At 68.9% G+C, this 56,543-nt stretch carries 53 protein-coding genes (1 of these 53 running past the window's edge); 22 read left to right on the top strand and 31 right to left on the bottom strand.

What is annotated here, in order from left to right:
• Positions 1-95 precede the first annotated feature (95 nt).
• From Pph01_RS07830 to Pph01_RS43270, 3 genes are read right to left on the bottom strand one after another with little or no spacing between them, the layout of a single operon-like run.
• Positions 96-275 carry a hypothetical protein gene (locus Pph01_RS07830; RefSeq protein WP_204072318.1) on the bottom strand — a complete coding sequence of 60 codons (180 nt, stop codon included), beginning with the start codon at positions 273-275 and terminating at the stop codon, positions 96-98.
• A gap of 49 nt (positions 276-324) precedes the next feature.
• The gene (locus Pph01_RS07835) at positions 325-990 is read right to left on the bottom strand and encodes a response regulator (protein WP_204072319.1); all 666 of its coding nucleotides are present in this window, start codon (positions 988-990) and stop codon (positions 325-327) included.
• Positions 987-2,054 carry a sensor histidine kinase gene (locus Pph01_RS43270; protein ID WP_275412804.1) on the bottom strand — a complete coding sequence of 356 codons (1,068 nt, stop codon included), beginning with the start codon at positions 2,052-2,054 and terminating at the stop codon, positions 987-989. Before Pph01_RS43270 ends, Pph01_RS07835 begins: the two co-directional genes overlap by 4 nt.
• A 278-nt stretch (positions 2,055-2,332) precedes the next feature.
• On the opposite strand from Pph01_RS43270, the gene Pph01_RS07845 reads away from it, so the two are divergent.
• A complete protein-coding gene (locus Pph01_RS07845; RefSeq protein WP_239116509.1) occupies positions 2,333-2,758 on the top strand; it encodes a DUF6223 family protein in 426 nt (141 codons plus the stop codon).
• A 22-nt stretch (positions 2,759-2,780) separates the two neighbouring features.
• Here the strand turns inward: Pph01_RS07845 and Pph01_RS07850 are convergent, their stop codons facing one another.
• Entirely contained in the window at positions 2,781-4,610 is a 1,830-nt protein-coding gene (locus Pph01_RS07850) for a multicopper oxidase family protein (RefSeq protein ID WP_204072321.1), read from the bottom strand.
• Between the two features lie 744 nt (positions 4,611-5,354).
• On the opposite strand from Pph01_RS07850, the gene Pph01_RS07855 reads away from it, so the two are divergent.
• Together Pph01_RS07855 and Pph01_RS07860 are read left to right on the top strand one after the other, a co-directional pair.
• Entirely contained in the window at positions 5,355-6,602 is a 1,248-nt protein-coding gene (locus Pph01_RS07855; protein ID WP_204072322.1) for a vanadium-dependent haloperoxidase, read from the top strand.
• Between the two features lie 136 nt (positions 6,603-6,738).
• Positions 6,739-7,506, top strand: a complete 768-nt coding sequence (locus Pph01_RS07860; RefSeq protein ID WP_204072323.1) for an aldo/keto reductase — start codon at positions 6,739-6,741, stop codon at positions 7,504-7,506.
• A gap of 60 nt (positions 7,507-7,566) precedes the next feature.
• On the opposite strand, the gene Pph01_RS07865 is transcribed toward Pph01_RS07860, so the two are convergent.
• Entirely contained in the window at positions 7,567-7,887 is a 321-nt protein-coding gene (locus Pph01_RS07865; protein ID WP_204072324.1) for a hypothetical protein, read from the bottom strand.
• Here Pph01_RS07865 and Pph01_RS43275 point away from each other — a divergent pair.
• Positions 7,886-8,011: a hypothetical protein gene (locus Pph01_RS43275; protein WP_275412805.1), complete on the top strand. Its 126-nt coding sequence runs from the start codon at positions 7,886-7,888 to the stop codon at positions 8,009-8,011. The genes Pph01_RS07865 and Pph01_RS43275 overlap by 2 nt on opposite strands.
• A gap of 162 nt (positions 8,012-8,173) precedes the next feature.
• Here the strand turns inward: Pph01_RS43275 and Pph01_RS07870 are convergent, their stop codons facing one another.
• Entirely contained in the window at positions 8,174-8,398 is a 225-nt protein-coding gene (locus Pph01_RS07870; protein WP_204072325.1) for a hypothetical protein, read from the bottom strand.
• 316 nt (positions 8,399-8,714) lie between these two features.
• A complete protein-coding gene (locus Pph01_RS07875) occupies positions 8,715-9,209 on the bottom strand; it encodes a MarR family winged helix-turn-helix transcriptional regulator (protein ID WP_204072326.1) in 495 nt (164 codons plus the stop codon).
• A gap of 144 nt (positions 9,210-9,353) precedes the next feature.
• Between Pph01_RS07875 and Pph01_RS07880 the strand changes: the two genes are divergently transcribed.
• Together Pph01_RS07880 and Pph01_RS07885 are read left to right on the top strand one after the other, a co-directional pair.
• A complete protein-coding gene (locus tag Pph01_RS07880; protein ID WP_204072327.1) occupies positions 9,354-10,253 on the top strand; it encodes an alpha/beta hydrolase in 900 nt (299 codons plus the stop codon).
• Positions 10,254-10,672: 419 nt separating this feature from the next.
• Positions 10,673-12,928: an LLM class flavin-dependent oxidoreductase gene (locus Pph01_RS07885; RefSeq protein WP_204072328.1), complete on the top strand. Its 2,256-nt coding sequence runs from the start codon at positions 10,673-10,675 to the stop codon at positions 12,926-12,928.
• A 239-nt stretch (positions 12,929-13,167) separates the two neighbouring features.
• Here the strand turns inward: Pph01_RS07885 and Pph01_RS07890 are convergent, their stop codons facing one another.
• The 11 genes from Pph01_RS07890 to Pph01_RS07940 form a co-directional block, all read right to left on the bottom strand.
• A complete protein-coding gene (locus Pph01_RS07890; RefSeq protein ID WP_204072329.1) occupies positions 13,168-13,710 on the bottom strand; it encodes a TetR/AcrR family transcriptional regulator in 543 nt (180 codons plus the stop codon).
• A gap of 247 nt (positions 13,711-13,957) precedes the next feature.
• Positions 13,958-15,217 (bottom strand): FAD-binding oxidoreductase, encoded by a 1,260-nt coding sequence (locus Pph01_RS07895; protein ID WP_204072330.1) that lies wholly within the window; start codon positions 15,215-15,217, stop codon positions 13,958-13,960.
• A 464-nt stretch (positions 15,218-15,681) separates the two neighbouring features.
• A complete protein-coding gene (locus tag Pph01_RS07900; RefSeq protein WP_204072331.1) occupies positions 15,682-16,674 on the bottom strand; it encodes an Acg family FMN-binding oxidoreductase in 993 nt (330 codons plus the stop codon).
• A 34-nt stretch (positions 16,675-16,708) separates the two neighbouring features.
• Positions 16,709-17,371, bottom strand: a complete 663-nt coding sequence (locus Pph01_RS07905; protein WP_204072332.1) for a CBS domain-containing protein — start codon at positions 17,369-17,371, stop codon at positions 16,709-16,711.
• A gap of 177 nt (positions 17,372-17,548) precedes the next feature.
• Positions 17,549-19,846 (bottom strand): heavy metal translocating P-type ATPase, encoded by a 2,298-nt coding sequence (locus Pph01_RS07910; protein WP_239116510.1) that lies wholly within the window; start codon positions 19,844-19,846, stop codon positions 17,549-17,551.
• Between the two features lie 56 nt (positions 19,847-19,902).
• Entirely contained in the window at positions 19,903-20,763 is an 861-nt protein-coding gene (locus Pph01_RS07915) for a universal stress protein (RefSeq protein ID WP_204072333.1), read from the bottom strand.
• Between the two features lie 105 nt (positions 20,764-20,868).
• A complete protein-coding gene (locus Pph01_RS07920) occupies positions 20,869-21,318 on the bottom strand; it encodes a hydrogenase maturation protease (protein ID WP_204072334.1) in 450 nt (149 codons plus the stop codon).
• Complete coding sequence (locus tag Pph01_RS07925; RefSeq protein ID WP_204072335.1) at positions 21,302-22,591, bottom strand: Ni/Fe hydrogenase subunit alpha; 1,290 nt, start codon at positions 22,589-22,591, stop codon at positions 21,302-21,304. Before Pph01_RS07925 ends, Pph01_RS07920 begins: the two co-directional genes overlap by 17 nt.
• Positions 22,581-23,426: an NADH-quinone oxidoreductase subunit B family protein gene (locus Pph01_RS07930; protein ID WP_204072336.1), complete on the bottom strand. Its 846-nt coding sequence runs from the start codon at positions 23,424-23,426 to the stop codon at positions 22,581-22,583. Before Pph01_RS07930 ends, Pph01_RS07925 begins: the two co-directional genes overlap by 11 nt.
• Complete coding sequence (locus Pph01_RS07935; RefSeq protein ID WP_204072337.1) at positions 23,426-24,235, bottom strand: FAD/NAD(P)-binding protein; 810 nt, start codon at positions 24,233-24,235, stop codon at positions 23,426-23,428. Before Pph01_RS07935 ends, Pph01_RS07930 begins: the two co-directional genes overlap by 1 nt.
• Positions 24,236-24,252: 17 nt before the next feature.
• A complete protein-coding gene (locus tag Pph01_RS07940; RefSeq protein ID WP_204072338.1) occupies positions 24,253-25,326 on the bottom strand; it encodes a 4Fe-4S dicluster domain-containing protein in 1,074 nt (357 codons plus the stop codon).
• A gap of 272 nt (positions 25,327-25,598) precedes the next feature.
• Here Pph01_RS07940 and Pph01_RS07945 point away from each other — a divergent pair, with 272 nt between their 5' ends.
• Both Pph01_RS07945 and Pph01_RS07950 read left to right on the top strand, forming a co-directional pair.
• On the top strand, positions 25,599-28,256 hold the full coding sequence (locus Pph01_RS07945; RefSeq protein ID WP_204072339.1) for a bifunctional acetate--CoA ligase family protein/GNAT family N-acetyltransferase: 2,658 nt from the start codon (positions 25,599-25,601) through the stop codon (positions 28,254-28,256).
• A 149-nt stretch (positions 28,257-28,405) separates the two neighbouring features.
• Positions 28,406-29,059 (top strand): response regulator, encoded by a 654-nt coding sequence (locus tag Pph01_RS07950; protein WP_204072340.1) that lies wholly within the window; start codon positions 28,406-28,408, stop codon positions 29,057-29,059.
• Between the two features lie 62 nt (positions 29,060-29,121).
• On the opposite strand, the gene Pph01_RS07955 is transcribed toward Pph01_RS07950, so the two are convergent.
• Positions 29,122-29,679: a DoxX family membrane protein gene (locus tag Pph01_RS07955; RefSeq protein ID WP_204072341.1), complete on the bottom strand. Its 558-nt coding sequence runs from the start codon at positions 29,677-29,679 to the stop codon at positions 29,122-29,124.
• A gap of 184 nt (positions 29,680-29,863) precedes the next feature.
• Here Pph01_RS07955 and Pph01_RS07960 point away from each other — a divergent pair, with 184 nt between their 5' ends.
• Entirely contained in the window at positions 29,864-31,552 is a 1,689-nt protein-coding gene (locus tag Pph01_RS07960; protein WP_204072342.1) for a sensor histidine kinase, read from the top strand.
• Here Pph01_RS07960 and Pph01_RS07965 read toward each other — a convergent pair.
• The 3 genes from Pph01_RS07965 to Pph01_RS07975 all read right to left on the bottom strand — a co-directional run bounded on the left by Pph01_RS07965 (position 31,549) and on the right by Pph01_RS07975 (position 33,522).
• Positions 31,549-31,953, bottom strand: coding sequence for a pyridoxamine 5'-phosphate oxidase family protein (locus tag Pph01_RS07965; protein WP_239116511.1), 405 nt, complete (start codon positions 31,951-31,953; stop codon positions 31,549-31,551). The genes Pph01_RS07960 and Pph01_RS07965 overlap by 4 nt on opposite strands.
• A 226-nt stretch (positions 31,954-32,179) precedes the next feature.
• On the bottom strand, positions 32,180-32,710 hold the full coding sequence (locus Pph01_RS07970) for a hypothetical protein (protein ID WP_204072343.1): 531 nt from the start codon (positions 32,708-32,710) through the stop codon (positions 32,180-32,182).
• Positions 32,711-32,901: 191 nt separating this feature from the next.
• On the bottom strand, positions 32,902-33,522 hold the full coding sequence (locus Pph01_RS07975; protein WP_204072344.1) for a TetR/AcrR family transcriptional regulator: 621 nt from the start codon (positions 33,520-33,522) through the stop codon (positions 32,902-32,904).
• Between the two features lie 162 nt (positions 33,523-33,684).
• Here Pph01_RS07975 and Pph01_RS07980 point away from each other — a divergent pair, with 162 nt between their 5' ends.
• Positions 33,685-34,725, top strand: a complete 1,041-nt coding sequence (locus Pph01_RS07980) for an aldo/keto reductase (RefSeq protein WP_204072345.1) — start codon at positions 33,685-33,687, stop codon at positions 34,723-34,725.
• A 296-nt stretch (positions 34,726-35,021) separates the two neighbouring features.
• On the top strand, positions 35,022-35,354 hold the full coding sequence (locus Pph01_RS07985; RefSeq protein ID WP_204072346.1) for a hypothetical protein: 333 nt from the start codon (positions 35,022-35,024) through the stop codon (positions 35,352-35,354).
• A gap of 246 nt (positions 35,355-35,600) precedes the next feature.
• Here the strand turns inward: Pph01_RS07985 and Pph01_RS43875 are convergent, their stop codons facing one another.
• From Pph01_RS43875 to Pph01_RS07995, 3 genes are all read right to left on the bottom strand, one after another.
• Entirely contained in the window at positions 35,601-35,885 is a 285-nt protein-coding gene (locus Pph01_RS43875) for a DUF8847 domain-containing protein (RefSeq protein WP_505866653.1), read from the bottom strand.
• A 137-nt stretch (positions 35,886-36,022) separates the two neighbouring features.
• Positions 36,023-36,484: a VOC family protein gene (locus Pph01_RS07990; protein ID WP_204072347.1), complete on the bottom strand. Its 462-nt coding sequence runs from the start codon at positions 36,482-36,484 to the stop codon at positions 36,023-36,025.
• On the bottom strand, positions 36,481-37,068 hold the full coding sequence (locus tag Pph01_RS07995; RefSeq protein ID WP_204072348.1) for a DinB family protein: 588 nt from the start codon (positions 37,066-37,068) through the stop codon (positions 36,481-36,483). The genes Pph01_RS07990 and Pph01_RS07995 overlap by 4 nt, the downstream gene beginning before the upstream one ends.
• A gap of 62 nt (positions 37,069-37,130) precedes the next feature.
• Between Pph01_RS07995 and Pph01_RS08000 the strand changes: the two genes are divergently transcribed.
• Positions 37,131-38,126 carry a helix-turn-helix transcriptional regulator gene (locus Pph01_RS08000; RefSeq protein WP_204072349.1) on the top strand — a complete coding sequence of 332 codons (996 nt, stop codon included), beginning with the start codon at positions 37,131-37,133 and terminating at the stop codon, positions 38,124-38,126.
• Positions 38,127-38,210: 84 nt separating this feature from the next.
• Here Pph01_RS08000 and Pph01_RS08005 read toward each other — a convergent pair whose 3' ends face one another.
• Positions 38,211-39,095: a sigma-70 family RNA polymerase sigma factor gene (locus Pph01_RS08005; protein WP_204072350.1), complete on the bottom strand. Its 885-nt coding sequence runs from the start codon at positions 39,093-39,095 to the stop codon at positions 38,211-38,213.
• Between the two features lie 83 nt (positions 39,096-39,178).
• Here Pph01_RS08005 and Pph01_RS08010 point away from each other — a divergent pair, with 83 nt between their 5' ends.
• Together Pph01_RS08010 and Pph01_RS08015 are read left to right on the top strand one after the other, a co-directional pair.
• Entirely contained in the window at positions 39,179-39,628 is a 450-nt protein-coding gene (locus tag Pph01_RS08010) for a carboxymuconolactone decarboxylase family protein (protein WP_204072351.1), read from the top strand.
• Positions 39,629-39,853: 225 nt separating this feature from the next.
• Positions 39,854-41,305, top strand: coding sequence for a vWA domain-containing protein (locus tag Pph01_RS08015; protein ID WP_204072352.1), 1,452 nt, complete (start codon positions 39,854-39,856; stop codon positions 41,303-41,305).
• Between the two features lie 79 nt (positions 41,306-41,384).
• On the opposite strand, the gene Pph01_RS08020 is transcribed toward Pph01_RS08015, so the two are convergent.
• Entirely contained in the window at positions 41,385-42,047 is a 663-nt protein-coding gene (locus Pph01_RS08020) for a TetR/AcrR family transcriptional regulator (protein ID WP_204072353.1), read from the bottom strand.
• A gap of 127 nt (positions 42,048-42,174) precedes the next feature.
• Between Pph01_RS08020 and Pph01_RS08025 the strand changes: the two genes are divergently transcribed.
• The 7 genes from Pph01_RS08025 (at position 42,175) to Pph01_RS08055 (ending at position 49,986) form a co-directional block, all read left to right on the top strand.
• Positions 42,175-43,611, top strand: coding sequence for an aldehyde dehydrogenase (locus tag Pph01_RS08025; RefSeq protein WP_204072354.1), 1,437 nt, complete (start codon positions 42,175-42,177; stop codon positions 43,609-43,611).
• A 17-nt stretch (positions 43,612-43,628) separates the two neighbouring features.
• The gene (locus Pph01_RS08030) at positions 43,629-44,660 is read left to right on the top strand and encodes an aldo/keto reductase (RefSeq protein ID WP_239116512.1); all 1,032 of its coding nucleotides are present in this window, start codon (positions 43,629-43,631) and stop codon (positions 44,658-44,660) included.
• Positions 44,661-44,711: 51 nt separating this feature from the next.
• Positions 44,712-45,125, top strand: coding sequence for a carboxymuconolactone decarboxylase family protein (locus Pph01_RS08035; protein WP_204072355.1), 414 nt, complete (start codon positions 44,712-44,714; stop codon positions 45,123-45,125).
• Between the two features lie 279 nt (positions 45,126-45,404).
• The gene (locus Pph01_RS08040) at positions 45,405-46,328 is read left to right on the top strand and encodes an alpha/beta hydrolase (protein ID WP_204072356.1); all 924 of its coding nucleotides are present in this window, start codon (positions 45,405-45,407) and stop codon (positions 46,326-46,328) included.
• Positions 46,329-46,683: 355 nt separating this feature from the next.
• Positions 46,684-47,580, top strand: a complete 897-nt coding sequence (locus tag Pph01_RS08045) for a phytanoyl-CoA dioxygenase family protein (RefSeq protein WP_204072357.1) — start codon at positions 46,684-46,686, stop codon at positions 47,578-47,580.
• A 58-nt stretch (positions 47,581-47,638) separates the two neighbouring features.
• Positions 47,639-48,703: a histidinol-phosphate transaminase gene (locus tag Pph01_RS08050; RefSeq protein WP_204072358.1), complete on the top strand. Its 1,065-nt coding sequence runs from the start codon at positions 47,639-47,641 to the stop codon at positions 48,701-48,703.
• On the top strand, positions 48,703-49,986 hold the full coding sequence (locus tag Pph01_RS08055) for a multidrug effflux MFS transporter (protein WP_204072359.1): 1,284 nt from the start codon (positions 48,703-48,705) through the stop codon (positions 49,984-49,986). The genes Pph01_RS08050 and Pph01_RS08055 overlap by 1 nt, the downstream gene beginning before the upstream one ends.
• Here Pph01_RS08055 and Pph01_RS08060 read toward each other — a convergent pair.
• On the bottom strand, positions 49,942-50,877 hold the full coding sequence (locus tag Pph01_RS08060) for an RNA polymerase sigma-70 factor (RefSeq protein ID WP_204072360.1): 936 nt from the start codon (positions 50,875-50,877) through the stop codon (positions 49,942-49,944). The genes Pph01_RS08055 and Pph01_RS08060 overlap by 45 nt on opposite strands.
• Positions 50,878-51,072: 195 nt before the next feature.
• Here Pph01_RS08060 and Pph01_RS08065 point away from each other — a divergent pair, with 195 nt between their 5' ends.
• Positions 51,073-52,413 carry an FAD-binding oxidoreductase gene (locus tag Pph01_RS08065; protein WP_204072361.1) on the top strand — a complete coding sequence of 447 codons (1,341 nt, stop codon included), beginning with the start codon at positions 51,073-51,075 and terminating at the stop codon, positions 52,411-52,413.
• 11 nt (positions 52,414-52,424) lie between these two features.
• Here the strand turns inward: Pph01_RS08065 and Pph01_RS08070 are convergent, their stop codons facing one another.
• From Pph01_RS08070 to Pph01_RS08080, 3 genes are all read right to left on the bottom strand, one after another.
• Positions 52,425-53,525: an Rv3169 family protein gene (locus Pph01_RS08070; RefSeq protein ID WP_204072362.1), complete on the bottom strand. Its 1,101-nt coding sequence runs from the start codon at positions 53,523-53,525 to the stop codon at positions 52,425-52,427.
• Between the two features lie 2 nt (positions 53,526-53,527).
• Entirely contained in the window at positions 53,528-54,658 is a 1,131-nt protein-coding gene (locus tag Pph01_RS08075) for a phosphotransferase family protein (RefSeq protein WP_204072363.1), read from the bottom strand.
• A gap of 254 nt (positions 54,659-54,912) precedes the next feature.
• A protein-coding gene (locus Pph01_RS08080; RefSeq protein WP_239116513.1) for an XRE family transcriptional regulator crosses the window boundary here: on the bottom strand, positions 54,913-56,543 show its 3' portion. Its footprint extends 823 nt past the window's final position; only the last 1,631 of its 2,454 coding nucleotides appear in the window; its start codon lies beyond the right edge, outside the window; its stop codon occupies positions 54,913-54,915.

Genomic DNA, 56,543 nt, shown 5'->3' on the forward strand with positions numbered 1-56,543 from the left:
ACTCACCGGCACACCAACGGCGAGCTCGACCATCACCGCGATCGCCTGGTGCGCCGGCCTGGCACTGATCGGCTACCTGTGGGCCCGCAAGTCGTTCACCAAGCGAGGGTGACCTCGGCCAGCTCACGCCAATCCCGCCGCAAACCATCACGAATCGCCTCGGTGAACACCGTTTCACCGAGGCGATCACGCGTATCCCCGATGATCCTGGCAACATCCGGCAGCGAACGATCCGACACACCACGCACACCGTCACTCGCCGCGAGCAGTCGCACCGCCGGACCTCTGCCGGCCTGGCGCGCCGTCTGCTGCCGGACCATGGAGTCAGGAGTTGCGCGGAGCGACCAGGCCGGATTCGTAGGCGAGGACGACGAGTTGAGCGCGGTCACGGACCTGGAGTTTGACCATGGCCCGGTTGATGTGGGTTTTCGCGGTCATCGGGGTGATCACCATGTGGTCGGCGATCTGGTCGTTGGACAGGCCTTGCGCGGCCAGGGCGACGGCCTCGCGTTCGCGGTTGGTCAGCTCTTTCAGCGCCCTGCTGCCGGTGCCGGAGCTGACCGGTTGGGCGACGTACCTGTTGATCAGTTTGCGGGTGATCGACGGTGCGAGCAGGGCGTCACCGCGCGCGGCGACGCGTACGCCGTGCAGGAAGTCTTCCGGCACGACGTCCTTGACGAGGAACCCGGCAGCGCCGGCCCGCAGTGCGTTGAAGACGTACTCGTCCAAGCCGTAGTTGGTCAGGATGACGACACGCACCCCGGCCAGAGCCGGATCCGCGGCGATACGCCGGGTCGCCTCGATGCCGTCGATGACCGGCATCTGGATGTCGATGAGCGCGACGTCGGGCCGGTGTTCCCTGACCAGAGCCAGACCCTCCTTCCCGTCGGCGGCCTCGGCCACCACCTCGATGTCGTCTTCGAGGTCGAGGAGCGCGCGGAATCCGCTGCGAAGGAGCGGCTGGTCGTCGACCAGCAGGACGCGGATCATGCCGTCTGCTCCACGGGGAGTTCGGCCTGGACGGTGAAGCCGCCCTCGCCGCGCGGCTCGGCGCGCAGCCAACCGCCGAGAGCGGTGACTCGTTCGCGCATGCCGAGCAGCCCGACACCGGGCATCGGGGCCGCGTCCGGTGTGGCCGTGCCGTCGTCGTCGATGCGTATCGCGAGTGCGTCGGGACGACAGTCGATCCGGACGGACGCCGTGGCGGCGTCCGCGTGACGGGCGACGTTGGTGAGGGACTCCTGCACGATCCGGTAAACGGTCCGGTCCACCGCCGCAGGCACGTCGTGTCGTCGTCCTTCGATCGTCAGCGTCGCGTCCAGGCCGATGGTACGGGCCCGTTCCACCAGTTCCGGGACGTGATCGAGCCCACGCGGCGGGGCCGTGTCGTCGTCGCGCAGCGCCTCCAGGGTCGCGCGCAGTTCCCTGGTCGCCTCGCGTCCGGCCTCCTGGATCGCCAGCAGGGCCTCCGGCACCTGTTCGCCACGCTTGCGGGCCACGTGGACCGCGACTTCGGCCTGAACCTTGATGACCGAGATCTGGTGGGTGAGCGAGTCGTGCAACTCCCGCGCGATGTGCAGCCGCTCCTCGGCGGCGCGGTGCCGCGCGGTCTCCTCGCGGGTGCGCTCGGCTTCGTCCGCCCGCCGCTCGGCCTGCCGCAGTGCTTCGCCCGCGGCGCCGGCGGCGATCAGCCAGGCCAGCTCGAGGGCGCCCCGGGCCTGTGCGAACGCCTCGCCCGTGTCGTGCAGGCCCGAGGCCATGGCCGCGAGAGGGAGGGCTGCCAGCATGGTCACGCTCGCCACCACCGTGATGGTGCGATGTCCCGCTCGTACGGCTGCGTACACCGCGAACAGGTACGCGACGGCGGGCACGTCGAAACCCGCCGCCTGGTAACCCACCGCGCACAGCCCGGTGACGACCAGGACGAGTACCGGAGCCCGGCGGCGCACGACCAGAGTCAGCCCGCCGGCCGTCAGCAGCGCGTAGCCGAGCAGGTCGAGGAATGTGGCGGAGTGCTCCCCGGACAGCCCGGTGACCAGCAGCGCAGCGGCCACGCCGACTGCGATCGCCCAGTCTGTTAAACCTGCCCGGACAGCGAACCGTCCTGTGCCCATGCGCGCACACTAACCCGATGTCCGCGCGGGCGAATCCTGCGCACGGATGAGCAGCCGCCTACCGCACATGCGGTACCTTCGCGGCCCCTGCGGCGTCCGCGGCAACCGGCTCCGGCATCGGTGGCAGCGTGAATTGTCCGCGCCTGCACGACGACCGACGGCGGGGCCGGCGGACATGATCAGGCGATGTCCAGTCACGGGAGGAGAAGGAGCACCTCATGTCCATCCGTCACCTGCTTGCCGCCGCAACAGCCGCTCTGATCGGAAGTCTCGTGCTCGCCGCACCGGCGGTCGCAAACGTCTCGGTCCAGGCGGACCCCGTCAGTGCCTACACCTTGACCGCCGGGCGTCTGTGGTCCGTGGTGGCCGCGCTGATCGGGCTGGCCGGTGTCGTCATCGGCGGGCTCGCCATGGCCCGTTCCGCCGGTCGCCTCGGCATCGGCTCCGGCCGAAGGGGCGCCATCGTGGCCCTCGTGACAGGGCTGGCCGGCGCGGTCATCGGCGGAGTGGTCGTGGCCGCCGCCGAAGGCGGTCCCGGCACCGGCTACGGAATAGTCGGCGGTTACGTGGCCCTGGTGGTGGGGCTGATCGCCATGGTTCTCGGTGGGCTGGTTCTGGCCCGATCCCGTCGGCAGGCCGGCTGACCGCAGCGAACGGGACTTGGCTCTAGGAGATGATCTGCCAGGGGCGCATGATCTCGTTGTCCTCGTGCTCCAGCATGTGGCAGTGCTGGATGTACGTGGCGGGGAACTCGCTCCGGGTGCCCGGGATCCCGTCGATGGGCGGGGGCAGCTCGAACCGCAGGACGATTCGGGTGACCACCGCGGGATAGGCGACGACGGTGTCCTGCCAGCCCACCTCGTCGGCGCCGGGTGGCATCACCGGCCCCTTCAGGTAAGGGGCGAGAACAGGCTTGGATGCGGGCGGGCGCCCCTGGGAGATCCAGCTCTTGTAGGCCGCAAGGTAGGCCTTCGAGTCGAACCGCTGACGATTCAGCACCTGGAACTGCACCAGGTGAACGTGCATGGGATGGCCGTCGCCTGAGGTGTTGATGTACTCCCAGATCTCGGTGGTGCCCACCTTGGGGAACTCCTCGACCGGGTCGTCGAAGAATCGCTGGTTGATCGCTAGATGGGTGGATTTGCCGTGGGCATCGCGGTTGGCGGTGATGACGAACTGGCGGCGGGGCAGGCCGTGGGTGGGCTGCAGCGGCGTGACCGGCCGCAGTGACAGCCGGTCCGGGGGCGCGCTCCGGTCCGGGCCGGAGGGTGCTTTGCTCACTCTGAGCTGCATGATCTCGGGCATGGGGACGGGCTTGTCGCCTTGGGGCAAGGGCGTGGGAGCGTCGTTCATCATGGTGATTCGCGTGCCGGCCGGCACGCCGGTCAGGTCGAGGATGACGTCCGCTCGCATCGCGGGGCCCAGCAGGAGGCTGGTGAGGCGCAGCGGCGCGGCGCGGAGGCCGCCGTCGGTGCCGATCAGCCAGAACGGCCGCCGTGTGCCGCCGTCTTGGAACCACAGGTGGAAGAAGCGCTGGTTGGAGCCGTTGAGCAGGCGTAGCCGATAGCGTCGCGGCTCCATGTCCAGGTACGGGTAGGCCTTGCCGTTGACCACCGGGATGGTGCCGAAGAAGTTCGGATTCCACTTGGGGTGATAGGGCGTGGGGCCCCTGTCGGGATAGGACAGTCCGCCGTCCGAGGTGAGGTTGCGGTCCTGCAGGATCAGCGGCACCTCGAAGTCGCCGCGGGGCAGGGGCAGGCCGTCTTCGAAGGCGTCGCGGATCAGGTAGAGGCCGGCCAGCCCGGCGTAGATGTTCAGCCTGGTGATGGCCATCGCGTGGTCGTGGTACCACAACATGGTGGCGTGCTGACGGCTGGTGTAGGCGTAGACGACCTCATTCGGACGGGCTCCGTCCACGGTGGCGTAGACGGGACCGTGCAGACCGTCCGGCGTGAACCACGCCTCAGGGTGGCCGTCCGACTGAGGGGAATCGAAGCCGCCGTGCAGGTGAGGTACGACCCACACGTTCGGCAAGGAGGGGAAGTTCTGCGGCATCCGCCCGCCGGGCGGATCGGGCGGCACGCCGGGGACGTTCCGCCACAACGTGACGTCGACCGCCGATTGCAGCAGATGCGTGGTGGGCAACTCGTTGCGGTAGCGCACCACCACCGGACGGTCCCGCCGCGCGACCAGTGTCGGCCCCAGATAGCCCAGCCCCATCGGCCCGCCCGCGCCCAGAGCCCAAAAGCCCCAGGCCTGCCCGGCCGGCAGGTCACGGTGGAACCGCCAGGGGCGCTGCCGCATCGTCAGTTCGTAGTAGTCCGCCCCCGGATAGGCCGCCGCCTGCTGCGGCACCGGCGACGGCAGTCGCGGCACCGCATCGACATACTTTGCCAGCCGTGCCACGTCATCGGACACGCCGACATGACCGACGCCGGCAGCGGCGGCGCCCACGCCCACTGCCAGGAGCGCGAACTCCCTCCTGGTCAACTCCACCGAATCGCAGCCCCCGCTGATTGATCCTTTCACCCCGATACGTGCCCGAATTCCCGCATATACGCGGATATAACTCCCAAAAGCCGTGTTTGCGGTCACATGCGCCCAAGTCGAGCCATCGCCGCCCGTGACGGCCTCGTACGGCGCCGTGTATCCACCAGCCGACGAGCAGCCCCACCAGGGCCATAGCGACGATGCTGGTGAGGTTAATGAGCACGTCGCAGAGGGTCTGGCCGATCACCACCGCCGACGGCGCCATCGGCAGCGTGCGGACCCGGTCGAAGACGCCTCGTGCAGCGGCCGTATGAAGGGCTGTTGCGGGGATCGGGGCAGGATGTTCAGGTGAGCAGTTCACGTTCGGATTCGGCCCCCAATTTCGGCAGCCGTGGAAAAGCATCCGCGAACAGAAATGCCGAGGCCGACGGACATCGTGCCGCTTGACGGCCATGAAAGATTTTCCCACGTGACCGGCGGAAACCCCTGATCGTGTCCGCGGCGGCGACCGTGTACCGGTCCATCCGAACGAATTCGAGATGACCTCCGGGTAACCGTCGAATGCCGTACACGAAGCAGGAACAGGCGACCGGTTCCCGTGTCGGCGGGGATCCCATTTTCGGTTACGTCATTATCAGCTTTTAGACCAGATGGACGCTGTAGCGGCTGCGGCCGGCATAGTAGTTTGCTCCAATGCTTAAATCACGTAAAACGGGCTGGTCAGCTGTCCTAAAACGCAAGGCGATCTGGTTGGCCGCCGCCGGAGTCGTCGTCACCGGATTACCGGCGGGAGTCGGATCGTCATTCGCGTACGCGTCGGATTCGCACAGGCCTGACAACGCTGTCATCGTCTGGGACCGCAACGCCCAGACGGCGATCTGGGACGTCGCCCGTCAGCAGCCGCAGGTCCAGGCACGCAGTTTCGCGATGGTCCACGGAGCCGTTTACGACGCGGTGAACGCGATCGCCGGCTCTCCCTACCAGCCGTACCTGACCGCACCGGCCGTCAAGGGAAACGCGTCGACGGACGCGGCCGTCGCGACCGCGGCCTTCCGCGTGCTGAACGCGCTGTTCCCGGCTCAGCAGGAGACGTTGAAGACCCAGTACGACGAGTCGCTGGCCGCGATTCCCGACAGTCCCGCGAAGCAGCGCGGGATCAGCGTGGGCGATCAGACGGCCGCTGCGATGATCGCCGCGCGGCAGAACGACGGGGCGTTCGGAAGCCAGACCTGGCCCGTCGGCACCCAGCCTGGTCAGTGGCGGCCGACGCCTCCCACGATGGCCAACGACGGGGCGTGGGTCGGTTACCTCAAGCCGTTCCTCATCCCCAGCGGGTCCATGTTCCGCACGTCCGGCCCGCCGGCGCTCACCAGCCGCCAGTACACCCGGGACTTCAACGAGGTCAAGACGATCGGCTCGGTGACGAGTACGGTGAGGACGGCCGACCAGACGCAGGCCGCGATCTGGTGGCATGACCGGCATCTGGCCGAATGGGAGATCAAGCGGCAGCTCGCGACCTCACAGCGACTGAACACTCTCCAGACGTCGCGGATGTTCGCGATGGTCGATCTGGCCGAAGCCGACGCCACGATCGCCTGCTACAACGAGAAGGCGGCGTGGACCTTCTGGCGGCCGGTCACCGCGATCCAGCTGGCCGACACCGACGGCAACCCGGAGACGGTGGCCGACCCCACCTGGATGCCGTTGCTCGTCACGCCGCCGCACCCCGATTTCACTTCCGGACACACGTGTTTCACCGCGGCGAGCATGTCGGCGTTGAGGAACTTCTTCGGCCGGGATGACATCTCCTTCAGCGGGTACAGCGCCGACTCGGGTACCACCAGGTACTTCCGCGGCTTCTCGCAGGCGATCGGCGAGGTGATCAACGCCCGCATCTGGGGTGGCATCCACACCCGCACGGCCGACATACAGGGCGCGAAGATCGGCGCACAGGTCACCACATACATGGTCGGGCACTACTTCAGGCCCAAGAGGTAATCACCCCCGGCACCGCGCATGACCGGCCGGGCGTCGACCACGCCCGGCCGGGTAGCGCTGCGTTCCGAGCGCAGAGGGCTGGGGTCCCGGTGAGCGGCCGTCGATCAAGGCAGGGGGTTGGGGCAGAATGCAACGCATGACTGAGACAGTGAACCTGCCTGGCGGCACTGCGCTGCCGATGATCGGTTTTGGGACCTGGCAGCTGCGGCCCCAGGAGGCGTACGAGTCGGTGCGTGCGGCGCTTGAGATCGGCTACCGACATGTCGACACCGCGACCTTGTACCAGAACGAGTCGGACGTCGGCAGGGCCGTGAAGGACAGCGGCCTGGACCGGGAGCAGGTCTTCCTCACCACCAAGCTCCGCCCGCAGGACGCGCGGCACGCCCGCCGCACCCTGGAGTCGAGTCTTCAGCTGCTCGGCACCGGCTACCTGGATCTCTGGCTGATCCACTGGCCGACGGAGCAGGACGAGCTCGTCTCGACATGGCAGGAGATGTTGTCCGCCAAGGACGCCGGACTGGTCCGCAACGTCGGGGTCAGCAACTACAGCCCGGAACTGATCGACCTGCTGACCGAGGCCACCGGACGGCAGCCTGCGGTCAACCAGATTCCGTGGAGCCCGGCGCAGCACGACCCCGCCCTGCTGGAGGAGCACCGACGCCGGGGAGTGGTCGTCGAGGGCTACAGCGGCCTCAAGAACACCGACCTGCACAATCCCGTCCTCACCGAGATCGCCCAAAGGCACGACGTCACTCCCGCCCAGGTCGTCCTCCGCTGGCATCTGGAACACGACATCGTGATCCTGCCCAGGTCCTCCCGCCGGGAGCGCGTCACCAGCAACTTCGACCTGCAGGGCTTCGACCTCACGCCGGAAGAGGTCGCCGCGATCGACACCCTCACCTGAACACCACCGACGACTGAACGGCCGCCGTCCGGCGTCAGCGGATGCGGTGGGGACTGGCGGTCAGGGCCGCCCGCACCCCGGACACCGGTCCAGGCCGCGCTGCGCCCGGCGGGCCGGCCTGCGCCGCCAGACGGTGAGCCGGTCGGGCACGCCCGGCCAGGACGGCAGGCCGAACTCCTCGGCGAGGGTCCAGTTCAGTTCGAGCTCGCGGTGCAGGCGGACGGTCCCGGTGGGGCCGTCCGCGTCCCCGCCGACGTAGAGCAGCGTGTCGCCGCGGTACGTGCGCAGCGCGCCGTACCCCGCGGCGTCGTCGTCCGGTGGCGGCCAGCACAGCAGCAACGTGCGGCGGGGGTCGGCGCGGACCGCCGCCTCGGTACTCATGCGCTCGACGGACGCCCACCGGCGGGCGTCCGCGGAGTGGTACCGGTTCCCGCCGGACGCCGGCGGCGCGGTGTCCACGGCGCGGACGTCCGCTCCGCGCAGGCGCAGCAGGGCGGCCCAGTAGCCGGTGCCGGCGCCGCCTTCGATGACCGGGGAGTGGTCGGCGATGCGGGCCAGGGCCGCCTCGTTCGGAATCGCCCACGCGAGCCTGCCCGCCAGCTCACGCCTGCGGCCGGGGAGGTCGAAACACCCGGGCCAGGCCGGGCGTGAGTCGCAACGGGCCGACTCATGGCGGCCCGCCGGCGAGGATCTCCACCAGATCGAGGTATGGGTTGCCTGCCGGGCCGAGCCGCGTCCGGTCCAGTTCGCCGAGCGCGGCGTGGTAGGTCTCCAGCCGGTGCCTCCCCTCGATCCAGTCCTGCCGGGTGGTGGCGGCCGCCGGGCCTCCCGGCGGCCATACCGCGTCCGGATAGCGGGCGGCGAAGTCCTCGAACGTCGGCAGTTCGCGCAACTCGTCGAGGGTGATCGGGGTCAGCCATCGGGGCCGGTGAGGGTACGGCCGCCCGGCGATCCGGTCCGTTTGTGATCCGTGGTCCGGGCGATCTTCAGGACCTGCCCGCCCTTGGGTCCCCGCCACGCAGGCCGCATCGGAACCGGAACAGGCCTGCTCACGGTATCGGTCATAGATCCTCAACCCCCTAACGGGCGCGCGGGCGTACCTATTGTGGGCACGCTCACGAGGGCCACTCGGGTGAGTTTTTCCACGCGGCGGATCGGCTGGTTGGGCGCGTTTTTGTGCGGTTCGGCGGGTCCGGCCGCCGACCGCGTCAGCGGTACATGACGGGCGGTGCCGGTTCGTCCTCCGCGCCGGCGCAGGCGGCGATGTCCGTGGTCGCCGTGGCCTGCTGGAGGAGGCTGTAGAGCTGTTCGCGCTGCTCGAGGGTGAGTGCGGCGAGCACCTCGTCCTCGACCGCGGCCAGGGCGAACTCCGCCTTGGCCAGCTTCTTCGCGCCGACGTCCGTGAGGTCCACGACGTGCCGGCGGCGGTCCTCCGGCGACCGGCGGCGTTCGATCAGGTTGTCGGCTTCGAGGTCGTTGAGCAGGCCGACGAGGTTGGTGCTGTCGATGCCCAGCCTGGCCGCGAGGGCTTGCTGGGTGCTGCTCCCGTGGTCGCGCAGGACGGTGAGCGTGACCAGGTGGCGCGGCCGCAGGCCCAGTGGCGCCAGCACCGTCTCGGACCGCGTCCGCACCCGGCGGGAGAGGTGGTCGAGCAGGGCGGCGCACAGGTGGGGCGGCTGGTTGAGGACCGGGAGCGAGGCCATGTGTCCAGTATACGAGTACTCGCCAGTCGTCTGTGTGCTATAAATGGTTTGTCTTACGCAAATGACTTGTGCAGGCTTCGATACCTGTCGAGGGGGCGCCTGACGCCCACGATCGACCACGAAGCTGCTACTGAAAGAGGAAGCATGAAGAAACTGAGTGACGAGCTCGCCAAGGTGCACCACCTGCTGACCACCGTGGGTGATTACCTGCCCGTCGACGAGCGGCCCGAGCTCGAGCGTTTCCGCGAAGCCGGCCGGTTGTGGAGCGAGCAGTTCCCGGTTCCCGACGAGGCCGTGGTCACGGAGGCGCCGGGCTTCCCGGGCCTGACGGTGACGACTCCGGCGTCGCAGGCCGATCGGGTGCTGCTGTACTTCTACGGCGGCGGCTACAACGCCGGCGAACCCTACGTCTACCGTGCGGTGGGAGCCAGGCTGGCCACCGCGGCCGGCGCCGTGGTCCACCTGCTGGACTACCCGCGCGCCCCGGAGAATCCGTTCCCGGCCGCGCTCGACTCGGCGCTGGCCGCGTACAAGTCGCTGCTCGCCATGGTGGGCCCGGACCGGATCGCGGTGGGCGGCGACTCGGCCGGCGGTGGCCTGACGCTGGCGCTGCTGCTGAAGCTGAAGCAGGAAGGTATCGCCCTGCCCGCGGCCGTGGTGCCGATTTCGCCGTGGACCGATATGACCGTGTCGGCGCCGTCCTTCACCGAACTCGCGGACCGCGACCCGTTCGTCTCGGCCGCCATGCTCCAGGCGTTCGCCGCCGGGTACCTCGGCGACCACGATCCGCGTGACCCCCTGGTGTCCCCGCTGTTCGGCGATCTCTCCGGGCTCTCGCCGATCCACATCGAGGTGGGCACCGAAGAGGTCATGATCGATGACTCGCGCCGGTTCCACGAGAAGGCCCTCGCGGCCGGAAACTCGTCGGAACTGGTCGTCATCGAGGGTGCTCCGCACCTCTTGCAGCTGTTCGCGAGCTTCGCGCCCGAGGCCGTGGACTCGATCGAGCGCATCGGCGCCTTCGTTCGCAAGCACATCGGCTGACCCCCGCCCGAGACGGCCACCCTCGCGGGAGACGGCACCGGCTGTCTCCCGCGAGGGAGCAGGACTTCACGGCCAGTGGGTGTGGCCGGCACGTCGAAGCAGAAGAACCTCTGACGATCGCGAACCCGCCGACGTCGTGGCGCAGAACGTCTCCGGGCCGGCGGCGCGGGAGATCGCGGGGGTCCACGTGCTCGGCGGTGGTGCGTCGCGGGTGTTCAACGCACTGCGCGAGTGGATCCCCGGCGCGACCGCGTCGGCCGGTCAGGCTGTGGCGGTCAAGGCCGGCGAACGGCGGCCGCGATCGATCTGCAGATCCTGTTCGGTTATGGAGTGTCCATTTCGGACCTCGCCGCTCGACGCACACGTTCCACGATCTGCTGGCTTCCACGATCAAACGTCACGATAGGAGGGCGGTCACCATGACCGACTACGGTCACGACCTGCGCTTCGGCTCATTCCTCACCCCGCAGAACCAGGACCCCCAGCGCGTGGTGGACCTGGCGGTGCACTCCGAACAGGTGGGCCTGGACCTGGTGACCTTCCAGGACCATCCCTACCAGCCGGCCTTCCTCGACACGTGGACGCTGATCAGCTGGGCCGCCGCCCGCACCGAGCGCGTCCACCTGTCCGGGAACGTCACCAACCTGCCGCTGCGCCAGCCCGCGGTTTTGGCCCGCTCCGTGACCAGCCTCGACCTGCTGTCGGGCGGCCGGATCGACCTCGGTCTGGGTGCCGGCGGTTTCTGGGACGCCATCGCGGCGATGGGCGGGCGGAAACTGACGCCGGGCGAGAGCGTCCAGGCACTGAGTGAGGCCATCGACATCATCCGCGGCATCTGGGCGGCCGACGAGCGCGGCGCCCTGGGCGTTGACGGCGCGTACTACAAGGTCAAGGGCGCCAAGCGCGGCCCGGCACCCGCCCATGACGTCCCGATCTGGCTGGGCGCCTACAAGCCCCGTATGCTGCGGCTGATCGGCGAGAAGGCGGACGGGTGGCTGCCCAGCCTGGGCTATGTGTCCTCACCGACCCTGCGTGAGGGCAACGAGATCATCGACGAGTCGGCCGCGCGGCACGGCCGCGACCCGCACGAGATCCGCCGTCTGCTCAACATCCAGGGAGCCTTCGGCACATCGTCCGGCCTCTTCCAGGGCCCGACCGGGCAGTGGGTGGAACAGCTCCTCCCGTTCGTCCTGGAGGACGGCATCAGCACCTTCATCCTCGTCTCCGACGACCCCGTGACGCTCCAGACCTTCGCCGAGGAGGTGGCTCCGGCCCTGCGCGCGCAGGCCGCCGCCGAACGCAGGTCAGCCGGCACACCCACCGGCAGCGTCCGCTCGGCCGCCGCCCTGGCCCAGCGCCGCGACGGCATCGACTACGACGGCCTGCCCGCGGACTTGGCCGACCGGGCCGTGGAGCCGGGAGACCGCGAATACCACAAGGTCCGCTCCACGTACCTGTGGTTCGGCTCGCCCGGACTGGTCCTGCGCCCCACCACACCCCAGGAGGTCTCCGAGGCGCTGCGCTACGCCCGCACCCAGGACGTGCCGATTGCGGTCCGCAGCGGCGGACACGGCATCAGCAGCCGCTCCACCAACGACGGAGGCATCGTCCTCGACCTCGGCGCCCTCAACGGCATCGAGATCATCGACCGTGAGCGGCGCCTGGTGCGCGTCGGCCCCGGCGCCCGCTGGGCCGAGGTGGCCGCCGCGCTTGCCCCGCACGGTCTCGCGATCAGTTCCGGCGACGCCGGCGCAGTGGGTGTCGGCGGACTGGCCACCACCGGCGGCCAGGGTTTCCTCGGCCGCTCCTACGGCCTCACCATCGACCACGTCAAGGGCGCGGACGTCGTCCTGGCGGACGGCTCACTGGTGCGTGCGGATGCCGAGCAGCACCCCGACCTGTTCTGGGCCCTGCGCGGCGCCGGCGCCAACATGGGCATCGTCACCTCGTTCGACATCGAGGCCGCCGAACTCGGCGACGTCGTCTTCGCCCAGATCCTGCACAATGCCGCCGACACCACGGGCTTCCTGCAGATGTGGGGCAAGGTGATGGAGGACAGCCCCCGCGAGCTGACCGCGTTCCTCACTGTCGTCCGGGAGGGTGGGCGCCGGCTCGCCCTGACCTACGCCGTCTGGGCCGGCGACGACACCGAGCCGGCGGCCCATGCGCTGGAGCGCTTCCTGCCCATCGCCCCGGTCCTGGAGCAGAGCGCGCAACTCGTCCCGTACGCGGCGGTCATTACCCAGGCTCCCGGCCAGCACGACGGCCAGTCCCTGATGCACAGCCGCACCGCGCTGGTGGACCACCTCGACGCCGACACCGCCGCCCTGGTGACGGGCCTGTTCGACCGCAGGGACACCAGCTACTTCCAGATCCGCGCCGTGGGCGGAGCCGTCAACGACCTGCCGGCCGACGCAACCGCCTACGCCCACCGCACCCAGAACCTCTCCCTCAGCGTCGTGGTCCACCAGGGCCACGAGGAGCAGACGGACCGGGAATGGGCGAAGATCCCTTCGACCGGCCTCTACCTCAGCTTCGAGACCCATGACCACGCCACCGCACTGACCAAGGCGTTCCCGCCGGCCACCCTGGAGCGGCTGCGGCGGGTGAAGGGCGTCTACGACCCCGACAACGTCTTCCGCAACAACTTCTCCGTCAGCCCGACGACGACATGACGGGGCACGGCCGCCGGGGATCTTCCGCTGAAACGGCCCGTACGCCTCAGCCTTCTCATCAGTCAGAAGTTCCACCGGCATGGGTGGACCGTAGCCACATCCCACCAGCGACCGAGGATCTTCCGCCGAACCCCTGCACGGAACCGATCACCCGTGCTAGACACCCGAGATCAAGTGCTTAGCGTTAATGGCTGTACCGATGGTCCCCATGGCCGGACCTGCTGACGCGTACGCCGTCTTCAGCCCTCGAGTCCCAGCATCAACCGGAGCTGAGACAGGAGGACACCGCGGAAGTCGGCGGGAGACGGCCTGGGATGGTGCAGGACGCGGGAGATGATGGCTCCGGTCAGGACGGCGAGCACGAAATCCGCCACATCCTCGGGTCTATGGGTGAGCCTGAATGCTCCCTGCTCACTGCCTTCCCTTGCCGCGGCCAGAAAGGGCGCCCGATAGCGCAGTTGCATTTCCACGCTGTACTCGCGAAGCTCGTCGTCCCGCATGGCGGACCGCCAGAATTCGACGAGCATCTGCCGAGAGTGGTCGGGAAGCTCCAGGCTGCGGTCGATCATCGCGACCAGTCGCTCCCACGGATCGAGATCAGTGGAGGCCGCTGCTTCCATGGCCGCCACCTCCCGGTCTACGGAGAGTTGTAGAGCCTCGATGACCATGTCCTCGCGCGAACCGAAGTAGTTCTGCAGCGTGCTGATCGCGACGCCACTGGCAGCCGATACGTCGGCGAAGCGCGTGTTCTCGTAACCGCGTTCCGCGAGCACAAGCGTCACCGCCTCGAGAACAAGGGTCCGCCTCGCCCCACCTGCACGCTTTTTTCGACTCGCGATAGGCATGGCCGTACCGTAGGGCCGTGCCTAATGGCAGTCAAACAGGCGGGACGTGTGATCCGGGTAGGCGCGAGTCGTCTCCCGGATCACGCATCACCGTACGTCGTTCAGCCCGAGCCGGGGCCGGCCGGCAATGGCTGAGAGCGTTGCCGTGGAGCGGAGAGAACAAAGCCCGCCGAGTCGCCGGCGACTACGCGCGGGGCGGGATGTTGTGGTTGAAGCGGAACAGGTTGTGCGGGTCGTGCAGGGCTTTCGCCGCCTGAAGACGCTCGTAGGTCGGCTCGTCGTACGCCATGCGCACGCTCTGGACGGAGACGTCCGCCGGCGAGAGGTAGCCGGGGTGCTTCCGGGCACCTCCGGACGGCGTCAGCCTGTCGATCAGGTCCAAGCCCACGTTCTTGTGGGCGGCCACATCGTCGGGCGAGACGGCGGTCAACGCGAAAAGAGAGAAGGCGGCATCGCGCCGCCCCACCGCATTCGCCTTTTCCGGAGACGTTCCGAGTGCGCCGCCCAGATGAGTCACGTTGACCATGGTGATGCGCGTGTCGGAACCCGGTCCCGCGATGTCGAGAATCGCTTCCATGACTGGCGGAGACAGTTCGTCGAGCATGGCGAAGTGCTCCACGGCGGCGCCCGGTTCGGTCGGGTCATTGGTGATGGAAGCAATGTCCGCGAAGGGCATCGTCGTCACGGTGTCGGCGAGTACCGGCGCAGCCGCCCGCAAAGGGGCGACCAGTGCTTCACCATCACGTGCCGAGCCCAGATAGGAAACCCGTATCGAGACGGTGAGCTTCCCCCGCATGAATTCGGGGACGAAAGGCAGGTCGGGCGCGCGCAGGAAGACGATCGACGAAGTCAGTTCGTCCGGCGCGTCGGCGGTGAACCGTTGGTAGGCCTGCAGCACCGCGCGCGCGTTGTCACCCGAGTAGTGCAAGGCTCCCGCGTACAGTTCCCGCACGGGGAACAGGCTGAACTCCATCGCGGTGACGACGCCGAAATTGCCCTTCCCTCCGCGCAGAGCGAAGAACAGGTCCGCGTCGGAATCCGGTGTGACGTGGTGGAGTTCGCCGTCCGCGGTCACGACCTCGATCCGCAGGACATGGTCGGCCGCGTACCCGAAGGCCCGCCCCAGCGCGACGCTCACCCCGCCGCCGAGCGTGTAACCGACGACACCGACCGTCGGTGAGGAACCGGCGAGCGGCGCGAGTCCGATTTTGGCGGCTTCTTCCACCACCTGTCCCCAGCGGACGCCGGCTTCGACCCGGGCGGTCATCTTCGCGCTGTCGATGCTCACCCCCGTCATGCGACGGGTGGTGATCATGACGGCCTCTCCGGTGACGGACATGGAAGGGCCGTGACCGGTGTTGAGGACCGCGACAGGCAGGTTCCGGTCCCCTGCGAAGCGCACCGCCGCCTGAACGTCCGCCACGCAGGTGGCGCCGATGATCACGTGAGGGTGATGGGCGACGGTCATGTTGAACACCGACACCTCGTCGGCGAAACCGTCGTCGTCTGGGAAGAAGACGGGCCCTGTGACGGATGAGGGCAGCAAGGAACTCGTGGGGAGGGGCATGTGAATGTCTTTCTGATCTTGTCTCGCAGAACGGTGCGAGCCGGGTGCCGATGACCACAGGCGCGGCGCGGCGAACGTCTAGGTGTTGCCCGGCATACGATCCGCAGTCCTTGTTGAACCGCCCTGCGTTTGCTCGAGCCGGCCACCACAACAATCGGCATGAAGATACGGTATGACGATACCGATTCGCAAGCCCTCGGTTCCGCATTGACGCTGATCAGCGCAGTGCTCGCACGACGTCACGTCAGTAGCGCTGCGCTCAACAGAGGCATCATCCGAAGCGACTGCCGGCCACCTCGGACAGGTGCCGCGCCTGCACCATCACTCGTGGCCGCTACTCCTCACCGCTGCTCCAGCACCTCCGATGCGGGACGGCGCACGCTGCCGGCGTCTTCGAGGGCGACTCCCAGCCGCATGATCATCTGGGGGAAGGCGCCGCCGCAGACGTGCCACCGGATGAACTCGCGCAGATCGTGCATCTCCAACGCCTGCGTATGGAACGCCGCGCTCAGGCCGTACGCGGACGCGTGGAGAAGCATGCGCTGCAACGCCTGCCCGGCGACCAGCCAGTCCTCGTTGGAGTCACCCGTCGTGGTCAGTACCGCGACCAGCCCGGTGGTCGACGACAGAGGCACGTCGTCCTCGCTCCCCCACCGGTTTCCCTGGGCGTAGTCGCGCTGCGCGAAGTGCTCGGGCCGGGTACGCCTCTGCGCCGTCGGATAACTGCGTGCGGGGATGCCGTCGCTCCTGGAACTGCCCGGGGGTCTGGCCCAGCGCAGTATCTCCAGGGCGAACGCCCGATTCTGCGCCTCGATCTCCTGTGCCGCGCTGGTGAGCGCGGCGAGCACGCGCATGGTGGATTCCGTCCGCACGAGCACGAGCTCCGCCCCTTCGGCACTCGCATCGGCGGCGAGCGTGCCGATCACAGGATCGGACACGGGTAAGGCGCTGAACCCCGCGCGGTGAGTCCTGCGCCGTGGGATCTCAGCGTGGAGCACGCAGGCCTCGTCAGTTCTCACACCCGACCGAGGCCGAACGGTGGCCAGCAGTGAAGGCCGGTCGGGGTCCGGCAGCACCCTGACCGCCGGCTCGTAGCCGAGCGCACTCAACGTGATCCGCACGTTGAAGAGCGCGGCGCCGCAGCTGATCAGCATCTGGCGGCCGGTGGGATCGGCGACCTGCAGCTTCCTGTCCGTGTCGGCCCGCAGACTGATCTCGTCGCCGGACAGGGCGAATGACCACGGCTGCGTGTTGTGCACCGACGGCGCCCAGACCGCGGCCTCGATCGCCGCGCGCGCCGCGCCGGAGACGGCGTCCGATGTTCGTGTGTTCACGGCGTTCTCCTGGTGACGTGTTGCCTGATTGCCGCTAGAGAAGAGGCGGCGGGACGAGTAGGTCGTCGAAGAGGAACGCGAGGTCGGCCCTGACATCGACGACGCCGTCGAGGGCGCGGACAGCCCGCAGCAGCGGCAACAGTTGCGAATGCCGGGGAATCCATCCCCTCAGCCTGACGACACCCGCTTCGACGGCGATGCGAAGCTCTGCGGGGTCGACGTCCAGCCGTCTTGCGACGATCTCGATGTCGTTCGTGATGTCCTCCGGCGACCGGTCGAAGACCCTGAGCAGGTCCCCCTGGTGAACGGTCCCGACGATGCGGCCCGTCGCCGGGTCGACCACGGGCAGCTGCTTGATCCTTTCGCGGTGCATCAGCCGCGCCGCCTCGTCCACTGAGGTCTCAGTGGTCACAGTGACCGCGGGAGTGGTCATGAGGTGGCGCGCCGTCATGCCCGCCGCCTTGCGGTGCTCCGCCCACTTCTTCGGGCCCTGGATGAACCGCGCGCCGCGCCCGGCCGTCACCTTGAGGAGCAGATCGTCCTCCGACACCACGCCCACCGGGCGGCGGTACTCGTCGATCACCGTGACCGCGCCCACCTTGTACCGCTGCATGATGCCGGTCAGATCGGCGAACGACGCGTCCAGGTGGGCGGCGACGGCGACCTTGCCCATCACGTCCTGCACTACGAGCGCCATGTCGACCCTCCCTGCTCAGCTCCGTTCGCCTCACTCAGCAGCGTCGCCCCGGCGGCCGCCCCCGGTCAGCGGTGAAGGTCCTGTTCGCCGGGGACTTTCGGCCACAATCTTCCCGGCCCATCGGCGCCCCGACGGGCAGCCGGCTCCAGCGGCGAGCTCGTGGGACCCGTAGGCCTCTCAGGACGCTGCGAGATCGGGATCCCTGGACGGGGACGAGTCCAGGGAGAAATAGGCCTCCTCCTCCTGCGCGAAGTGCAAGGTCAGCACGGCATGAAGGCCATAAAGGCAGGCGCGCAGATCGTCGAGCTGGTCCGGGTGGGGTCCCTGATCTCCCGCGAGCCGGAGATGCCGCCCCAGCCGTTTCACCAGGCGGTCGATCTCGGCGTGGGCTCTGCTCATCGTCACGGTCGCCTCCGGATCGCCCAGCATCCGTGCCATCGCGGGATAGAGCCGGCTCTCTTCGGCGTGTTCGTGCGGCAGCAGCTCCTCGGTGAGGAACGCGTGGACGCTCCGCAGCTCGGCGAGGACCTCACCCTGTGTCTCGCGGCTCAGGCGGTCGCCGACCTCGCGGATGCGTTCGAGCGAAGACCGCAGCCCCGCGTGTTCCTCCCCGAACCGGCGCAGGAGCGCGCGTGTCGGGTCATCCACCCGCAGACGGGTCCCCCGGGACGGCCCCAATGCGCGCAGCGCATTGAGGATCACGGCGACGTCGATGGCCTCCTGCAGCACCGCACCGGGCGCGGGAGGCAACCAGCCGAAAGCAGCCACCGCCATCGCGAGCAGCGACAACGTCATTCCGGCCGCGGCGCTCTGCACAGCGATGCGCCGGGTCCGCCTGGCGACGTCCATGGCGTCCGCGAGGCGGTCCAGCCGATCGGCGGTCAGGACCACGTCGGCGGCCTGAGCAGACGCGGCGGCGCCACGGGCTCCCATGGCGACACCGACATCCGCGGCGGACAAGGCCGGGGCGTCGTTGACACCGTCGCCCACCATCACCGTCGTCGATCGCCGCGTCTCGTCACGAACCTGCGCCACCTTGCCCTGGGGGGTCTGCTCCGCCAGGACCCGGTCGATGCCGAGGACGGCGGCCACGCTCTCGGCGACCTCGGCCCGGTCGCCGGTGAGCATCACCACCCTGTCGATCCCGGCCAGCCTCAGCCGCCGCAGCGTCCGCGCCGCGTCGGTGCGCACCGCGTCGCGCAGGAGGATCACACCCACGCTGCGGCCGTCCGCGGCTACCCAGACCGTCATGGCGCCGTCCAACGCCGCCCTGGCTCGCTGGGCCCGCTCCCATTCGGAGGACCGGGGCCCCGCGGACTTGCCCACCCGCACGTGCCGGCCGTCGACGAGCCCCTCCGTACCGCTTCCCGGCTCCTCGCGCACCTGCTGGGGGATGGGGAGGGATAGTGAGCGCTCCCGTGCGACGCGCACGATCGCCGCAGCCAGAACATGGGCTGACATCTGGTCGACTCCGGCGGCGAGCCGCAGCACCTTGTCGGCATCCCAACCGGGAGCCGGCACGATGTCCACCACCTCGGGCCGGCCGACGGTGAGGGTTCCCGTCTTGTCCAGAACCAGAGTCCGCGCGGTTCCGAGCGCCTCCAGCGCTCCTCCGCCTTTGACGAGGACGCCGTGCCGAGCCGTTCGGGACAGACCGGCCGCGATCGCGGCAGGCGCCGCGAGCAGAAGCGGGCATGGAGTCGCGACGACCAGCACAGCGACCGCGCGGACCGCAGCGCCGGAGGCCGACCAGGCGATGCCGGACAGCAGGAGTGTGAGAGGCAGGAACCAGGCCGCGTACCGGTCGGCCAACCGCACGACCGGGGCCGTAGCCGCCTCCGTCTCCTCCGCCAGCCTGACCAGTGCCGCATAGGCGCTCTTGTCAGCGGTCGACGTGGCCCTCATGTCGAACGCCGCACCGGCGTTCACCACACCGCTGAGCACGCTTCCGGTGGCCCGATGTTCCACCGGAACCGATTCGCCGGTCAGCGCCGACTCGTCCAGCAGCGCGACGCCGCGATCCACTACGCCGTCGACGGGTACCATCTCGCCTCCAGGTACCAAGAGGCGATCTCCCGGACGCACGTCCTCTACGCCCACAACGCAGACGGCACCGTCCTGGTATCGGCGAGCCGAACGCGGAGCCCGCTCATACAGTGCGGCGAGGTCCCGCCGCGCGCGGCGTAGCGCGTAGCTTTCCAGGACCCGGCCGGTCGCCAGCATGAGCGCGATCAGTGCCCCCGCGAGGAACTCGCGCACTGCCAGGGCTCCCGCCAGGGCGAGCACCGCGATCACGTCGACGCTCATCCGGCCGGTGCGGAGGGCGCGAACGACCCACCACACGGCCGGAAGCAACGCGACGACGGTCGCGGCCGCCCACATCGCCTGCGCCGGCCGGTCGGCACCCAGTAGGCGGCAAATGCCCCCGACGGTCAGCGAGCAGGCTGTGAACACGAGGAACAGGTAGTTCTTCACGCGCGTGGACTCCTGTGTTCGGCGCACGGCTCCGCAGACCCGATCCGCATTGAGGCTCAGCTCCTCGGCGTGCGGACGACGGCCAGCGGACAGCGTGCGTGGTGAAGCATCGCCTGGCTGATCGAGCCGAGGATCAACCCCACGAACTCTCCAGAGCCGTGAGAACCCACGACCAGAAGGTCCGCCCTCTCGGAAGCCCGCCTGAGCACGTCAGCCGGATGACCTTGCACGACCTCTTCGGTCACCTCCACCTCGGGGTGGCGCTTCCGGTGCTCTACCAGGGCCTCCTCCAGGAGGCGGATCTCGAGCTGCTCGTCGTCAGCGGGATCCATCATCGGCACGACGGCTCCGCCGGCGCTCCACATCCACAGATTCCAGACGCGGACGGCACGAAGCCCCGCACCACGAAGCGCGGCCTCAGCGAAGGCGAATTCCAGGACCGCGGCGCCTTCGGGCGAGCCGTCGACTCCGACGACCACCTCGCCGCGTGGCGGCGATGCCGACTGCCGCACGACGACGACGTCACAGGGCGCGTGCCCTGCCACACCGTGAGCGACCGAACCGAGCAGCAGCCCGCGGAAACCGCCGAGTCCGTGGTTGCCGACCACGAGCAGATCCGCATCCTCGGCCGCCTGGATCAGAGCCGAGCGCGGGTCACCGGCGAGGAGCGCGTAGTCGACCACGACATCGGGTTTCTCCTGGCGGGCGCGTTCGACCCCTGCCATCACCACCTGCGTACCGCTGTCCCGCATCCACTTGGCGATCTGCTCGTGGGATCTCTTCACGGCTCGCTTGAACACCCATTCGGGCAGGGCGTATACGACCTTCAGCGGCACGCCGCGCAGCGCCGCCTCCCTGCCTGCCCACCCTGCGGCCTCGAGGCCCGCCTCCGATCCGTCGACACCAACAATGATCATTGCTCCTCCTCTCTTGCCGTCCTGTCTCCATGACATGCGGCGGAGACGCCGAAGCAGAAGCGCCGAAGGTCCATCTGACCGGGGACCTCCGGCCCTCGGCCCGAGTCAGCGGAGATCCGCCGACAGGGTGCCGGCGACATCCTGAACCGCCGACCAGACAGGGGCGGACAGCGGGGCGCCGATCGAGAAATCACCACCCTCGATCCCGAAGACGATCAGCGTGCCCGGCATGCGGCCGAGGGCCTCGCCGAGCCCGACAGCCTCAGCGAGCCCCAGCGAATGCGAGCTCCCCCGAAACGAGTCTCCGCTGACGAGGTCGATTCGCCGGTGGACGGTGCCGGGAGCTGCTCCCGAGCACACCGCGTCGATCACGATGGCCAGGTCGGCTCCCGCCCATGCGTCGATCAACTCGGTCGCGTCGCCTGAGGTCTCTTCGGTCGCCACCGACGGAGGCAGCGATCCGCGCAGGAGCCGGACGACCTCGAGCCCCGCAGCGTCGTCGCCACGGCTGGCGTTGCCGCAGCCGATCACCACGGTCCTACTGGGCGTCGACATGGAGATCCAGGAAGTGGGCCGAGCAGGAGATGCACGGATCGTAGTTGCGGATCGCACGTTCGCAGAGCGCGGCGAGCTCGTCCGTCGGCAGGTGGAGGCGGGGCTCGACGAGCTGGAGGAGATCGGTTTCCATGCGTGCCTGGTTCTGTGCGGTCGGCGGGACGATGTCGGCCTCGGCGATCGAGCCGTCGATGTCTACGCGGTACCGGTGGTAGAGGGTGCCCCGCGGCGCCTCGGAGGCGCCGTGTCCGGTGGTCGCCCGGTACTCGAAGGGAATGGCCGGCGTCTCGGGCTCGGTGTAGCTCTCGATGATGCGCAGCGCCTTCTCGCACGCATGGAGGACCTCGACCGCCCGCACGATGATGCTGCGGAAGGGGTTGCGGCAGTCCGCGCCCAGTCCGGCGTCGGCGGCCGCTTGGCGCGCGGACTCGCACAGCTGCGCGGAGTTGAGGCTGTATCGGGCCATCGGGCCGACGAGGTATCCGATCTCGCCGTCGAGCCGGGCGTGCAGCGCGGTGGAGTACGGCACCTGTGCCTCGGTCACGTGGGCGGGCCACTCCTCCACCGCGAACGCTTCGCCCGTGCTGGTGGCGATGGAGCCCGACAGGATCGCGTACTCATCCGGGTGCCGCAGCGCGAGGAACGTGTAGTCGTGGTCGACGTCTGGGAAGTCGAACCCGGCGACCCAGGAGACGGTCTCCCGGGCGATGTCGCGGGCGTGGCGGAGCCGCTCGGCGACCGGGGCGAGCTCGGCACGGGTGGGGACCCGGTAGAACCCGCCCACCTTGACGTTGACCGGGTGGATCGGCCGGCCTCCGATGGCGGCGACCAACTCGTTGCCTGCCTTCTTGAGCGCGAGGCCGTGCTCCACGAGATCTCGGTGGTCGGCCGCCATGGCGACGCCGCTCTCGTAGCCCAGGAAATCCGGCGCGTGCAGGAGGTAGATGTGCAGCGTGTGCGACTCGATCCACTCGCCGTAGTACAGGAGCAGCCGCAGGTCTCGTAGCGGACCGGAGACCTCGATGCCGCAGGCCGCTTCTACGGCCTGACAGGCGCTCATCTGGTAGGCGACGGGGCAGATGCCGCAGATGCGGGCCGTGATGTCGGGCGGCTCGGTGTGTGAGCGGCCCCGCAACAACGCCTCGAAGAACCGCGGCGGCTCGTAGATCCGCAGCTCCATGCCTGTGACGCGGCCATCACGGGCGTGCACTGTCAGCGCTCCCTCCCCCTCCACACGGGACAGGCTGCCCACCTTGATCGTCTTATGCGTCATCGTCGGCCTCCCGGCTGTTCTCCGCGCTCTCGGACGCCTGACGGAAGGGTTCTGCTGTCGCGTTGAACGTCCTGTAGACGCGGACGAGCTCGGGGGTGCTCATTCCGAGTGCGCGCAGCTGCTTGTTCAGCGCCCGCGCGTTGGGGCTTTCCATGGGGCCGAAACAGCCGTAGCAGCCGCGGTCGAACGCGGGGCAGAGAGCTCCGCAGCCCGCCTGGGTGACCGGTCCGAGGCACGGCGTGCCATGCGCGACCATGACACAGGCGTTGCCCCGGGCCTTGCACTCGACGCAGACGCTGTGCGCTGGAACGACGGGGCGCCGCCCGGCGAGGAAGGCGGAGATGACCTCCAGCAGTTGCCTCTTGTCGATCGGGCAGCCGCGCAGCTCGAAGTCCACCGGCACATTCGCGGAGATCGGTGTCGAGCGGTCGAGCGTCGCGATGTAACCCGGCCGGGCGTAGACGACGGCGGCGAACTCACGCACGTCGCCGAAGTCGCGGAGCGCCTGGATGCCGCCGGCGGTCGCGCAGGCCCCGATCGTCACCAGGTGCTTGGACACCCTCCGCACGTGCTGGATGCGCTCCAGGTCCTCGGGTGTGGTGATCGATCCCTCCACCAGCGACAGGTCGTAGGGGCCGGGGCCTGGAGCGCTCGACGCCTCGAGGAAGTAGGCGATCTCCACCTCGGCCGCGACCGACAGCAGTTCGTCCTCGCAGTCGAGTAGCGTCAATTGGCAGCCGTCGCAGGACGCGAACTTCCACACCGCCAGCCGCGGCACGCCCTCCGTGCGCTTGCGGACGCTTCTGGTGACTGCCGTGCCCTTCCGGGTGCCCATCACAGCTCCCTGACCGCGAGAAGCGGTGCCGCCACGTCGTAGGTCACCACAGGCCCGTCGAGGCAGACGAACAGGGGTCCCAGCTGGCAGTGGCCGCACCGGCCGATCCCGCATTTCATGTTCCGCTCCAGCAGCACCGCCGTACGCCGCGGGTCGACACCACGCCGCACCAATTCCACCGCCGTCGCTTTGATCATGGCGTCGGGCCCGCAGACGAATGCGAATGTCCGGCGGGGCTCGAAGACGATGCGGTCGAGGAGGTGGGTCACGAGTCCCACCGGGCCCGTCCACGCCTGGTCGGGGTGATCGACGGTCACCTGGACGTCGATGCCGTGGCCGTCGTGCCAGCGGGCCAGGTCCTGGGGGTAGATGACCGTGGCCGGCGTGCGGGCTCCGACGATCACACTGGCCCGCCCATATAGGGAGGGATGGGCGGTCAGTTCGCGCACCACCGGCCGCAGCGGAGCCAGACCGAGCCCTCCGGCGGCGACGACCACGTCGAGCCCGGCCGCGGCCGACAGGTCCCACCCGGTGCCGTACGGCCCGCGGAGCCCGATGACGTCGCCGCGCCGCTTGTGGCACAACGCTCTGCTGACAGCGCCGACCGCGCGGATCGTCTGCACATACCCGCCTGGTCGGAACCATCCGCTGATCGATATCGGGATCTCCCCCACACCGGGCGCGTACAGCATCGTGAACTGGCCCGGGACGAACGACGGGCAGGCGCCGTCGACAGGCTCAAGCGTCAGGGTCACCGTGTCGGCGCGGTCAGGGCGTCGCGAGCGGATCCGGTACGGCGCCGGCGTCATCGGATGAGTCTCCGGTGTCATCGGAGATTCGCCAGTTCCTCGGTCACGTCGATGCCGACCGGGCACCACGTGATGCACCGCCCGCATCCCACGCATCCGGACATGCCGAACTGGTCGTACCAGGTCGCGAACTTGTGGGTCAGCCACTGCCGGTAACGCCCTTCCCCAGACCCGCGCACAGGAGAGCCGTTGAGTTCGGAGAAGTCGAGCGTGAAGCAGGAGTCCCAGCGTTCGACCCGCTCGGCCGTGCCATCGGACAGGCTGGTCGAATCCTCCATCGTCGTGCAGAAACATGTCGGGCACACCATGGTGCAGTTGGTACAGGAGAGGCATCGAGAGGCGACGTCGGACCAGCGGGGCGAGTCATGCGCCTGTGGCAACCACTGCTGGATGCCCTCTGTGTCCACCTGGCGCCCCATGTGCTCCGCCGCGATCCGGGAGACCTCCTCCGCCGCGGCCAGGTCGTCATCGCAGGCCGCGGCCTGCGACAGCGCACCGAGCACGTCCACGCCCTTCTCACTGCCCGCCTCCACGACGAACCGGTGCGGGTCGGCCAGTTCGGTCAGGGCCAGATCGAAGCCCTTGGTCGCCTTCGGCCCCGTGCCCATGGAGACGCAGAAACAGGTGCCTCCGGGCACCGCGCAGTTCACCGTCACAAGGAACAGCGCCTCGCGCCGTCTGCGATAAGCGGGATCCGGATGACGGCCACCCAGGAACACCCGGTCCTGCACCGCGAGCGCCGCCAGATCGCATGGCCGGATACCCAGGAGCGCGAGGCGAGGCGCCTCGTCCTCCACCTCTTCGATGTCGCCTCGCCGCATGCGGATCAGCGTCTGCCGGGGAGGCTGCGTGAAACGCTTGGCGGAGTCAGGGCTCGCCGCATAATCGAACATGAGATCGCCATCATGCGTCGACAGTCGATAACGCCCGGGTGTCTGCTCATCCCGCGCTCCTCGGGGAAGATCCGCCGCTGAGGAGATCTCCTCCATCCGGATGACACCACCCCGGGCGACCGGGCCGACGACCGCGAAGCCGCGGGACCGCAACTCTGCGATCAACGGTTCCAGCGAATCCAGCACGAACGCAGCCATGACGCATCCCCCCGCCACGCGTCGCGGTGGAAATCACTTCTGACGATAGGAAGGCGCCTTCGGCCCGGAAAAGGGCCTAAGGTCACCGCCGCTTGCGACGTACGCCCCTGAGCGGACGACCCATCAGGAAGGTCGGCTCAGGCCGGATTCATGAGGTTTCGGAGGGGTGAGCCGCGCCAGGGAGGGGGGCGCGATCGACCGGGCCGAGAGTCCCCCCTCGAGAGGGACTTCGGCCCTGTGGGCGGCGCGTGCCGCCGGCGGAGCCTGGCCCCATGAGACGAACTCCCCTTGAGGAATGCGACGTCCTGCTGCGCGACGGGAGCGTCGCGCATGTCCGTGCTCTGCGGGACGGCGATCGTGAGGCGCTGCACGAACTCGTCGACAGCGCTTCCGAGCGCTCTGTCTACATGAGGTTCGCCGCTGGAGGCACCGCCACGGCCCACGCCTACGTCGACCGGATGATCGGGCCCGCTTATCGGGGTCACGCACTGGTCGCGACCATGTCGGGCCGGCTGGTCGGCGTCGCGGAATGGATCGGCGACGACGCGGCCGATCAGGCCGACCTGGGTGTGCTGCTCGACGACGCGGCGCATGGACGCGGGCTCGGGACGGTGCTCCTGGAGCATCTGGCGCTGAACGCGGCGGAGAACGGCATCAAGGAACTCGTCGCCGACGTACTCGCCGAGAACAGGTCGGTCATCCAGGTGATCGAGGACGCCGGCCTGGAGGTGCGGCGCCGTCACATCGACGGGTGGGAGGAGTTCCGGATCTCCACGGGCACGACCGCCGGGCTGCTGACGGCGATCGACGCCCGGGCACACGAGGCGGAGCGCAACTCTCTGATCGGCCTGTTCGGCGCCCGCTCCGTCGCGGTGATTGGGGCGGGCCGCGACCCCGCCAACGTCGGCCACCGCGTGCTGCGCAACCTGATCGCAGGCGGCTTCGCCGGCCCGATCTACCCGATCAACCCCGAAGCGGCCGAGGTGGAGGGCCTGGAGGCGTATCCCGACCTGTCCGCCGCTCCCGGGCAGGCGGAGCTCGCCGTCGTCGCCGTCGCGGCCGCCGCGGTGCTCGACGTCGCCCGCGACTGCGCGCGGCACGGCGTGCGCAGCCTGGTCGTGGTCAGCGCGGGCTTCGCGGAGGCGGGGCGCGCCGACCGGGAAGCCGAGCTGCTGAGGATCTGTCGCGAGGCGGGGATGCGCCTGGTCGGGCCGAACTGCCTGGGTGTGGTGAACACGGCCACGGCGCTCAACGCGAGTTTCCTCCCCCATCAACCGTCGGCGGGAAACCTGGCGCTGATGTCGCAGTCCGGGGCTGTCGCCGTCGGGATGCTCGATCGCGCGGCCCAGATGGGCCTCGGCGTCTCCTCCTTCGCCTCCGTCGGGAACAAGGCCGACATCAGCGGCAACGACCTGCTCGAATACTGGGAGGACGACCCGGCGACCGAGGTCATCGCGCTGTATCTGGAGTCGTTCGGCAATCCGCGCCGGTTCGGCCGCATCGCCCGGCGCGTGGCGGCCAAGAAACCGATCATCGTCGTCAAGAGCGGCAGAGGGACGGCCGGTGGCCGAGCCGTACGGTCCCACACCGCGGCGGCGGCCACTCCGGACACGGCGGTGGACGCCTTGCTCCGGGCCTCGGGCGTGATTCGAGAGGACAGCGTCCAGGACATGCTCGACACCGCGCGACTGCTCGCCGCGCAACCGCTTCCGGCCGGCCGCCGGGTCGCGATCGTCGGCAACTCCGGAGGACCTCAGGCGATGACGGCTGACGCGTGCGAGCGGCGAGGTCTCCTCGTTCCCGAACTGTCGGAGGCGTCGAGGGAGGCGTTGCGAGCCCGGCTGCGGCCGGCCGCGGCCGTCGGCAACCCCGTGGACGTCACCGCGGACGGCTCGGCCGAGGAACTCGCGGATGCCCTGCGGATCGTGCTGGCCGATCCCGGCGTCGACGCCGTCCTGGCGGTCTACACACCGCCCTTCGGCTCGGGCATCGCTCGAACGCGCGAGTCCATCGCGGCCGCGTCGGCCGGTGCGGACAAGACCGTGCTGGCCTGCGTGCTCGGACACGACGAGATGATCGGCTCCGATGTCCCGGCCTATGCCTTTCCCGAGCAGGCGGTTCACGCCCTCGGACGGGCCGCGGACTACTCCGCATGGCGCTCACGGCCGCCCGACCCTCCCGCGGAGGTACCTCCAGTGCGCGCGGCGGCTGCTCGCGACATCGTCGACGCCGATCTCGCGGAGCACCCGCAGGGCCGCTGGCTGGACTACTCGACCGCGGCACGCCTGCTCGACTGCTACGGGCTCCGGATGGCCGAGGCGATCTCGGTCGACGGGCCGGATTCGGCCTGCGAGGCGGCCATGTGGCTGAGCCTGCCCGTGGTGCTCAAGGCGACCGGCCCCGACCTGGTGCACAAGAGCGACGTGGGCGGGGTGCGGACGAACCTTCGCAGTTTCGAGGAGGTACGGCAGGCCTATGCCGAGATGGTGGAACGAGTCGGACCCGCCATGGCGGGAGGGCTGATCCAGCACATGATCCCCGGAGGCGTCGAGATGATCGTGGGCGGCGTTTCGCATGAGACGTTCGGGCCCCTGGTCATGGTCGGCATGGGAGGCGTGACCGCCGAGTTGCTGATCGACCGTTCCTTCCGCGTGCCTCCCCTCAGCCGCGCGGAGGCCGGGCGAATGCTGGGCGAACTCCACTGCGCACCCCTCCTGCACGGATACCGGGGCAGTCCGGAGGCGAACGTGAGCGCCCTCGCCGCGCACATCGTCGGAGTCGGCCGACTCATGGACGAGATCCCCGAAATCGCCGAAATCGACCTCAATCCCGTGATCGTCACGCCCGCGGGCGCCGTCGCCGTGGACGTCCGCCTCCGCCTGGCGCCGGCGCCCGCCCGTCCCTCTCCCTATCGACGTCGTCTGCGGTGAACCATCGACACGGAAACGCGGGAGGCACTGCCTTCCACAGAGCGGCCGGGTGTCCTCCGGCCGCTCACGTGTTCGCCCGAATCGAGGACCCGCATCAAGGGACCTTGGTCCTCTACCGGCGGGGACCTCGCATGGTTAGCGTCCTAGACATGATTCGGGTGTTCCTAGTAGATGATCACGAGGTGGTGCGGCGCGGCGTCGCCGCGCTGCTGGAGTCCGAGGACGACATCGAGGTCGTGGGTGAGGCGGGAACCGCAGAGTCGGCGGTGGCGCGCATCCCGGCGCTGAAGCCCGACGTCGCCGTGCTCGACGTGCGGCTCCCCGACGGCAGCGGTGTGGACGTCTGCCGGGAGGTCCGCTCCCGGGTGCCCGAGCTGGCCTGCCTGATGCTGACCTCGTTCGCCGACGAGGAGGCCCTGTTCAACGCCGTGATGGCGGGCGCCGCCGGGTACGTGCTCAAGCAGATCCACGGCTCCGACCTGGTCGGCGCGGTGCGCACGGTCGCGCGGGGCCAGTCCCTGCTCGATCCCGCGACCACCGCCACCATGCTGCACCGGCTACGCGACCAGGCCGGCCAGAAGGACCCGCTCGCCGCGCTCACCGACCAGGAGAGGCACATCCTGGAGCTGATCGGCGAGGGGATGACCAACCGGCAGATCGGAGAGCGGCTCTTCCTGGCCGAAAAGACCGTGAAGAACTACGTCTCCAACCTGTTGAGCAAGCTCAGCATGCAGCGCCGTACCCAGGTCGCGGCCCTCGCCGCACGGCTGAAGGCCGGCAAACCGTCCGCCGGCACCCCCTGAAGACCGCATGCGGCCGCACCCGCCCCTTCCGGGGAAAGGGCGGGTGCGGCCGGGCGGAGGGTCTACTTGAGGATGGGGAACCGCCGGACGAGGGCGGTGTGCCGCCACCACCCGCCGATGCCCAGGGTGTCACCGGCACCTGCCAGGGCCAGACCGGCCAGGACGACGGCGTAGACGATGTGCTCGTCGATGAGGGGATTACTCTCCAGCGGCAGCGAGGCCGCCCACATGAACACCAGGAGCAGGCCGCCCGTCGCGGCGGCGATCCTCGTTCCGGCCCCCAGGATGAGGGCCGTGCCGATGCCGAGCAGGCCGATCATGAACAGCCAGTCGACCCACACCTGTCCGGCCAGGCTGGAGAAGACGCTCCCGAGCGCGTTGTCGCCGGTGCCCTTGAGGAAGCCCGTGGTGGGGCTGCCGCCGTGGATCCACGCGCGGTCGGCGGGAGTGGCGAACCCCCAGCCGAAGACCTTGTCCAGGAAGGCCCAGAGGAAGATCCATCCGATGGCGATGCGCGCGATCGCCCAGACGTATGCCGTGGTTCCGGTCGTCCGCGGCGTGTCCACGACGGCCGTGCGGGGAGCGGCGCCACCCTGGTGGCGCCCTTCGACGAGTGCCATGATCGGCCCTTTCAGCGCGGGGGTTCACTGTTTCCTGCTACTCCCAGCACACCGTTTCGCCGCTCCGGCGGGCAGTGCCGTACGGCTCGGCCCGTCCATGCGGATGTCCCGGCCGACATGGGACCTTCGGCACTGCCGCCACGTCCACCACCTCGGTCAGGTGATGAGTGGGAGACTTCCCGGTATGACGGAGAACGAGCCGCGTTCGCTGATTCCGCACATGCGGCTTGACGACCTGCTGTCGGAACTGCAGTCGCGGTTGAACGCGGTGCTGGCGACGCGTGACCGCGTCCACGGGCTTCTCGACGCGGTCGTGTCGGTGGGGAGCGATCTCGATCTGGAGACGGTGCTGCACCGGATCGTCGAGACCGCCACCACGCTGGTCGACGCCAGTTACGGCGCCTTGGGCGTCATCGGTGAGGACGACACGCTGGTGCAGTTCGTCCCCGTCGGACTCACCGAGGAGGAGATCGCGAGGATCGCCCACTGGCCGCACGGCCTGGGCCTGCTCGGACTGCTGATCAAGGAGCCTCAAACGCTGAGGCTGGCCGACATCGCCCATCACCCCGAGTCCTACGGCTTCCCGGCCGGCCACCCTCCGATGGGAACCTTCCTCGGCGTCCCCGTGAGAGTCCGGGACGAGGTCTTCGGCAACCTCTACCTCACGGAGAAACGTGGCGGAGAGGAGTTCGACGAGGAGGACGAGGCGATCGTCGTCGCCCTGGCCACCGCGGCCGGCGTCGCGATCGAGAACGCCCGGCTGTTCGAGGAGACCCGGCGCCGCGAAACGTGGCTTCAGGCCTCATCCGAGATCACCACGGCGCTCCTGTCGGGGGCCGAGCCGCAGGAGGTCCTCGCGCTCCTGGCGCGGCGGGCCCGAGAGATGGCCGGCGCCGACGAGGTCACGATCGTGCTGCCGGGCGCGGACCCCGGGACCTTCCGCACGGTCGACGAGGAGGGGCACAGGCGGCACACCACAGAGGAGATCGCCGGCACCCTGACCGGACGCGCCTTCCTCACCGGCGAACCCCTGACGGCGGACAACCCGGCCGAAAACGATCTCGGGGCGGCCGGCCCAGGCCGCCTGTCCGTCGGCCCGCAGGCCGCCGTGCCGCTCGGCGCGGCGGGAGCCGTCCGAGGCGTCCTGTCGCTGGGGAAACGCTCGGGACGCATCCCGTTCAGCGCCTCCGAGCTCCGCACGCTCCACGCTTTCGCCGGGCAGGCCGCCGTCGCCCTCGAACTGGCGGAGACGCGTAAGGACGCGGAGCGGCTGGGACTGCTGGAGGATCGTGACCGCATCGCCAAGGATCTGCATGACATCGTCATCCAGCGGCTGTTCGCCGTGGCCATGACGCTCATGAGCACGGTCCGCCTGGTGGAGCGGCCGGAGGCTTCGTCAAGGCTCCAGAGCGCCATCGACGAGCTTGACGGAACCATCAGGCAGATCCGCTCGACGATCTTCGCACTTCAGACGCCTCACGACGCGGGAGCGCCCAGCCTGCGCGCCCGAATCGTGGACGTCGTGGAGGGTGCCCGCGGACACCTCGGCTTCATGCCCGGCCTGAGCATGGAGGGCCAGCTCGACAACGAGGTGCCGGCGGAACTCGGCGACCAACTGCTGGCCGTCCTCCGCGAGGCGCTGTCCAACGTGGTCCGGCATGCCAAGGCCTACCGCTCGGACGTGACCGTACGGGCCGAAGAAGGGTGGCTGACCCTGACCGTCGAAGACGACGGGGTGGGAGTGCCGGCCGGCGGGCGGCGTAGCGGGCTGCGGAATCTCGAGGAACGCGCGCGCGGACTCGGCGGCTCGTTCGAGGTGGCGCGGGTCGAACCCACCGGAACCCGGCTGCTGTGGCGGGTGCCGATCGCCTAGCGACGGATCCGGCGCCCGGAAAGCTGTTGGAGATCCACCACGATGTAGTGGTCACGCCCCGGCGCCCACGACCTGAGCGGCAGACGGGCGAGCGCGGCGGCCTCTTCGGGCTCGTCCACCGTCCGTGAGCGCCCCACCGCGGTCACCGACCAGCCCGTGCGCGTCTCGACCTCGTACTCGTCGGTCTCGAAGGCGACGACGGCGTTCGCGGCGGCCACCGCGAGCTTCGAACCGCTGGATGTGAGGATGACGATCCGCTCACCGTCGAGGTGAAAGTCGACAGGTTGCACGGCAGGAAGGGCGCGATCGGTGTAGACGATGCGGCCGATTCGCGCGGAGGCCAGCAGCGCCATGCACTCTTCCGGGGAAAGAACCTGCAACCCGGCCGAATCCGTTCTCACGCCCTACAGCCTGCCTGAGCGCGCCGCCCCCGGTAAGGGACGAAGGTCCCTCATGGCGTGCCGGCCGGCCGACGCGGACCGCCCATGACAACGGCCGCCCGGAGTACCGCACACGCGGACACTCGGGCGGCCGTTGTCATGGGCACGCGCATCATGCAGCTGGGAGAGTCGCAGGCCTGATCGGAGCACCGGCCGCTCCCCCGGTTGCGCATCATGCAGCCGGCGACTACTTGGGCGCGGTCACCAGCGGGATGTCGGCCTTGTCCCAGAAGCTGGCCGTCTCCTCCTCCTTCTTCTCCTCCTCGAACTCGTCCTCCTCGTCCTCGTCCACAGGGCCCGCCCAGCGGGACGGCATGAGGACGGGGATGAACAGGGCCGCGCCGAGCAGGCCGTACAGTCCGCTGGACAGCAGCGTGGTCATGCCCTTGCCTGCCAGCACGAGCTCCGCCTGGAGGGCGGCGCCGGTGGGGACGAGGCCGGTGGCCGTCGAGACGTCGAGGACGTACACCACGGTCCAGGCCAGCAGCGCCAGCGCCGGGACCAATGTCGCGAGCGGCGACGTCCGCAGGGCCAGCACCAGCCCGAGGAGCACGCCGGTCACGACCACCACGCCGAGAGCGATCAGCATCCGCGTGTCCGTGGCCGGGTCGAGGTGTTGTGAGATACCCCGAGTCAGCTCCTGGGCGGCCCAGCCGCCTCCGACAAGCAGTACCGCCGCGACGACTACACCGACGAGGAAGCCGAAAAAGTGTCGCATAACCACCTCCTTGTGCGAGGACCCTCGGGGGTGGGGCCCTTTTCGGTTCGCCGCAACGTTAGCGATGAACTACCCCAAACCGCACCCTTTTCGGACGATTAGTCAATCAGGCGTGTCAGGTATCGCCCGAAGCCGTACCTCGCCGGCATGTCCCCTGGAGCACATCTGCGCCCTTCTGAACTGCGGCGCGCCTAGTCCGCCGGGCGGCGGTATACGCCGTACCACCAGGTCAACGCCAGCTCGCGGGCGAACGCGGCGTCGCTGCCGGGATCCCCGGCGGTGACGTGGTCGACGAGGGCCCGTTCGCCGCCCATGACGATCACCCGGGTGGCGCTCACCGGATCGAGGTCGGCGGGGGTGCGGCCCTCGTCCTGCTCGGCGCGGAGCACCGCGACCGTCCAGTCCGTGAACTGGTCGAGTTCCGCACCCCAGAAGTCACGCACGGTCGCGTCGTAGGTGGCGACCTCGGTGAGCGCCCGCCGTACGGCGGCGTGTTTCCGATAGACCTTCACCACTTGCAGGAAGACGTCCTCGAGACCTTCGACGCCGTCCGCCGGGGTCCAGGCCGAGGTGACGTCGAAGGACGAGGTCATGAGTTCGGCGGCCAGGCGCACGAGCAGGTCGACCTTGTCGCGGAAGTGGCTGTAGAAGGTCGAGCGGGCGACACCGGCCTCGGCGGAGATCTGCTGCACGCCGAGCTCGGTGAAGTTCGCGCCGTCGATCAGGAGACGCTGCGTCGCGGACAGGATGTCCGCCTCGGCCGAGGTGGGTCGGCCGACATTCGCGGTGCGTCGTCGGGTGATCGAAGGCATGTCCGGATCCTAGGGGTCGCTCAGCGGCGAACGTCACACTACACCTCGTCCGGACATCGTGTAGCGTTTCCGGACACGATGTCCGGACGCGGCGATCGGAAAGGCGGGAGACGCCTGGCCGCCCGCCGGTCGGCCGGACGTACATGCAGGAAGGAATAGCTGGTGAAATACCGTCTGCTCGGCCGTACCGGGGTCTGGGTCTCCGAGATCTCCCTGGGCGCGATGACGTTCGGCGGCAAGGAGCACCCGGTGTACCGCACCCACGGAGCACTGGGGCAGGAGGAAGTGGATCGGATCGTCGGCACGGCACTCGACGCCGGGATCAACTTCATCGACACCGCCGACGTCTACGCCGACGGCGAGAGCGAGGAGTTGCTCGGCCGGGCGATCGGGCGGCGCCGGCGAGACGTGCTGCTCGCCACCAAACTGCTCGCTCCCGTCGGGCCGGGGCCCAACGACCAGGGGCTTTCCCGTCTGCACGTGATGCGGGCACTGGAGGACAGCCTGCGCCGGCTGAAGACCGAGTACATCGATCTCTACCAGCTCCACAACCACGACCACGTGACGCCGATCGAGGAGACGCTGAGCGCGCTCGACGACGCGGTACGACAGGGCAAGGTCCGCTACATCGGCTGTTCCAACCTCGCCGCCTGGCAGATCAGCAAGGCGTTGGGCGTCTCCGCGTTGCACAACCAGGCGAAGTTCGTCGCCAACCAGACGCACTACTCGCTGCTGTCGCGTGACGCCGAGCGTGACCTGGTGCCCCTGGCCGAGGACGCGGGGCTGAGTCTGACGGTGTGGCAACCGCTTGTCGGCGGATTCCTCACGGGCAAGTTCGAGCGCGGCGGGGTGACCACCGAACCGGACTCCCGCCGAGCCCGGAACGGCTTCGACTTCGTGCCTTTCGACGAGGAGAAGGGCTTCAGGGTGCTCGACGTGCTGCGGACCGTCGCCGCGCGGCACGAGGTGAGCCTCGCTCGGGTCGCGATCGCCTGGCTGCTCGCCCAGCGCGCCGTCACCAGCGTCATCGTCGGCGTCCGCAAGCTGGACCAGCTCAAGGACAACGTCGCCGCCAGCGATCTGGCCCTCACCGAGCAGGATCTCGCCGAACTCGACGAGGTCAGCCGGGCGCCGATCGCCTACCCGAACTGGATTCAGGAGTGGTTCGCTCCGACACGGATCCCGGGCGGCAACGTCGCCTGATCAGGACCTTCGGGCGAATCTGAGGAGCTGCGTCCTGCGTCGGATCGGATGGCGGCCGACAGCGGTGACCGAGAGGAGTTCAGCGGCGCGTGGCGACCGACCAGTCCCGCGAGGCGTCTACGCCCCAGCTCGCCAGCAGGCGCAGCCCCTCCTCCGACGCCTACCAGCCCGTCGTGTAGGTAGGGAGGAGGTATCGCATTCGCCGGCCGCAAGGGAAAGGGATGGGAACCGGGGGCGGCGGGCAGCACACCCGCTCGCCTATCCGATCAAGGAAGCGATGATGTTGACTGTCTGGCATGTCGCACCCGGATACCCCCGTACCGCAGCTGTCACCGCCTCAGCCGCAGGCCACGACCACAAAACCCCGGGCCGGCAATGGCCTGCTAGCCACCGCGATCCTGTTCGCCGGTATCGGTGGAGGCCTGCTGGCGTGGCACCCATGGGATAAGGACCCTGTGCAAGAGCCACCCAGCCCGCAGAACATCACAATCCAGAAAGTCGGCGAGCAGCGTAACGCGGGCGACTTCGACTCGTCACGGCCGGTCTACTGCATGACCAACGAGACCGGCGGCCTGTACTGCATGGTGATGCCCGGTCGCTACACCGACATCCAGCAAGAACCGGGCTGAGCGGGTGCAGGGCTCATCCCGGTGCCGCCAGGCGTTGGCACCTCCCAGTTCCGTCCGAGGTCGTAAGACGCCGGAAGCCAACGGGAGACGTTGAGAGCTATATTGCCTGGTCAGAGCACTACTCGACGTGATCTGCGCAGGTGGCGGAGTGACAGGTGAGAGTTCGAGCTCTACTACGAGGCAAGGGCCCAGACTTGTACCGCCGTCGATGGCACCTCCGGCCAAGGCTCGGAACCAGCAGCAGAATCACAGAGACTGATCTTCGCCAAATGGTTCCGTGCCAACGTATGCGTAGATCCACCCTGCGGCGGATCCCGGAGCGGACGCGAGCCGGTACACGTGCCATACGTCACTGCTGGCCGTACGCCCTCGTGTGCTCCTTGGGGGCACTCCACGCGAGTCCAGTGACACGATGCGAGTCCGACCATTGAAGGGGCCACCATCGATCTTGATGCCCACTTCGCCATTGACGACCTCACCGCGTATCAGACGAAGAACGAGCTTCAGATCGGGGCGATCTTCGATCGTCATGGCTACAGGCTAGATCAGGGCACAACCGGGGCACATGACAACCGTGATCAGCTACGTAATGGTGAGAACCACCGAGACGGCCATTGCAGGCCATCGCGGTGGCTCAGGGTCTCGCCGCAGGTAGCGGCACGGTGTGATTAGTCCAGGCAGAACTCGTTGCCCTCGGGGTCGGTCATCACGATGAAGCCACCACTCATCGGGGGCTCGGGTTCGTATCGACGCACCCGCTTCGCTCCGAGCGCGACGAGCCGGTCGCACTCGTCCTCCAGCGCCGCCATCCGCTCCTCTCCCTGCAGTCCGGGAGCCGCACGGACGTCGAGGTGGACGCGGTTCTTGGCGATCTTGTCCTCCGGCACCTGCTGGAAGAACAATCGTGGGCCGTGCCCGTCCGGGTCCTCGATGGCCGACCTCGTGTTGCGCTGCTCCTCCGGTACGCCGACCCGCGCCAGGAAGTCGTCCCACGCGGCCAGCGGGTCGGCGCCCTCAGGCAGCTCGACTCCGGGCGGGCCGGGGTGGACGTAGCCCAGCACGTCGCGCCAGAAGGACGACAGCGCCCGCGGGTCGTGAGCGTCGAAGGTGATCTGGACATGGCGGCTCATCGGGTTACTCCGTTCGCGGCGGGCTTGGTGTGCAGGTAGAGGTCGCGCAGCAGGCAGACCTCGGACAGGTGGTGGATCAGCTCGCGGTGGATGTGCAGCACCAGCGCGGCCATGGGCAACTCGGGGTAGGGCTCCTTCTCACCGACCGGGACCCGGAGCCCGGGCTCCCCGAGGCCGCGCACCCCCGCCAGCCAGACGGCGAGCTGGGCCTCGAGCTGGTCGAGGGCCGTGGCCGCGCTGCCGGCGTACTCCCAGGTCTCGTACGACGCCGCCGGCGCCCCGAAGTGCGCCGCGTTGCGTGCGGCGAGCACGCCGACGATGACGTGACCGAGTCGCCAGGCGATCGTGGTGAAGGCCGTGGGGACCGGCTCGGGGAAGGCGTAGTCGATCGTGAAGTCCCCGGCCCCGATCGGCACGGGCGCCGTCGAGCCGGCGCGCGGCCGTACGCTCCAGGCGTCCGGCACCGGCGACCAGAAGTACTCATCGTCGGTGAGGCCGTGAAGCCTGGCTCGGAGCTGATGGTTCCAGTGGAACTCCCACTGCTCGCGCAGCGTTCGATTCCAGTCGAGTTCGTCTGCGTCCATGGAGGCACCCTGACACCCATAGCGGACAGCATCGGTCCGCTATCTCTGGCAGTGTGGGAAATATGGCCGGGGCGAGCGCTGACGAGCGGGGCACGACGGAGCGGGTGCTCGCCCTGCTCGGGCTTCTGCAGCAGCGCCAGGTCTGGACCGGCCCCGAGCTCGCCGACCGGCTCGGGGTCACACCGCGCACGGTCCGGCGTGATGTCGAGCGGCTGCGCACGCTCGGCTATCGGGTGCATGCCAACCAGGGTGTCGGCGGCGGCTACCGGCTCGGCCCGGGACAGGACCTGCCGCCGCTGCTTTTCGACGACGAGGAGGCGATCGCCACCGCGGTTTCGCTGCTCGTCGGCGCGGGTGGCGCGGTCGCCGGGGCCGGCGAGGCGGCACTCCGGGCGCTGACCAAGCTCGACGGGGTGCTGCCCACCCGGCTGCGGCACGAGGTGCGTGCGCTCTCCGACTCGGTGGAGTCCTTCGGCGGAGGCCGCGCGCCGGTCGACCCCAAGATGCTCGTGACGCTGGCCCGAGCCTGCCGCGACAAGGTCGAGGCCGGCTTCGACTACCCGTCCGGGAGCGAGGTGCGACGGCGGCGGGTCGAGCCCTACCGCCTGGTCGCCTCCGACCGGCGCTGGTACCTCCTCGCCTACGACCTCGATCGCGACGACTGGCGCAGCTTCCGCGTCGACCGGATGACCGATGTGTCCGCACGGACCAGGCGCTTCCGCCCGCGTCGGGCGCCCGACGCGGCGACGTACGTGCAGGAGAGTGTGGCGAGCCGCGTCTACCCACACCAGGCGCGCTTCCTCGTGCACGCGTCGGCCGACACGGTGCGCGCGCAGATTCCGGCGTCGGCGGCCGTCGTACGACGGCGGGGAAACGAGCTCTGCGAGGTGCTCAGTGGCGGCGCCAACCTCGACTCCGTGCTCATGCATGTGCTTCTGCTGGGGCATGACTTCGAGGTGCTCGACCCTCCGGAGCTCGGGAGGCGCTGTCGCGCGCTGGCGGAGAGACTGCTGTCGGCCGGTGCGGCGATCTCACCGGTGCCGGACACGGAGGAGTGATGAGCGCCGGGCATGCGCTGCCTATCCCCACTGCGGCGACCGCGCGCTGCCCATCCGTACGGCGGCGGCCGCTGCGGCAGTGAGTCACCCCGGATCCGGCAGGTTCATCGACGCGAGCCTGGCCGGGTCGATCACGGTTGCGATGGCAACGATCCGGCCGTCGACGACGGTGAACGCGATGACCGAGAGCGGAGTTCCATCCTCGCGCCAGGAGACGAACCCGGGAAGGCCGTTGACGAGCACCGCTCGCCCCCGCGCGGCTGCGCCGGTGGCGACTCGCGTGGCTGCGCCGGCGGCGACCTTGGTGGCGCCGAGGATGACGACCACACCATCGGGGGTGTCGACGGTCAGCCTCACCTCGGGGTCGAGTACGCGCAGCAACCCCTCGAAGTCGCCGCGGTGAGCCGCCGCGAGGAAGGCCTGGACCACCTCTCGCTGCTCCCGTCCGACGACCGTCGGCCGCTCGGTCGCCTGCACCTTCCTGCGGGCGCGGCTGGCGAGCATCTTGGTGGCGTCGGCGGACTTGCCGAGGATCCGGCCGATCTCGTCGAACGGCACCGCGAACAGGTCGTGCAGCACGAACGCCAGCCGCTCGCTCGGCCTGAGCGACTCGAGGACGACGAGGAGCGCGAGCCCGACCGAGTCTGCGAGCGCGACGTCGTCCTCCGGTGCGGCGCCGTCGTCGACCGTCACCACGAGTTCGGGCAACCGGTCGTCGTAGGACGCCTCAGGGTGGGCCCGGCGTGATCGCAGGACGTCGAGGCTGATCCGGCCGACCACCGTGGTCAGCCAGCCGGCCAGGTTGTGGATCGTCGCCGCGCCCTGGCGGGAGAGCCGCAACCAGGCCTCCTGGACCACGTCCTCGGCGTCGGCGTGCGATCCGAGCATGCGGTAGGCGACCGCGCGCAGCCGGTCGCGCTCTGACTCGAACGCCTCGGCCACCGGGTCCGCCGGGCTGGTGTCGGACATCTTGTTACCTTCCTCGGAACTGCTCCGTCACAGGTGATGACGGGCCCGGATGGGCACAGGTAACCGCTGAAGGAGCAGGACCGATGGAAGCACGAATGAAGAGTGCGGCGAACCCCGACGTGATCACAGCGATCCAGCATCTCCACAAGGCGATTCACGCCGGTGGCGTCGACCCGCGCCTGCTGGAGCTGGTCCACCTGCGGGCCAGCCAGATCAACGGCTGCAGCCCGTGCGTGTTCGCCGGGGTCGAGTCGGCGAAGAAGCACGGAGAGACCGAGGTGCGGCTGCACAACGTGGTCACGTGGCGCGAGACGCCCTTCTTCACCGAGGAGGAGCGGGCGGCGCTCGCGCTGACCGAGGCCGCCACCCGGATTCAGGACGGCGCGCCGGGCGTGACCGACGAGATCTGGGACGCCGCCGCCGCGCACTTCGACGAGAGGCAGCTGTCCGCGATCATCCTGGAGATCGCGATGACCAACTTCTTCAACCGCATCAACCGCACGATCCGTGAGCAGGCCGGCAAGACCTGGTGAGCAGGGCGGCGCGTCATCCGCCCCGGAGTCGCCCATCGGGTCACGGGGGCTTTGCCTCGTGCCCTGGGTGTACGGCGCCGAGCCCCTGACGGCCTCGTGGGCGGCCTCGCCGCCCGCGAGCGTTGATCACGTGGTGGGAACGCTTTGTGCTCGCTTGGGTGACGCGCCCGCTTTCGCCGTACGGCAGTTGCGTCCTAAGGGGGTGAACCGGAATGGAGGCACTCCATGAAACCACGTGTTCTCTCCGCCGTCGTCGCGCTTGTCCTATTGGGCTCGGCGTGCGGCGGCCCGTCCAACTCGCCGAATGCCGCCGGGACATCGGTTGACGCGCCCACGATGGCGGCGCCCGCGAATCCCGGCGAACGGGACGCGATAGACCAGCAGATGTCCACATTCGCCCTCGACGTCGACACCGCGTCGTACGGCTACACGCGCCGGGCCATCCAGGAGGGCCGGTGGCCCGAGCCAGGTCAGGTACGGATCGAGGAATTTGTCAACGCCTTCCGCCAGGACTACGCGGAGCCCGACGACAACGGCTTCGCCGTACACGTCGACGGAGCCCGCTCGAGCGGCGCCGCCATCGTCCGCGTCGGCCTGCAGACCCGCGGGACGGAGTCCGCGGCACGCAAGCCGGCCAACCTGACCTTCGTGGTGGACGTGTCGGGCTCGATGGCGGAGACCGGCCGCCTGGACCTGGTCCGTGGGGCCCTGCACACGCTCGTCGACCAGCTCATGCCGGGCGACCAGGTGTCGATCGTGTCCTTCAGTAGCTCGGCGCGGCTGCTCACGCCGATGACCCCGGTGTCGGAGCGCTCGCACCTCCACTCCGCGATCGAGGAACTCGTCCCCGAAGGCTCGACCAACCTTGAAGACGGACTGGTCACCGGCTACACGGAGGCGTCGCGAACGTTCCGGCCGTCGGCGACCAACCGGGTGATCCTGCTGTCGGACGGGCTGGCCAACACGGGCGAGACCGAATGGCAGGCCATCTTGGACAGGGTCGGCGACTACGCGGGCAAACAGGTCACGCTGCTGTGCGTGGGGGTCGGGCGCGAGTACGGCGACCACCTGATGGAGCAGCTCGCCGACAACGGCGACGGGGCGGCGGTCTACGTCAGCTCGCTGGACGAGGCGCGCAAGGTGTTCGTCGACCGGTTGCCCGCCACGCTCGACGTCCGGGCGCGCGACGCCAAGGCGCAGGTCGTGTTCAACCCCGGCCTCGTCGACTCGTACACGCTGATGGGGTACGAGAACCGGGAGCTCTCGCCTGAGGAGTTCCGTGACGACTCCCGCGACGGCGGAGAGGTCGGCCCTGGCCACGCCGTCACGGCGCTCTACTGGGTGCGGCTGCGGCCCGGGGCCGAAGGGCAACTCGCCACCGCGACCGTCCGATGGCTCGACCCCGACACCCGCCGTCCCTCCGAGGTGAGCGGATCGGTGGACACGGCGGGTCTGTCGCCGGACCTGTGGAGCTCCACCGGGCCGCGGTTCCAGGTGGACGTGGTCGCCGCGGCTTTCGCCGAGCGGCTTCGCACGCACTGGGACACGGGCGGCGAACGTTTGGGACTCGGGCTGGAGGACCTGTCGGCCCGTGCCGCGCAACTCGCGGAGGTCACCGAGGACCCGGACGTGACCGAACTCGCGGATCTCATCGCCCGCGCCCGATCTCTCGACTGACCACCTGCTCCCCCGCGTCCTGCACACCGGTGTGCCGCTCTGCTCCGCGACGGTCGAGCCGAGCGGCACACCTTCCCCTTCATGCGCGGGCGAGCAGTCCGGCGAGGGTGGTCTGGAGGATCTCGCCGTACATGGCGGCGAAGTCCACTCGGGAGCCTGTGAGCCGGGGATCGGCCGTGGCCTCGACGACGGTCGGGGTCGGGTTGCTGAACGGCCACAGGCCGACCAGTGAGACGACGGCGTATCGCGTCAAAGTGAGCGCGTCGTCCGCGCTGAGGGCCGGTACCCGGTCTCTGATCAGCTTCGCCAGCCTGGTGCGGCGTTCCAGGTCGAGGAGTTTGTAGGCGCGCACGGTGTCGGCGGAGACGTTCCGCTCCAGCACGCTCGGCAGCAGGCTCCACAGTTGGCACAGGACCGGCCGGGCGGCGAGGGAGTCTGCCCAGGCCCGCATCACCCGGTCAGGCTCGCAGGGCAGGGCCGGCCACTCGTCCGGCAGAGCCTCGAGCCAGGACAGCAGCACCCTGTTGAGCAGCCCGAGGAAGACGCCCTCGCGGCTCTCGAAATAGCGCACCACATGCGTCTTGGACACCCCCAGCCGGCGTCCGAGTTCCCGGAGACTGATCTCCTCCGCCGGCATCTCGGCCAGCAGCGCCTCCGCGGCGTCCAGGATCTCCTGCCGGCGCAGTTCCCGGTGCTCGGGCCGTCTGGCCCGCTGGAAGGCCGGCCCCTCGACGTCGTCCATCGAACCTCCTCGCGCCCCGCGGATCATGGCCGCCCTCAGAATAGCGGTCCATCGGACACTTGATACGTGTCCAATGGACCGCTACAGTCGTAAAGGTCCATTGGACACCTAATTTGGGGGAAACGTCGTGATCACTTACGACAACCTGTACGTCGGAGGACAGTGGGTCGCTCCGGCCACCGGCGGCGTCCTGGAGGTGCGTTCGCCGCACGACCTTTCGCTGGTCGGGACCGCACCGCACGCCGCTCCCGCCGACGTCGACGCGGCGGTCGCAGCCGCGCGGCGGGCGTTCGACGAGGGACCCTGGCCTCGGATGAGCCCACAGGAGCGGCACGCCGCGGTGGAGCGGTTCTCCAAGCTGCACGCGGCACGTGCCGAGGAGTTCGCCGCTCTGGTCACCTCCGAGAACGGCACGCCGCTGTGGTTCACCCGCTGGACGCACCAGTCGGGCGTTCCCGAGCAGACGAACGCGTATCTGCGCGCCGCCGCCGCCCTCGACTGGGACGAGCAGGTGGGCGCCGTGAACGGGTCCTCGACGCTGCTGCGCCGCGAACCCGTGGGCGTGGTGGCCGCGATCATCCCGTGGAACGCGCCTCACCAGTCGGCCCTGGCCAAGCTGGTGCCCGCGCTGCTCGCCGGCTGCACGGTGATTCTGAAGGCCTCTCCCGAGACGGCTCTGGACGCCCTGGCCCTCGCCGAGGTCTTCGACGAGGCCGGTCTTCCTGAGGGTGTGGTGAGCATCCTGCCCGCGGGTCGTGAGACGAGCGAGTACCTGGTCGCCCACCCCGGCGTGGACAAGATCGCCTTCACCGGTTCCACCGCGGTGGGCCGGCGCATCGCCTCCATCGCGGGAGGGCAGCTCAAGAGGGTCAGCCTGGAGCTGGGCGGGAAGTCCGCCTCGATCATCCTCGAGGACGCCGACCTGACGGCGGCCGTGGAGGGGCTGAAGCTCCTGTCGCTGGGCAACAACGCCGAGAGCTGCGTGGCGCACACCCGGATCCTCGCCCCGCGCAGCCGCTACGAGGAGGTCGTCGGCGCGCTGAAGACGATGATGGAGGGGCTCCGCGTCGGCGATCCCGCTGACCCGCAGACCTTCATCGGGCCCATGGTGCGCGCCGACCAGCAGCAGCGGGTGCGCTCCTACATCGAACTCGGCATCGCCGAAGGCGCCCGGATGGTCACCGGCGGACCGGAGACGCCCGATGGGCCGGCACGCGGGCACTACGTCCGTCCGACGCTGTTCGCCGACGTCGACAGCAGCATGCGGATCGCCCGTGAGGAGATCTTCGGCCCGGTCCTGGTCGTCATCCCCTTCGACGACGAGGACGACGCCGTCCGCATCGCCAACGACTCCGAGTACGGCCTCGGCGGCGGCGTGTGGACCGCCGACCGGGACCACGGCATCGAGGTCGCCCGCAGGATCCGAACCGGATGGATGACTGTGAACGGAGCAACCCCGACCTTCGACGGCGCCTTCGGCGGCTACAAGAGCAGCGGCATCGGCCGCGAGTTCGGCGCCACGGGCCTCGCCCAGTACGTCGAGTACAAGACCATCGCGGTCTGAGAGCCCGGAGGACCATCGTGCAGAAAGCCCGCATCACCCTCGGACACACCGACATCTCCATCCGGCCGATCGGCCTGGGCTGCATGGGAATGTCCCAGTTCTACGGCGACGCCGACGAGGACGAGTCCGTCGCCACGATTCATGCCGCCATCGACGCCGGCATCGACTTCTTCGACACCTCCGACATCTACGGCGCGGCCAGCGCGGCCACCGGCCAGCCCCAGAAGGGCTTCGGGCACAACGAGGCGCTGCTGGGCCGCGCCGTGCGCGGAGTGCGCGACGAGTTGGTCCTGGCCACCAAGTTCGGCGCGCGGCTCGCCCCGGAGGGCGGGGTGGCCTTCGACGGACGCCCCGAGTACGTGGCCGCCGCCTGCGACGCCAGCCTGCGCCGCCTGGGCATCGACCACATCGACCTCTACTACTGCCATCGCGTCGACCCCACCGTGCCGATCGAGGACACCGTCGGCGCGATGGCCGACCTGGTGACCGCGGGCAAGGTGCGCGCGATCGGGCTCAGCGCGGTCGGGCCGGACCTGCTTCACCGGGCGGCCGCGGTGGCGCCGATATCGGCTCTCCAGAGTGAGTACTCGCTCTGGGCCCGCGAGGTGGAGCAGGAGGTGCTCGCCACCTGCCGCGAGCTGGGCATCACCTTCGTCCCGTACAGCCCCCTGGGGAGAGCCGCGCTCGCCGGCCGCTTCACCAGCGGGACCGCGTTGTCCGGCGACGACTTCCGCGCCACCTTGCCCAAGTTCCAGGAAGAGAACTTCGAGCACAACCTCCGCCTCATCGAGGGACTCCAGGCGTTCGCCGCCGAACGGGGACACGCACCGGGGCAGATCGCCCTGGCCTGGCTGCTCGCCCAGCCGTACGACATCGCGCCCATCCCCGGTACGAAGCGGGCGGCGTACGCACGCCAGAACGCCGCCGCCACTGCCGTGCCGCTCAGCGCGGACGACATCGCCTACCTCGCGGACCTGTTCGATCCCGCACGGGTGCGTGGCGGGCAGTACGGCACGCTCGACGTCCGCCCGCAGGGTCGATCCTCCTGAGCTGACGGCGTCCGCTCATCCCACCGAGACGACAAGTGATTGAGGACCACCATGACCGACGACGAGATTGAACCGGGCTACGCGACCGCACTCGACACGGCCGCACGACTGCTCGGCAGGCGGTTGGAACCGTTCCTGGAACCCGGCCCGGGTGAGCCCGCCAACGCTGGAGACTTCACGCGCCTGGCCACACTCCACACCTTCGGTGACGCATGGCCACGCACCGACGTCCTCGACACCCGCACCCGCGCCCTCGTCTCCGTGACGATCGCCGCCACACTGGGCACGCTCGAACCACTGCGCGGGCAGCTTCGCATCGCACTCAACAACGGCGTCACTCCGGAAGAGATCGTCGAGGCGTTCATCCACATCGAGGCCTACGCCGGCGCCGCCCGGGCCTTCGACGGTTATCAGATCGCCCGGCAGGTCTTCCAGGAGACCCACGCAGCCGAAGAGTCCCGGTAACGGCAGTGTCGCGCCCGTCAGCAGCACTGCGCTCAACACGAAGTCCGCGGCTGGGGCCGGATGGGGGCGCCCCCAGGTCGTCCCTGACACCCACCAACACCGTGATCATTCCCTGGATTCCGGCCCGAGTCGACGGTTCATCCGTCGACTCATCCGGCGGCAAAGACTTCAATAAGCCGTTCCAGCTCTTGACGTAACGGTCGTTTCCCGTCCTCGGTGCGGCATACCATGCGGCTCGCCGGAGCAGTGCATGGAACGCATACACGAGAGATTTTTGAAATGCCCAAGCGAATCGCGGCCATTTTCTGCGCCGTCATAATGGCGTTTTCCATGACGCCGTCCGATTCCGCCATGGCCTCGACCTCACGTCAGGAACGTTCGTTCAACTACGGACCGGCGGAGCTCACGGCGATTTGGCATCCGCTTTCCTCCGGCAGGCGACCTGTGGTCATCATGGTCCACGGCGGCGGTTGGCGCAGGGGCACACGAGAGTCGTTGAACTACCACGCGAGATTCATGGCCGATCGCGGATATCAAGTGTTCAACCTGGATTATCGGCTGAAAGTGCCGTGGCCTGCCCCCCGAGACGACATCGCGGCCGCGTATGACTGGATCGCGGCCAGGGCCGGATACTTCGCCGCCGACATGTCCGATGTCGTGCTGTTCGGCGAGTCGGCTGGGGGCCAGTTGGTCACCAATCTCGGGACACTGGGACAGGCGGGATACGTGTTCCGGGGAGTCGTCGGGATGTCACCGGTCGCTGACCCCGAGATGGCCTACGAGGACGGCATGAAGACCGACTCATCCGATCACGACAAGGTGCTTCGCGACGCGGCATTCATTCTCGCCGGCGAATGTGAACCGGTGGCATGCCCGGATACGTGGCGTTCGATGGCGTCGAAAACGAACGCCGGCGCAGGCGATCCGCCGATGTTGCTCATCCACTCGGCCGATGAATGGGTTCCGCCGAAACATTCGGAGGAATTGTGCGCGGCGCTGGCGCGCTACGGTGTGCCGTGCACGGTGAAGGTGTATCCCGGCAGTGATCACGCCATGGGTGTCTGTAATCAATCGGCGGGTGACGTGATGTCGTTCATCGATTCGGTGACCGCCAATTCGCCCGAAGGTCCCGCGTTGATTGCGGGTGTTCACCTCGGGGCTGTCATAAACATCTCTGCGGGGATCTCACATACCATGCAGTAATGACCCTAGACGGAAAATTTCCCATACCTATGGTCGAGGCCGCCTATTCGGCGGGTATGCCCGGATCGGTCGAAATATACGGATGTAACGCCACCTCGAACTGAAGCCGTGGCACGCCAGGCGTCGATGTGAGCGGTATGCCCTGACCGCGACGACACCGGGAGACTTTGAAGGAGCCAGATTCCCGGCGTCGCCACCTGGCGGCCGGCTTTTCCTGCCGAAGTCGCCTGCACCTAGCCGGATCCGGCCGGGAGGGTTCGCCGCACTGTCGGACGCGCAGTCGCCGGCGAGCGATCCCGCCGATCGCGACTCGAGTTGGAAGAGGCGGTTCGCCGTGGCTTCGAACAAGGAATTCATGCTCACCGACGAGGAGATGGAACTCCTTCCCACGGAGGAGGACGTTCATTTCTACCGGGAGCACAGCTGGTATCTGTCCAATCGGTTGTTCACCGACGAAGAGATCGACGAAGTCAGGGAGAGCACCGAGCGGTTCTACGCGGGTCATCGAGATCGACGCCTCCCCAGAAAACCGCCGGCAGTGGCGTACTGGGAGCCCCAGTACGGCGACGTGCAGCGGCACAACGACTACATCGCGTATGAAAACGGCACGGTATGCCGGAACCTGTGCAAGCCCCTCGTCGGCGCCGTTGCGGCTCTGCTGATGGAGACACCCGAGGCGAGGCTCTGGAGCAGCACGCTCATCTACAAACCGGGCCGGCGCGACGAGCCGAGCAATATCGTCCCCTGGCACATCGACCTCCATCACTGGAGCGTCTGCACATCGGAGAATCTCGTCACCGCGTTCGTTCCCCTGCACGATTGCCGCGAGGAGCACGGAACGCTCCGCGTGATCGATGGAAGCCACAACTGGAAGGCACTCCCCCTCGAAGCCGGCGACGACGAGACCCAGCATTTCGCGAACCGAGATCCAGAAACGCTGGAGCGAACTCTCGAGCGAAACGCGGAATACAACAACGCCGAACTCAGGAAGATCTCCCTGGTGGTCGAGAAAGACAGGGTCAGCTTCCACCACTGCAAGACCTACCACGGCAGCGGGCCGAATCTCAGCGGCGAACCGCGGCGTGTCGTGACGGTTCGTTTCCAAGACAGGGACAACGAATATCGAGAGTTCCGCAGGCCCGGCGGAGAAAAAGCTCGCTACAGCCATGACGAACTGGTCCGCCGAACCGGCGACGGCCGTCCCGACTACTCCGACCCGGATTACTGCCCGGTGGTCTGGCGTCAGCCGTAACCCTGTCCCGCCGAAGACGGCCGACGGTGAGGCTTCGACTCGAAGAAAGGCAGGAATCATGAGCGGAAACGCGCCGCGAATGCGGAGCTCGCTGGACGCGGTGCCGGTATTCGAACCGGGCGTCAGCCGGCTGGGGGCGGTCAGCCACCACATGAACTTCAATGAGAATCATTTCGCGCCCTTGCCGAGCGTGCTCGACGTCGTGCGGGAGACCGCAGCGAGTTTCAATCGCTACCCGGACATGTTGAACAGCGAACTGGTCGAAGGCATCGCCGGGCACTTCGACGTGGCACCCGAGAACGTCGCGGTCGGCGGCGGAGGAGCCGCGGTACTCCAGCAGCTCCTCCTGGCCGTGGTGGATCAAGGGAACGAGGTCGTGTTCGCGTGGCGTTCGTTCGAGGCCTATCCGATCCTGAGCTCGGTCGCCGGAGCCCGGCAGATCCGCGTGCCGCTCTCGGGCGCCGATCAGGACCTGGAGGCGATGCTCGATGTGATCACCGATCGGACGCGTCTGGTGTTCGTGTGCAACCCGAACAACCCGACAGGCACCGCGGTCGATCACAAGACCCTGGACGCCTTCATCGACCGTGCTCCGGAGCACGTGTTGATCGTTCTCGACGAGGCGTACCGGGAATTCGTCCGGGCTCCCGAGATCCCGGACGGCATCAGGCGATATCGCGACCGGCCGAACGTCGCCGTGCTGCGCACCTTTTCCAAGGCGTACGGCCTCGCCGGCCTGCGGGTGGCATTCACGGTGGCGCATCCGGCGGTCGCGCGGGCCGTGCGCAAGACGGCATTGCCGTTCGGCGTCACCCGGCTGGCCGAGCGCGCCGCCCTGGCCTCCTTGCGGGCGACGGACGAGCTCTCCGAGCGGGTGGAGGCGATCGTGAAGGAGCGGGAGCGCATGCTGAGCACTCTCCGCGCACAGGCGTGGCCGGTGGCCCAGACCGAGGCGAACTTCGTCTGGCTTCGCCTGGGAGAGCGGTCGGCCGACTTCGACGAGGCGTGTCAGCGCGCGGGCGTGCTCGTCCGGGCGTTTCCCGGCGAGGGGGTCCGGATCACGGTCGGTCCCGAACCCGCGAATGACATCGTTCTGTCCGTCGCCGCCGAATTCGCCCGCTGATGAAGCCGCCGACGCCTCCGCGGACCAAGCCGTCGCCGATGATGCTGGCGATCCTCATCTCGCTGAGCATCGGCGGCCTGATGTCGTCGGACATCAACCTGCCGGGGATGAATCTGACGGCGATGTCCTTGGGCGTGCCGGTGTCCGCCGTACAGGCGTCGTTCGGGCCATATCTGATCGGGTTGCTGGTCGCCCAGCTGCCCTATGGACCGCTGTCCGACGCGCACGGCCGCCGGCTGCCGATACTCGTCGGATTCTCGGTCTACGCTCTGGCGTCGTTGGCCTGCGCCTTCCCCGGGGACATCACCGTCTTCACGGCCGCCAGGCTGCTTCAGGCGCTCGGCGCCGGCGCGGGCCTGGTCGTCGCCAGAGCGATGATCGGCGACCTGTACGACCGGGAGACCGCGGCGCGGGTTCTGGGCCTGATCATGCCGTGGATGGGCGCTTCGCCGGCGTTCGCGCCGTTCATCGGCGGCTATCTGACGCAATGGTTCTCGTGGCGAGCCCCGTTCCTGTTCACCGCCGCCCTGGCTGCGGTGACCGTGGTCGCGGCGCTGTTCGGGCTGCCCGAGTCCCGGCCGCACGCGGCGCGAACCCGTCGTCTGCGGGAGACCGCCGGGAACTACCGGAAGCTGATCGGCAGCCCCGGTTTCTGGCGTTACGGCGTGAACCTGGCCATGGGATACGCCGTGTACACGGGCTACCTCGTCGGCTCGCCGGCGATCTTCCACAGAATGGGTGTCAGCACCGCGGCCAACGGCTATTGCTACATCCTGATGTCGGTCGCCTTCATATCCGGCAACCTGGTGTCTCGCCGGTTGGTGAAAAGCACTCCCATCGACGAACTGCTGACACGCGCGCACCTCATCTTCGCGGGAGGGGCGCTGGCCTTTCTGGTGTTCTCCCTGTACAGCCCGCTCAACCTGTGGCCGATGCTGATTCTCATGGCTGTGGTCAACGTCGGCAACGGCTTCATCTTCCCGTTGTCGGTGGCAGGCGGAGTGACCGGTTTTCCCCTTCCCTGGTGCGGCATCCGGTCTGCTCGGGGCGTGTCAGATGGGTGGCGGAACCGTGGCGTCCTTCATCGTCAGCGTCAGCCCGAAGGACAGCCGAAGCATGAGCCTGTTCGTGACGGCGTGTGCGATAGCCGGTGTCGCGGCCTTCCTCGCCCTTCGAAGGCCGATTCAGCCCCGGGTCGTCGCTGGCCGAACCTCCCCGCGCTACCCGGCCCCGGAGTCCTAGCTCGGACACCGGCTCATAGCGGTCTCCTGCTCGACCCGTGAGAGCTTCTCGGGGTTGCGCACCGCGTAGAGCCCGGTGATGAGGCCGTCGTCGATGCGGACCGCGATGACGGTGTTGATCTCGCCGTTCAGCCGGTGGATCAGGGCCGGATGGCCGTTGACCTGTGCCGGCTGCAGCGACGCCGCCGCGCCGAACCTGCTCAGCCTGGCGGCCAGGAAGGCAACGCTGTCGGCCCCCACGATGGGCGCAGGCGCGGCCTGCGCGACTCCCCCGCCGTCGCCCAGGAAGACGACATCCGGCGCGAGCAGGTCGAGCAGGCGTTGCAGGTCGCCGGTTTCGATCGCCCGCTGGAAAGCCTGGAGCGCGTCGCGGGTCTCGTCCGGGGAAACGGGCCCGCGGGGCCGGCGCGCGGCGACGTGTGCCCGTGCCCGGTGGGCGATCTGGCGTACCGCGGCCGGGCTCTTGTCGACGGCTTGCGCGATCTCGTCGTACTCCAGGTCGAACACCTCGCGTAGCACGAACACCGCCCGCTCGGTCGGCGCGAGCGTCTCCAGCACCAGCAGCATCGCCATCGAGAGGCTGTCGGCCAGCTCGATGTCCTCGGCGACGTCCGGCGCGGTCAGCAGCGGCTCGGGCAGCCAGGGGCCGACGTAGGACTCCTTGCGCCGGCGAAGCGTACGCAGCCGGCTCAGCGCCTGCCGGGTGGTGATCCGGACCAGGTAGGCACGCTGATCCCGCACCGCATCGAGATCGACGCCCGTCCACCGCAGCCAGGTCTCCTGCAGGACGTCTTCGGCGTCGGCTGCGGAGCCGAGCATCTCGTAGGCGACGGTGAACAGCAGGTTCCGGTGGGCGACGAACGCCTCGGTGGCGGAGTCCGTGCGGCCGGCGCCGGCGAGCGGCTCAGCCGCGTCCGTTGCCCTCTCGCTCATGACCGGCTCCTGCGTGTTGGTTCTCGACTGTGCCACACACACATGACGCCGGTCCCCACCGTTTCGTGACAACCGTGATCTATGGCGTATGTCACATCGCCGCGCTGTCACAGAGGTCGGGTCGCCGGCATCTCCATGGTCGTCAGGACGCCGCGCGGACGATCCGCGCGGTACGCCACTCCATGAAGGAAAACCATGAGTTCAGCGCTTGAAACCCTTCGCCGCGACTTCGGCGGCGACATCGTCGAACCGGGCGAAGCGGAGTACGCATCGGTCAGTCGCTCGGTACTGGCTTCGGGCAGTCCGGCCTATGTCCTGCGGCCCAAGAGCGTCGGGGACGTGCGAGCGGGTGTCCGATTCGCTGCCGGCGCGGGCCTTCCGCTGTCCGTACGAGGCGGCGGCCACGCCTTCGCGGGCTTCGGCACCAACGACGGCGGTGTCGTGATCGACCTCAGCATGCTCGCAAAGGTGGAGATCATCGACCACGAACGTCACCGCGTGCGGATCGGCGGCGGCGCCACCTGGGGTGACGTCGCGGCCGCCCTAGCCCAGCACGGCCTGGCGATCTCCTCGGGCGACACCAAGAGCGTCGGTGTCGGCGGGCTGACGTTGACCGGCGGGATCGGCTGGAAGGTCAGGAAGTACGGTCTGGCCCTGGACAACGTGGTCACCGCAGAGGTGGTCACAGCGGGCGGAACGGTCGAGCAAGCGAGCGCGGAGGACAACCCGGAGCTGTTCTGGGCTGTCCGCGGAGGCGGCGGCAACTTCGGAATCGTGACCGCCTTCGAGTTCGTGGCACACCCGACGACAGACGTCTTCCACGGCAAGATCGCCTTCCCCGCATCGGAGGCGGCCACCGTGCTCCAAGGCTGGGCGGCCCACCTCCGCACCGCCCCCGAAGAGCTCACCTCCATCGCGGACTTCGCCAATCCGTTCGCCGGCGGCCCCGAAGCGCCGGTCGAGATCCACGTCGCCTTCGACGGCGATGACCCGGAACTCGCCGCGGAGGCGATCGACCCGATCCGACGGCTCGGCACGGTGATCCACGACGACGTCGCGCTCAAGCCCTATGCGGATACGCTCGTGGACGGCGCGACACCGCCGCCCGGAATCCGGTTCGTCGCCCGAAGCGCCTTCGTCGACAACGAATCGGTGTCCGAGGTCCTTCAGATCCTTGCCGAGGTCGGGGCATCGGCAGGCTCGCCGTTCATCTCCGTCCGCAGCGTCGGCGGTGCCGTGTCCCGAGTCCCCGACGACGCCACCGCCTATGCGCATCGCCAAGCGGAACTGATGTTCGTGACCACCATCGCGGGTCCGGAACCGGTCGTCGAGGCCGCTCGTCCGGCTCTGGAGGCGATCTGGGAGAGACTCGCACCTCACATCAACGGCGCCTACGCCAACTTCCTCGCTTCCGCCACCGAGGAGGACGTCGCCGCGATCTATCCGCCGGAGACCCACGAACGGCTCGCGGCGGTCAAGCGCCGGTTCGACCCCGCCAACCTGTTCGCCCGCAACCACAACATCCGGCCCCAGTAAGCCTTGGCGGGTCAGGGGGCGAGGGTGAACCAGTCGGTGAAGCCGCTCGGGTCATGGCGGCCGATGGCGCCGTGCTCGAAGAGGCCGTAGCCGATCGCGCCCTCACAGGTGACGCGGCCGACGTGGTCGACGATGCCGAACATCATCCGGCCCGCGACCTCCGGGGACTCAACGTCGTACGTGACGCGTTCGGTGAAACCCGGGCCCTTCCACACGCCGTGGGACCAGTCGGGATCGCCGCCGTAGCCTGCGCCGATGTGCAGCGCCACCGGCAGCAGCGACTCGACCTCCAGCACGACGGGCTTGCCCTCCGAACCGGTGCAGCGGATCACCGCGCCGGTGGGGATCCGGGTGCCGGACGCGTACGAGATGGTCACCTGGGGCCAGCCGAGCTGCTCGACCCGGCCGTCGCGCCACACGCGGGTGCAGTCGTTGAGAGTGCGGAAGCCGTCCGGGTCCTCCTGGAGGATCAGCACGACGGCGTAGTCGTCGAATCGCAACGGCATGTAGAGCCACCACATGCCCTCGAACGGCGGGTCCGACGGCCGGCCCGCCGGTTCGGGCTCGCCCACCGGGCGGATGCCCCATGAGCGGTCGCGGGTGCCGACCCAGCGGTCGGGCGTCACCGCGATCTCCTCGCCGTCGACGACGATGGAACCGGACCACGTGCCGACCTGGGCGAAACGTTGCGCGTCGAGCGTGACGCGGCTGCCGCGGCGCAGGATGTGCGGCTGCTCCTGGACGACGGGGAACGAGCCCTCCCACGTCATGTCGAGCGCGATGCCCTCGGTCTCGTCCATGACGACGCGCAGTTTCTGGAGCGGCTCGACGACCTCGATGCGGTAGCCGCCCACCCGCTGGTTCAGCCGGTCGTCGTCGATCGCGTCGCCGAGGTGGACGGCCGTCTGCGTGCCGCCCCGGCGGACCAGCACGAAGGCGTCCTTGGTGCCGAGGTTCGGATACCAGCCCATCCCGGAGATCACGAAGATGTCGCCCGTACGGTCGTGGGCGTTGAAGTAGCAGCGGTCATAGAAGTTGCGGTCACTGGTCGCAGCCCAGGTGACCGGCAGCGGCGCCTGATGGATGGGGTACTCGTCGAGCGGACCGACCACGTCTACGCACCTACCTCGTCGAGAAGCCTTTCGAGCAACAGCCGGGAATGCATCAGCGTCTCGATGTCGTCGGGACGCTCGATCTCGCCGAAATGGATCTGCCGCGCGCCGGTGCGCATGAACACGATGCACCATCGCACGCCGTTGTACACGTGGTACCACTGCAGATCGCCGAGGGCCACCCCGGTGAGTTTTTCGTACGTCGCCTTCGCGTCCTCTTCGCGGAAGAAGTGCGGCATGCCCGGCAGCGCCATCATGGTGGTGATCGACTCGAAGACCTGGTGGGCGAAGATCATCCATGAGAGGTCGAGCTCGCGGGGGCCGATCGCGGCCATCTCCCAGTCGAGCACGGCGACCGGCGTGAAGTCGCGGTAGAGGATGTTGCCGATCCGGGAGTCGCCCCAGCTGAGGACCGTCTCGCGGGTCTCCGGCAGGTTCGCGGTGAGCCAGGCCAGGCCGCGCTCGACGAGCGGGGAACGGCCCAGGTCGGTCGTCGCGAAGTCGTACCACGCCCGCGTGCGCGCCAGGTTCCGCGCGAGCAGACTGTCGCCCTCCGCCCCCTCGCGCGGGGTGAGGAACCCGAAGGTCGACGACGCGTCGGGGATGGCGTGCAGTTTGGCGATCGTCTCGACCGACATGTCCTGCAGGCCGCGTTGCTCCTCGGGCGAGGCGTCGAACAACCAGTTGCCGCCGAAGGTGTACGGCAGCACGTCGGGCGGGACGATGCCCTCGACCCGGTCCATCAGGAAGAACGGGCTGCCGAGCACCTCGCCCGTGGGCTCCATCCACCGCACCCGGGGCACAGGTACGTCGGTCAGCTCACCGACCAGCCGCATGGCGTCGTACTGGTCCTGAAGCGCGTATTCGGGAAACACGGGAACGTCTTCCGCCGCCGGAGTGACCCGCGCGACGAAACTGCCGGTCCGCTGTAGTCCGTTCTCGGTCCAGGTTGCGTCGACGAACAGCGTCTCCGACGACATGCCGTTGGCGTCGGCCCCTTCGTGCACCACGACGCTGGGGTTCGCGGCTCCTGAGGGGAGGACGGTCTCCAGCCATTCGGCGAGACGAGGGGGAAAAGCTTGGGGGTCGCGGCCAGAGCGCCGCATCATCTTCTCTGCCGGTCGGCGGTCCATCGAACTCCCTCCGGGTGGCGCACGTGAATTCTGCGAAAACCCCAGTAGAACAAGTTCTAGACTCGCGATTACAGTACACCTCGGATGTCGAGGGAAATAGCGCTGAATTTCAGCACAAGTCGTGCTGCGAATCGTCCTGGTTATGAGCCCGGCGGCGTCAGCGCCGAAAGCCGCCGGCGACGCGTCACCCCGCCGCGGAGTGTCAGACGCAGGTCCTGCCGCCGCAGGCTCTCCGTCCTGAGCGACCGGTCACGTCAGGCCCCTGCTTTGAGCTCCTGCCGGATGGCCTGCCCCGCCGCGCGGTGTTCGGCGGCGGCGACCGGATCCGTCTCGTCGAGCACGGCCGCGATCCCCTCGTGGGCCAGTGCCTCCTTGTACCGGTACCCCACCTTCGGGGCCAGCTCGAGTGCCTGACGGTGCAGGCGCAAGGCCTCGTCGGGCAGGCCGGCCAGTCGGCAGGTCTCGCCGTAACCGTCGAGGAAGTGAATCTTCCAGTGTTCCTCGAACAGCTCATCCAGGAGTTCGAACGCCTGCCGGTGGCTGTCCAGCGCCTCCTCGTAGCGGCCCATCTGGCGCAGGGCGACGCCCAGACAGTTGAGGCACCACGCCTCGTTGTGCTTGTGACCGTCCTCGCGGGCGAGTTCCAGGGCTTGGAGCAGATGCTCTGCGGACTCGTCGGACCGATCGTCGACGATGGCCATGCCAAGGGTGATCCGGGCCGTCAGCGCGGCCGGCCAGCCGGGGTCGGCGTTCGTGAGGTTCAGCACCTCGCGGGCCAGCCGCTCCGCCTCCTCGCGATGGCCGAGCTGCAGCATCGCCCAGGCCTCGTCCGCGGTCGCGTGGGCCGCGCCCATCGGGCTGCCGGCGTCCGCGTACAGCCTTCCCGCCAGCCGGAACAGATCGAGTGGCTCCTCGACGTACCCCTCGTCCCACTTCAGGTAGCCGCGGCGCATGACCAGATCCGCCTCGGACCGGGTGTCCCCGGCCTCGGAAACCAGCGGGGCCGCCGCCTCGTAGGCGGCGGCGGCCTCCGCCATCCGGCCCGCGTTGTACCGCGCGAAGCCCAGGTCGCTGTGCGCCTCGGCCAGCTGCAGCGGATCGCCCAGGCGCTGCGCGGCCGCGAGCGATCGCTCGAAGAGGACGTTGAGGTGCGTCGTGCCGCAGCGTCGCGCGAAGTACGCCCGCATGAAACGCGGCAGCTCGCATACGTGCGCGTCGGCGGCCGTGGCCGCCGCCGCCTCGAAGGCGGCCATCAGGTTCGGGTACTCCGTGGTGAACCATGCGAGGGCCGCATACTTGTCGGTGAACTGCGGCAACTCGGTCGGGGGGCGACCCGCGGAGGCCGCCCGGTTGGGAGTCGGGAACGGCATCGCGGCGTCGGCGGCGGCCGCCGCGTGCACGTAGTAGTCGAGCACCCGGCCCAGCGCCTGTTCCCGTTCCGCGGGTGAGTCCTGTTCCGCGGATGCCCGGCGCGCGTGCTGGTGCACCAGGTCGTGCAGCCGGTAGCGGCTGCCGGTCGGCTGCTGGACGAGGTGCGCGTCGAGCAGGTCCTCCAGCATCGCCCGGGCGCTGCGCGGCGGCACGTCCGCCAGTGCCGCCGCCACGTACTCGTCGAAGGACGACCCGGGCAGCAGGCCCAGCAACCGGAACAGGCGCCGCCGCCCCCGGTCCAGCTGCCGTACGGACATGGCGAACGCGGTGTCGAACTCGCTCTCGCCCTCCGCCATCCGCTCGACGAGGATGCTCACGGTCCAGCCCGGCCGGTGCCGCAGCCGGGCCGCAGCCAGCCGCAGGGCGAGCGGCAGATGGCCGCACAACCGCAGCACCTCGGCCGCGGCCTGTGGTTCCCGGGCCAGCCTCCCGTCGGGGCCACTCGGATCGCCGC

The sequence above is a fragment of the Planotetraspora phitsanulokensis genome, from assembly GCF_016863295.1.
Lineage (GTDB): Bacteria > Actinomycetota > Actinomycetes > Streptosporangiales > Streptosporangiaceae > Planotetraspora > Planotetraspora phitsanulokensis.

Bases quoted from the DNA above. Each gene is read 5' to 3' on its own strand.
- Pph01_RS43275 (WP_275412805.1), top strand. From the start codon at position 7,886: ATGCGCTCGACGGACGCCCACCGGCGGGCGTCCGCGGAGTGGTACCGG.
- Pph01_RS07865 (WP_204072324.1), bottom strand. From the start codon at position 7,887: ATGAGTACCGAGGCGGCGGTCCGCGCCGACCCCCGCCGCACGTTGCTG.
- Pph01_RS08015 (WP_204072352.1), top strand. From the start codon at position 39,854: ATGAAACCACGTGTTCTCTCCGCCGTCGTCGCGCTTGTCCTATTGGGC.
- Pph01_RS08000 (WP_204072349.1), top strand. From the start codon at position 37,131: ATGGCCGGGGCGAGCGCTGACGAGCGGGGCACGACGGAGCGGGTGCTC.
- Pph01_RS07940 (WP_204072338.1), bottom strand. From the start codon at position 25,326: ATGGCTGCGTTCGTGCTGGATTCGCTGGAACCGTTGATCGCAGAGTTG.
- Pph01_RS07990 (WP_204072347.1), bottom strand. From the start codon at position 36,484: ATGAGCCGCCATGTCCAGATCACCTTCGACGCTCACGACCCGCGGGCG.
- Pph01_RS07935 (WP_204072337.1), bottom strand. From the start codon at position 24,235: ATGACGCCGGCGCCGTACCGGATCCGCTCGCGACGCCCTGACCGCGCC.
- Pph01_RS07970 (WP_204072343.1), bottom strand. From the start codon at position 32,710: ATGCGACACTTTTTCGGCTTCCTCGTCGGTGTAGTCGTCGCGGCGGTA.
- Pph01_RS07955 (WP_204072341.1), bottom strand. From the start codon at position 29,679: ATGGCACTCGTCGAAGGGCGCCACCAGGGTGGCGCCGCTCCCCGCACG.
- Pph01_RS07930 (WP_204072336.1), bottom strand. From the start codon at position 23,426: ATGGGCACCCGGAAGGGCACGGCAGTCACCAGAAGCGTCCGCAAGCGC.
- Pph01_RS07905 (WP_204072332.1), bottom strand. From the start codon at position 17,371: ATGGCGCTCGTAGTGCAGGACGTGATGGGCAAGGTCGCCGTCGCCGCC.
- Pph01_RS08040 (WP_204072356.1), top strand. From the start codon at position 45,405: ATGCCCAAGCGAATCGCGGCCATTTTCTGCGCCGTCATAATGGCGTTT.
- Pph01_RS07950 (WP_204072340.1), top strand. From the start codon at position 28,406: ATGATTCGGGTGTTCCTAGTAGATGATCACGAGGTGGTGCGGCGCGGC.
- Pph01_RS07885 (WP_204072328.1), top strand. From the start codon at position 10,673: ATGACCGACTACGGTCACGACCTGCGCTTCGGCTCATTCCTCACCCCG.
- Pph01_RS07880 (WP_204072327.1), top strand. From the start codon at position 9,354: ATGAAGAAACTGAGTGACGAGCTCGCCAAGGTGCACCACCTGCTGACC.
- Pph01_RS07995 (WP_204072348.1), bottom strand. From the start codon at position 37,068: ATGGACGCAGACGAACTCGACTGGAATCGAACGCTGCGCGAGCAGTGG.
- Pph01_RS08045 (WP_204072357.1), top strand. From the start codon at position 46,684: ATGCTCACCGACGAGGAGATGGAACTCCTTCCCACGGAGGAGGACGTT.
- Pph01_RS08010 (WP_204072351.1), top strand. From the start codon at position 39,179: ATGGAAGCACGAATGAAGAGTGCGGCGAACCCCGACGTGATCACAGCG.
- Pph01_RS07860 (WP_204072323.1), top strand. From the start codon at position 6,739: ATGACTGAGACAGTGAACCTGCCTGGCGGCACTGCGCTGCCGATGATC.
- Pph01_RS07845 (WP_239116509.1), top strand. From the start codon at position 2,333: ATGTCCATCCGTCACCTGCTTGCCGCCGCAACAGCCGCTCTGATCGGA.
- Pph01_RS43875 (WP_505866653.1), bottom strand. From the start codon at position 35,885: ATGACGATCGAAGATCGCCCCGATCTGAAGCTCGTTCTTCGTCTGATA.
- Pph01_RS08005 (WP_204072350.1), bottom strand. From the start codon at position 39,095: ATGTCCGACACCAGCCCGGCGGACCCGGTGGCCGAGGCGTTCGAGTCA.
- Pph01_RS08060 (WP_204072360.1), bottom strand. From the start codon at position 50,877: ATGAGCGAGAGGGCAACGGACGCGGCTGAGCCGCTCGCCGGCGCCGGC.
- Pph01_RS08075 (WP_204072363.1), bottom strand. From the start codon at position 54,658: ATGGACCGCCGACCGGCAGAGAAGATGATGCGGCGCTCTGGCCGCGAC.
- Pph01_RS07920 (WP_204072334.1), bottom strand. From the start codon at position 21,318: ATGTCGACGCCCAGTAGGACCGTGGTGATCGGCTGCGGCAACGCCAGC.
- Pph01_RS07975 (WP_204072344.1), bottom strand. From the start codon at position 33,522: ATGCCTTCGATCACCCGACGACGCACCGCGAATGTCGGCCGACCCACC.
- Pph01_RS08055 (WP_204072359.1), top strand. From the start codon at position 48,703: ATGAAGCCGCCGACGCCTCCGCGGACCAAGCCGTCGCCGATGATGCTG.
- Pph01_RS07945 (WP_204072339.1), top strand. From the start codon at position 25,599: ATGAGACGAACTCCCCTTGAGGAATGCGACGTCCTGCTGCGCGACGGG.
- Pph01_RS08065 (WP_204072361.1), top strand. From the start codon at position 51,073: ATGAGTTCAGCGCTTGAAACCCTTCGCCGCGACTTCGGCGGCGACATC.
- Pph01_RS08035 (WP_204072355.1), top strand. From the start codon at position 44,712: ATGACCGACGACGAGATTGAACCGGGCTACGCGACCGCACTCGACACG.
- Pph01_RS07915 (WP_204072333.1), bottom strand. From the start codon at position 20,763: ATGATCATTGTTGGTGTCGACGGATCGGAGGCGGGCCTCGAGGCCGCA.
- Pph01_RS08020 (WP_204072353.1), bottom strand. From the start codon at position 42,047: ATGGACGACGTCGAGGGGCCGGCCTTCCAGCGGGCCAGACGGCCCGAG.
- Pph01_RS07925 (WP_204072335.1), bottom strand. From the start codon at position 22,591: ATGACGCATAAGACGATCAAGGTGGGCAGCCTGTCCCGTGTGGAGGGG.
- Pph01_RS07960 (WP_204072342.1), top strand. From the start codon at position 29,864: ATGACGGAGAACGAGCCGCGTTCGCTGATTCCGCACATGCGGCTTGAC.
- Pph01_RS07875 (WP_204072326.1), bottom strand. From the start codon at position 9,209: ATGGCCTCGCTCCCGGTCCTCAACCAGCCGCCCCACCTGTGCGCCGCC.
- Pph01_RS07985 (WP_204072346.1), top strand. From the start codon at position 35,022: ATGTCGCACCCGGATACCCCCGTACCGCAGCTGTCACCGCCTCAGCCG.
- Pph01_RS08050 (WP_204072358.1), top strand. From the start codon at position 47,639: ATGAGCGGAAACGCGCCGCGAATGCGGAGCTCGCTGGACGCGGTGCCG.
- Pph01_RS07835 (WP_204072319.1), bottom strand. From the start codon at position 990: ATGATCCGCGTCCTGCTGGTCGACGACCAGCCGCTCCTTCGCAGCGGA.